General features: G+C 67.7%; 51 protein-coding genes, 4 tRNA genes and 1 pseudogene (1 of these 56 running past the window's edge). 30 read left to right on the forward strand and 26 right to left on the reverse strand.

Annotation, left to right across the window (positions count from 1 at the left end):
* From ACFWZ4_RS15905 to ACFWZ4_RS15915, 3 genes and pseudogenes are all read right to left on the reverse strand, one after another.
* Positions 1-166, reverse strand: a pseudogene (locus ACFWZ4_RS15905) (UDP-glucose 6-dehydrogenase); the annotation flags it as partial.
* Positions 167-285: 119 nt separating this feature from the next.
* The gene (locus tag ACFWZ4_RS15910; protein ID WP_439666301.1) at positions 286-1,044 is read right to left on the reverse strand and encodes an FKBP-type peptidyl-prolyl cis-trans isomerase N-terminal domain-containing protein; all 759 of its coding nucleotides are present in this window, start codon (positions 1,042-1,044) and stop codon (positions 286-288) included.
* 141 nt (positions 1,045-1,185) lie between these two features.
* A complete protein-coding gene (locus ACFWZ4_RS15915) occupies positions 1,186-2,940 on the reverse strand; it encodes a cation:proton antiporter (RefSeq protein ID WP_439705644.1) in 1,755 nt (584 codons plus the stop codon).
* Positions 2,941-3,089: 149 nt separating this feature from the next.
* Here ACFWZ4_RS15915 and ACFWZ4_RS15920 point away from each other — a divergent pair.
* The 3 genes from ACFWZ4_RS15920 to ACFWZ4_RS15930 all read left to right on the forward strand — a co-directional run bounded on the left by ACFWZ4_RS15920 (position 3,090) and on the right by ACFWZ4_RS15930 (position 3,365).
* Positions 3,090-3,165: transfer RNA gene (locus ACFWZ4_RS15920), tRNA-Ala, on the forward strand.
* A 9-nt stretch (positions 3,166-3,174) separates the two neighbouring features.
* Positions 3,175-3,250: transfer RNA gene (locus ACFWZ4_RS15925), tRNA-Glu, on the forward strand.
* 38 nt (positions 3,251-3,288) lie between these two features.
* Positions 3,289-3,365 (forward strand) — tRNA-Asp (locus tag ACFWZ4_RS15930).
* Between the two features lie 130 nt (positions 3,366-3,495).
* Here ACFWZ4_RS15930 and ACFWZ4_RS15935 read toward each other — a convergent pair.
* Positions 3,496-3,966 carry a DUF1249 domain-containing protein gene (locus tag ACFWZ4_RS15935; protein WP_439705645.1) on the reverse strand — a complete coding sequence of 157 codons (471 nt, stop codon included), beginning with the start codon at positions 3,964-3,966 and terminating at the stop codon, positions 3,496-3,498.
* A 16-nt stretch (positions 3,967-3,982) separates the two neighbouring features.
* Positions 3,983-4,798 (reverse strand): posphoenolpyruvate synthetase regulatory kinase/phosphorylase PpsR, encoded by an 816-nt coding sequence (gene ppsR, locus ACFWZ4_RS15940; RefSeq protein WP_231320348.1) that lies wholly within the window; start codon positions 4,796-4,798, stop codon positions 3,983-3,985.
* A 222-nt stretch (positions 4,799-5,020) separates the two neighbouring features.
* Between ppsR and ppsA the strand changes: the two genes are divergently transcribed.
* The 3 genes from ppsA to ACFWZ4_RS15955 all read left to right on the forward strand — a co-directional run bounded on the left by ppsA (position 5,021) and on the right by ACFWZ4_RS15955 (position 8,368).
* Positions 5,021-7,393, forward strand: a complete 2,373-nt coding sequence (ppsA, locus tag ACFWZ4_RS15945) for a phosphoenolpyruvate synthase (protein ID WP_439705646.1) — start codon at positions 5,021-5,023, stop codon at positions 7,391-7,393.
* A gap of 75 nt (positions 7,394-7,468) precedes the next feature.
* Positions 7,469-7,558 (forward strand) — tRNA-Ser (locus ACFWZ4_RS15950).
* Between the two features lie 105 nt (positions 7,559-7,663).
* Complete coding sequence (locus ACFWZ4_RS15955; protein ID WP_439705647.1) at positions 7,664-8,368, forward strand: PP2C family protein-serine/threonine phosphatase; 705 nt, start codon at positions 7,664-7,666, stop codon at positions 8,366-8,368.
* A gap of 177 nt (positions 8,369-8,545) precedes the next feature.
* On the opposite strand, the gene dnaQ is transcribed toward ACFWZ4_RS15955, so the two are convergent.
* Genes dnaQ through ACFWZ4_RS15970 form a run of 3 tightly spaced genes read right to left on the reverse strand, consistent with a single transcriptional unit; the run spans position 8,546 to position 10,418 of the window.
* Entirely contained in the window at positions 8,546-9,280 is a 735-nt protein-coding gene (gene dnaQ / locus ACFWZ4_RS15960) for a DNA polymerase III subunit epsilon (RefSeq protein ID WP_439705648.1), read from the reverse strand.
* Complete coding sequence (rnhA, locus tag ACFWZ4_RS15965) at positions 9,277-9,720, reverse strand: ribonuclease HI (protein ID WP_439705649.1); 444 nt, start codon at positions 9,718-9,720, stop codon at positions 9,277-9,279. The genes dnaQ and rnhA overlap by 4 nt, the downstream gene beginning before the upstream one ends.
* Positions 9,721-9,737: 17 nt before the next feature.
* Positions 9,738-10,418, reverse strand: coding sequence for a methyltransferase domain-containing protein (locus ACFWZ4_RS15970; RefSeq protein ID WP_439705650.1), 681 nt, complete (start codon positions 10,416-10,418; stop codon positions 9,738-9,740).
* A 205-nt stretch (positions 10,419-10,623) separates the two neighbouring features.
* On the opposite strand from ACFWZ4_RS15970, the gene gloB reads away from it, so the two are divergent.
* Complete coding sequence (gloB, locus tag ACFWZ4_RS15975) at positions 10,624-11,388, forward strand: hydroxyacylglutathione hydrolase (protein ID WP_439705651.1); 765 nt, start codon at positions 10,624-10,626, stop codon at positions 11,386-11,388.
* A complete protein-coding gene (locus tag ACFWZ4_RS15980) occupies positions 11,385-12,635 on the forward strand; it encodes a transglycosylase SLT domain-containing protein (protein WP_439705652.1) in 1,251 nt (416 codons plus the stop codon). Before gloB ends, ACFWZ4_RS15980 begins: the two co-directional genes overlap by 4 nt.
* A 15-nt stretch (positions 12,636-12,650) precedes the next feature.
* Here ACFWZ4_RS15980 and asnB read toward each other — a convergent pair whose 3' ends face one another.
* Complete coding sequence (gene asnB / locus ACFWZ4_RS15985; protein WP_439705653.1) at positions 12,651-14,591, reverse strand: asparagine synthase (glutamine-hydrolyzing); 1,941 nt, start codon at positions 14,589-14,591, stop codon at positions 12,651-12,653.
* Between the two features lie 170 nt (positions 14,592-14,761).
* Between asnB and ACFWZ4_RS15990 the strand changes: the two genes are divergently transcribed.
* Entirely contained in the window at positions 14,762-16,075 is a 1,314-nt protein-coding gene (locus ACFWZ4_RS15990; RefSeq protein ID WP_439705654.1) for an amidohydrolase family protein, read from the forward strand.
* Positions 16,076-16,148: 73 nt separating this feature from the next.
* On the opposite strand, the gene ACFWZ4_RS15995 is transcribed toward ACFWZ4_RS15990, so the two are convergent.
* The 3 genes from ACFWZ4_RS15995 to ACFWZ4_RS16005 all read right to left on the reverse strand — a co-directional run bounded on the left by ACFWZ4_RS15995 (position 16,149) and on the right by ACFWZ4_RS16005 (position 21,916).
* Positions 16,149-18,677 (reverse strand): TonB-dependent receptor, encoded by a 2,529-nt coding sequence (locus ACFWZ4_RS15995; RefSeq protein WP_439705655.1) that lies wholly within the window; start codon positions 18,675-18,677, stop codon positions 16,149-16,151.
* 32 nt (positions 18,678-18,709) lie between these two features.
* Positions 18,710-20,743 (reverse strand): tetratricopeptide repeat-containing sulfotransferase family protein, encoded by a 2,034-nt coding sequence (locus tag ACFWZ4_RS16000; protein ID WP_439705656.1) that lies wholly within the window; start codon positions 20,741-20,743, stop codon positions 18,710-18,712.
* 156 nt (positions 20,744-20,899) lie between these two features.
* On the reverse strand, positions 20,900-21,916 hold the full coding sequence (locus tag ACFWZ4_RS16005) for a methyltransferase (protein ID WP_439705657.1): 1,017 nt from the start codon (positions 21,914-21,916) through the stop codon (positions 20,900-20,902).
* Positions 21,917-22,250: 334 nt separating this feature from the next.
* Here ACFWZ4_RS16005 and msrB point away from each other — a divergent pair, with 334 nt between their 5' ends.
* The 5 genes from msrB to ACFWZ4_RS16030 all read left to right on the forward strand — a co-directional run bounded on the left by msrB (position 22,251) and on the right by ACFWZ4_RS16030 (position 26,006).
* Positions 22,251-22,712: a peptide-methionine (R)-S-oxide reductase MsrB gene (gene msrB / locus ACFWZ4_RS16010; RefSeq protein WP_439705658.1), complete on the forward strand. Its 462-nt coding sequence runs from the start codon at positions 22,251-22,253 to the stop codon at positions 22,710-22,712.
* On the forward strand, positions 22,709-23,218 hold the full coding sequence (gene msrA / locus ACFWZ4_RS16015; protein WP_439705659.1) for a peptide-methionine (S)-S-oxide reductase MsrA: 510 nt from the start codon (positions 22,709-22,711) through the stop codon (positions 23,216-23,218). The genes msrB and msrA overlap by 4 nt, the downstream gene beginning before the upstream one ends.
* Positions 23,219-23,568: 350 nt before the next feature.
* Positions 23,569-24,654, forward strand: coding sequence for a sugar-transfer associated ATP-grasp domain-containing protein (locus ACFWZ4_RS16020; protein ID WP_439705660.1), 1,086 nt, complete (start codon positions 23,569-23,571; stop codon positions 24,652-24,654).
* A 27-nt stretch (positions 24,655-24,681) separates the two neighbouring features.
* Positions 24,682-25,518 (forward strand): exodeoxyribonuclease III, encoded by an 837-nt coding sequence (locus ACFWZ4_RS16025; protein WP_439705661.1) that lies wholly within the window; start codon positions 24,682-24,684, stop codon positions 25,516-25,518.
* Between the two features lie 128 nt (positions 25,519-25,646).
* Positions 25,647-26,006, forward strand: coding sequence for a DUF1428 domain-containing protein (locus ACFWZ4_RS16030; RefSeq protein WP_439705662.1), 360 nt, complete (start codon positions 25,647-25,649; stop codon positions 26,004-26,006).
* 144 nt (positions 26,007-26,150) lie between these two features.
* On the opposite strand, the gene ACFWZ4_RS16035 is transcribed toward ACFWZ4_RS16030, so the two are convergent.
* Positions 26,151-27,704: a POT-type proton-dependent oligopeptide transporter gene (locus ACFWZ4_RS16035; RefSeq protein ID WP_439705663.1), complete on the reverse strand. Its 1,554-nt coding sequence runs from the start codon at positions 27,702-27,704 to the stop codon at positions 26,151-26,153.
* 129 nt (positions 27,705-27,833) lie between these two features.
* Entirely contained in the window at positions 27,834-28,457 is a 624-nt protein-coding gene (locus tag ACFWZ4_RS16040; protein ID WP_439705664.1) for a TMEM175 family protein, read from the reverse strand.
* 617 nt (positions 28,458-29,074) lie between these two features.
* Between ACFWZ4_RS16040 and ACFWZ4_RS16045 the strand changes: the two genes are divergently transcribed.
* From ACFWZ4_RS16045 to ACFWZ4_RS16055, 3 genes are read left to right on the forward strand one after another with little or no spacing between them, the layout of a single operon-like run.
* A complete protein-coding gene (locus tag ACFWZ4_RS16045) occupies positions 29,075-29,776 on the forward strand; it encodes a hypothetical protein (RefSeq protein ID WP_439705665.1) in 702 nt (233 codons plus the stop codon).
* Positions 29,773-30,222, forward strand: a complete 450-nt coding sequence (locus ACFWZ4_RS16050; protein WP_439705666.1) for a phage holin family protein — start codon at positions 29,773-29,775, stop codon at positions 30,220-30,222. Before ACFWZ4_RS16045 ends, ACFWZ4_RS16050 begins: the two co-directional genes overlap by 4 nt.
* On the forward strand, positions 30,219-30,938 hold the full coding sequence (locus ACFWZ4_RS16055; protein ID WP_439705667.1) for a DUF3618 domain-containing protein: 720 nt from the start codon (positions 30,219-30,221) through the stop codon (positions 30,936-30,938). The genes ACFWZ4_RS16050 and ACFWZ4_RS16055 overlap by 4 nt, the downstream gene beginning before the upstream one ends.
* A gap of 170 nt (positions 30,939-31,108) precedes the next feature.
* Here the strand turns inward: ACFWZ4_RS16055 and ACFWZ4_RS16060 are convergent, their stop codons facing one another.
* The gene (locus tag ACFWZ4_RS16060; RefSeq protein WP_439705668.1) at positions 31,109-32,272 is read right to left on the reverse strand and encodes a glycoside hydrolase family 18 protein; all 1,164 of its coding nucleotides are present in this window, start codon (positions 32,270-32,272) and stop codon (positions 31,109-31,111) included.
* A gap of 185 nt (positions 32,273-32,457) precedes the next feature.
* Between ACFWZ4_RS16060 and ACFWZ4_RS16065 the strand changes: the two genes are divergently transcribed.
* Positions 32,458-33,729 (forward strand): sensor histidine kinase, encoded by a 1,272-nt coding sequence (locus ACFWZ4_RS16065; protein ID WP_439705669.1) that lies wholly within the window; start codon positions 32,458-32,460, stop codon positions 33,727-33,729.
* On the opposite strand, the gene ACFWZ4_RS16070 is transcribed toward ACFWZ4_RS16065, so the two are convergent.
* The 4 genes from ACFWZ4_RS16070 to ACFWZ4_RS16085 all read right to left on the reverse strand — a co-directional run bounded on the left by ACFWZ4_RS16070 (position 33,707) and on the right by ACFWZ4_RS16085 (position 36,164).
* Entirely contained in the window at positions 33,707-34,171 is a 465-nt protein-coding gene (locus ACFWZ4_RS16070) for a YybH family protein (RefSeq protein WP_439705670.1), read from the reverse strand. The two genes, ACFWZ4_RS16065 and ACFWZ4_RS16070, sit on opposite strands and share 23 nt — an antisense overlap.
* Before the next feature lie 40 nt (positions 34,172-34,211).
* Positions 34,212-35,069: a hypothetical protein gene (locus ACFWZ4_RS16075; RefSeq protein WP_439705671.1), complete on the reverse strand. Its 858-nt coding sequence runs from the start codon at positions 35,067-35,069 to the stop codon at positions 34,212-34,214.
* A gap of 49 nt (positions 35,070-35,118) precedes the next feature.
* Positions 35,119-35,559 carry an SRPBCC family protein gene (locus tag ACFWZ4_RS16080; RefSeq protein ID WP_439705672.1) on the reverse strand — a complete coding sequence of 147 codons (441 nt, stop codon included), beginning with the start codon at positions 35,557-35,559 and terminating at the stop codon, positions 35,119-35,121.
* Between the two features lie 95 nt (positions 35,560-35,654).
* Positions 35,655-36,164, reverse strand: a complete 510-nt coding sequence (locus tag ACFWZ4_RS16085) for a DUF2938 domain-containing protein (RefSeq protein WP_439705673.1) — start codon at positions 36,162-36,164, stop codon at positions 35,655-35,657.
* A 95-nt stretch (positions 36,165-36,259) separates the two neighbouring features.
* On the opposite strand from ACFWZ4_RS16085, the gene ACFWZ4_RS16090 reads away from it, so the two are divergent.
* Together ACFWZ4_RS16090 and ACFWZ4_RS16095 are read left to right on the forward strand one after the other, a co-directional pair.
* A complete protein-coding gene (locus tag ACFWZ4_RS16090; protein ID WP_439705674.1) occupies positions 36,260-36,700 on the forward strand; it encodes a helix-turn-helix domain-containing protein in 441 nt (146 codons plus the stop codon).
* 111 nt (positions 36,701-36,811) lie between these two features.
* Entirely contained in the window at positions 36,812-37,366 is a 555-nt protein-coding gene (locus ACFWZ4_RS16095; protein WP_439705675.1) for a hypothetical protein, read from the forward strand.
* Between the two features lie 48 nt (positions 37,367-37,414).
* Here the strand turns inward: ACFWZ4_RS16095 and ACFWZ4_RS16100 are convergent, their stop codons facing one another.
* Positions 37,415-38,857: a phospholipase D-like domain-containing protein gene (locus tag ACFWZ4_RS16100; RefSeq protein WP_439705676.1), complete on the reverse strand. Its 1,443-nt coding sequence runs from the start codon at positions 38,855-38,857 to the stop codon at positions 37,415-37,417.
* 109 nt (positions 38,858-38,966) lie between these two features.
* Between ACFWZ4_RS16100 and ACFWZ4_RS16105 the strand changes: the two genes are divergently transcribed.
* On the forward strand, positions 38,967-39,431 hold the full coding sequence (locus ACFWZ4_RS16105; RefSeq protein WP_439705677.1) for an NUDIX hydrolase: 465 nt from the start codon (positions 38,967-38,969) through the stop codon (positions 39,429-39,431).
* 216 nt (positions 39,432-39,647) lie between these two features.
* Here the strand turns inward: ACFWZ4_RS16105 and ACFWZ4_RS16110 are convergent, their stop codons facing one another.
* Positions 39,648-40,094 (reverse strand): BON domain-containing protein, encoded by a 447-nt coding sequence (locus tag ACFWZ4_RS16110; RefSeq protein ID WP_439705678.1) that lies wholly within the window; start codon positions 40,092-40,094, stop codon positions 39,648-39,650.
* A gap of 103 nt (positions 40,095-40,197) precedes the next feature.
* The gene (locus ACFWZ4_RS16115; protein WP_439705679.1) at positions 40,198-40,623 is read right to left on the reverse strand and encodes a hypothetical protein; all 426 of its coding nucleotides are present in this window, start codon (positions 40,621-40,623) and stop codon (positions 40,198-40,200) included.
* A 397-nt stretch (positions 40,624-41,020) separates the two neighbouring features.
* On the opposite strand from ACFWZ4_RS16115, the gene ACFWZ4_RS16120 reads away from it, so the two are divergent.
* Positions 41,021-42,541: a serine hydrolase domain-containing protein gene (locus ACFWZ4_RS16120; RefSeq protein ID WP_439705680.1), complete on the forward strand. Its 1,521-nt coding sequence runs from the start codon at positions 41,021-41,023 to the stop codon at positions 42,539-42,541.
* An 86-nt stretch (positions 42,542-42,627) separates the two neighbouring features.
* On the opposite strand, the gene ACFWZ4_RS16125 is transcribed toward ACFWZ4_RS16120, so the two are convergent.
* Positions 42,628-43,125, reverse strand: coding sequence for a DOPA 4,5-dioxygenase family protein (locus ACFWZ4_RS16125; protein ID WP_439705681.1), 498 nt, complete (start codon positions 43,123-43,125; stop codon positions 42,628-42,630).
* A gap of 303 nt (positions 43,126-43,428) precedes the next feature.
* Between ACFWZ4_RS16125 and ACFWZ4_RS16130 the strand changes: the two genes are divergently transcribed.
* The 3 genes from ACFWZ4_RS16130 to ACFWZ4_RS16140 all read left to right on the forward strand — a co-directional run bounded on the left by ACFWZ4_RS16130 (position 43,429) and on the right by ACFWZ4_RS16140 (position 45,544).
* Positions 43,429-44,376 (forward strand): LysR family transcriptional regulator, encoded by a 948-nt coding sequence (locus ACFWZ4_RS16130; RefSeq protein WP_439705682.1) that lies wholly within the window; start codon positions 43,429-43,431, stop codon positions 44,374-44,376.
* A gap of 171 nt (positions 44,377-44,547) precedes the next feature.
* Complete coding sequence (locus ACFWZ4_RS16135) at positions 44,548-44,832, forward strand: hypothetical protein (protein ID WP_439705683.1); 285 nt, start codon at positions 44,548-44,550, stop codon at positions 44,830-44,832.
* Positions 44,833-45,064: 232 nt separating this feature from the next.
* A complete protein-coding gene (locus ACFWZ4_RS16140; protein WP_439705684.1) occupies positions 45,065-45,544 on the forward strand; it encodes a VOC family protein in 480 nt (159 codons plus the stop codon).
* A gap of 67 nt (positions 45,545-45,611) precedes the next feature.
* Here the strand turns inward: ACFWZ4_RS16140 and ACFWZ4_RS16145 are convergent, their stop codons facing one another.
* Both ACFWZ4_RS16145 and ACFWZ4_RS16150 read right to left on the reverse strand, forming a co-directional pair.
* The gene (locus tag ACFWZ4_RS16145) at positions 45,612-47,231 is read right to left on the reverse strand and encodes a tetratricopeptide repeat protein (protein ID WP_439705685.1); all 1,620 of its coding nucleotides are present in this window, start codon (positions 47,229-47,231) and stop codon (positions 45,612-45,614) included.
* A gap of 152 nt (positions 47,232-47,383) precedes the next feature.
* Positions 47,384-48,991 (reverse strand): tetratricopeptide repeat-containing sulfotransferase family protein, encoded by a 1,608-nt coding sequence (locus ACFWZ4_RS16150; RefSeq protein ID WP_439705686.1) that lies wholly within the window; start codon positions 48,989-48,991, stop codon positions 47,384-47,386.
* A gap of 404 nt (positions 48,992-49,395) precedes the next feature.
* Here ACFWZ4_RS16150 and ACFWZ4_RS16155 point away from each other — a divergent pair, with 404 nt between their 5' ends.
* Positions 49,396-49,605: a cold-shock protein gene (locus ACFWZ4_RS16155; protein ID WP_231320407.1), complete on the forward strand. Its 210-nt coding sequence runs from the start codon at positions 49,396-49,398 to the stop codon at positions 49,603-49,605.
* Positions 49,606-49,691: 86 nt separating this feature from the next.
* Here the strand turns inward: ACFWZ4_RS16155 and ACFWZ4_RS16160 are convergent, their stop codons facing one another.
* Entirely contained in the window at positions 49,692-49,835 is a 144-nt protein-coding gene (locus ACFWZ4_RS16160) for a hypothetical protein (RefSeq protein WP_439705687.1), read from the reverse strand.
* Between the two features lie 308 nt (positions 49,836-50,143).
* On the opposite strand from ACFWZ4_RS16160, the gene dbpA reads away from it, so the two are divergent.
* The 4 genes from dbpA to ACFWZ4_RS16180 form a co-directional block, all read left to right on the forward strand.
* Positions 50,144-51,523: an ATP-dependent RNA helicase DbpA gene (gene dbpA, locus ACFWZ4_RS16165; protein ID WP_439705688.1), complete on the forward strand. Its 1,380-nt coding sequence runs from the start codon at positions 50,144-50,146 to the stop codon at positions 51,521-51,523.
* A 163-nt stretch (positions 51,524-51,686) separates the two neighbouring features.
* Positions 51,687-52,544 carry a PA4780 family RIO1-like protein kinase gene (locus ACFWZ4_RS16170; RefSeq protein ID WP_439705689.1) on the forward strand — a complete coding sequence of 286 codons (858 nt, stop codon included), beginning with the start codon at positions 51,687-51,689 and terminating at the stop codon, positions 52,542-52,544.
* 127 nt (positions 52,545-52,671) lie between these two features.
* Positions 52,672-52,869 carry a hypothetical protein gene (locus tag ACFWZ4_RS16175; RefSeq protein ID WP_439705690.1) on the forward strand — a complete coding sequence of 66 codons (198 nt, stop codon included), beginning with the start codon at positions 52,672-52,674 and terminating at the stop codon, positions 52,867-52,869.
* Between the two features lie 227 nt (positions 52,870-53,096).
* Positions 53,097-54,377, forward strand: the 5' portion of a protein-coding gene (locus tag ACFWZ4_RS16180) for a hypothetical protein (RefSeq protein WP_439705691.1). It continues 492 nt past the right edge of the window; the window shows 1,281 of its 1,773 coding nt (coding positions 1-1,281); its start codon is at positions 53,097-53,099; its stop codon lies beyond the right edge, outside the window.

The raw sequence follows: 54,377 nt of genomic DNA on the forward strand, positions 1-54,377 counted from the left end.
TGACCATCGGCGCGAGGCCCGGCTCGTAGATCGGCACTTCGCCGCCCTTGAGCCGCGCGACCTTGGCCGCGTCCACGTCCACGCACAGGACGTGGTTGCCCATTTCCGCCAGGCAGGTCCCGGTGACAAGGCCGACGTAGCCCGTGCCGAACAGGGTGACATTCATCATCCGGGTGATCGCTCCAACAAAACGATCGCGGATTCTAACAGGCGCCACCCGTGACGACCGCAAAAAGAAAGGGCGCGGATCGCTCCGCGCCCTTCGATTTGCCGATGCCGGAGGGCTTATTTGCCCGCCGCGTCCTGGCCGCCGCCGGCCGGGGTCGGGCCAGTCTTCACCAGGGTCACGTCGAAGATGATCGTGGCGTTCGGCGGAAAGCCGTTCTGCGGCTGAGCGCCGTAGGCCAGGTTCGACGGGATGTAGAGCATGTAGTGCGCGCCGGTCTTCATCAGCTCCAGGCCTTCGCGGAAGCCCGGGATCACGCCCTGCAGCGGGATCGAAGCCGGCCCCTTCTCGTGATCGGCCGAGGCATCGAACTTCTCGCCGCTGACGAAGGTACCGACGTAGTTCACCTGCACGGTGTCGTTCGGACCCGGGCGGGCGCCGGTGCCTTCGCTGACGACCTTGTACTGCAGGCCCGAGGCGGTCGTCTTCACGCCCGGCTGGCTCTTGTTCTTGGCAAGGAAGGCTTCGCCCTTGGACTTGTTCTCCGAGGCGACCTTCTCGTACTGGGCCTTGGCCTTGGCCTGCAGCTTCGCGACGAAGGCGTCGCGCACGGTCTTGGCTTCGGCCTCGCTCATCGTCGGCTTCTGGCCCGACAGCGCCGACTGCACGGCGCGAGCGACCGTCGCCGGATCGACCTCCTCACGGACCAGCGGCGGCAACTGGCTGGCCAGGTCCCAACCGACGACATAGCTGGCCTTGGTCTTGTCGACCGTGCCAGCGGCGCCCGACTTGGCGGACTGGGCGTGGACCCCCGCGGTCATGCCCAGCGCAACGGCCAGGGTGGCCGCCGTCAGCGTGGGACGCAGAAAATGCTTCATCGAAGAAACTCCCTCGTGTATGGATTTGCCGGCAACGCGGCCGGGCCTCCCCGATGGAGGCAGGCGGAGCATTGTGAGGCGCGTCGAGCGGTCTTGGCAACGACACCGGCTGTCGACCGTCATGGTTTGGAAAGGTTCCCTTCAGTCGTCCGGCGACGGCCGGTCCAGCGTGTCGCGCAAGGCCGCCTGCAGTCTGGCGTGCATCTTCACCAGCGCACGCCACAGCACCGCCGACAGCAACACGCCCGCCACCAGCAGCAAAATTGCCACGCCGCGCGGTGGCAGGATCGCCGAGCCGAGCACGCTGACCAGCAATCCGAGTGCCAGCAGCGTGCCCAACGGAATCAGCCGTGCCAGCAGGCTGCGGATGGCGTGCGTGTAGCCGCCGGCAAATTGCTCGCGGATGCCCAGCTCCGCCAGCAGCATGCCCAGCGCCTCGGCCTTGCGGTAGATGGCGATCAGCATGGGCAACGACAGGAACAGCGCCGCGGCGAAGATCAGCGAATGCCGCGTCTCGCGCCCGGCGCCCAGCGTGGAGAACCACGCCCAGTTGTGCGCATTGACGTACGCACCAATGACGAACAGCGTGATCACGAGCACCACATTGACGCCGATGTGCCAGAGCAGCCGGCGCAGCATGGCGGCGATCATCGCGTTCTGCTCCACGGGCCGCAGGCTTCCCAGCCAGCCCGCATAGCTGGTCAGCAGCAGTCGCAGCGGGCCCGGCGTGACGCGCCGCATGCCATCGACGATGCCGTCGGCATGTCCGACCAGGTAGGGCGACGCGGCCATGCACACCACGGATACCGCGACAGCGGTCGGATAGACGAAATCGCTGACCACGCCAAGCGAGGCACCCAGCGTGGCGATCACGAACGAGAACTCGCCGATCTGCGCCATGCTAAGGCCCGTGCGGATGGAGGAACGCACCTCCTGCCCGACCGCGACCATTCCCATGCCGACCGTCAGCGTCTTGCCGACGATCACCACCACGGCGACGCCCAGGGCGGGCAGCGCGTACTGCCATAACAACACCGGATCGATCTTCAGGCCGATCGCCACGAAGAACAGCGCCGCGAACATGTCGCGCAGGGGCTCCACCAGCCGCATCACGCGATGCGCATTGCGCGCCTCGGCGATAACGGCGCCGGCGAGGAACGCGCCCAACGCCACGCTGAAGCCCAGCGATGCCGCGAACAGGCTCGCGCCGAAGCACACGCCCAACGCACACACCAGCAATGTTTCGTCGCGGCCGAAACCGGCTACGTAATCGATGAGCCGGGGCAACAGCAACAGGCCAAGGATCATGCCGGCCACCACGAACAGTCCCACCTGCCCCACGACCGTCAACGCGGTGCCCGCCTCCATGGCGCCGCCGATGGCCACTGCACTGAGCACCGTGAGGATCACGATCGCCAGCACGTCCTCGGCCACCAGGATGCCGACCACCCGTTGCGCGAATGGCAGGTGCCGCAGGCCACCTTCGGCCAGCGTGCGCGTGGCGACCATGGTCGAGGAAAGCGAGATCAGCGCGCCGAGGAACAGCGCATCCATCCGGTTCCACCCGAGCGCCTCGCCCAGGCCCGTGCCGATCCACAGCATCAGGCCCACCTCGATCACTGCGACCATCAGCACGCCCATGCCGACCTCGCGCAGCTTGCGCACGCTGAACTCCAGGCCCAGCGTGAACATCAGCAGCACGACACCAAGATTGGAAATGTCGTCGATGGCGCGCGGGTCGCCCACCAACACGCCCGGCGTGTGCGGGCCGATCAATATGCCGGCGAGGATGTAGCCGAGCAGCACGGGCTGGCGAAGGCGCTGGAAGAGCACCGTAGTGGCGCCCGCGACGATCATCACCATGGCGAGGTCGCGGATGAAACCGATCTCGTGCATGCGTGCTCCGGCGAGTGTGGCCGTCCAGCTTACGTCACAACGCGAGTGTGTCGATGCGGAACAAACACGCGTGACGACAAGCGCAAAATTCTCCAAAAAAAGCTTGACGGATTCGCGAACCCTGCCTATTCTTCCGGGCTTCCAGCGGCGGGGCCATAGCTCAGCTGGGAGAGCGCCTGCATGGCATGCAGGAGGTCGGCGGTTCGATCCCGCCTGGCTCCACCAACCTAATACGTCCCCATCGTCTAGAGGCCTAGGACATCACCCTTTCACGGTGGCGACCGGGGTTCGAATCCCCGTGGGGACGCCAAGGTTGGCCTCGCATTTTGTGAAGCTGGAAGACAACGCGGAGCGGTAGTTCAGTCGGTTAGAATGCTGGCCTGTCACGCCGGAGGTCGCGGGTTCGAGTCCCGTCCGCTCCGCCACTAATGAGAAACCCGCCTTGTGCGGGTTTTTTGTTGGGCATTTTTTGTGCGTTCGTCCCTGAGCGCTACAGCAAAAGCGGCCATCCATGCCGCACTCCTCGCAAGGGCTTCGCCCTTGAATGGACTCCGGTCAACCGTCCGTTTCGATTCGCTCGAGTGTCCCTGCCGAATGCCCCTGCTCGGCCAGGTACTCCAACCAGCGCGACAGAAACCCGTTCATGCGCAGCCGATGCTGCAGCACCGTGTGCGCTTCCGGGAACGGCCCCAGCACCTGCCACAGGTGGCGGCCTGGATGGCAATGCAACGCCTCGGCCACGTGCGCATCGGTGTACATCCGAAGCTGCGCCGACGGCGTCGGATGTCCCGTGTTCGCGTCGACGAATCCGTACGTCAGCTCCAGCTCCAGCGTGTAGGGATGCCGCTCCTGCACATGCATGTGCACGTCCAGGCCATCGTCCACGCTGGAACGATAGCGTCCCGGCGCAAGCGTCTGCGGCGCGAACAGGTGCGCCAGGCGGTGATAGTTCTCCGCATACAACCCCATCAGGAATTCGAAGCGTCCCGGGAGCAAGGCGGAGCGGTTGTCCAGTACGGCACTCATTGAGCCTGCATATACCTCAAAACATGGTTCGCTCGATACCGAAGCGCTCGAAGATCTTGCTGGCGATCTCTTCGATCGAGACGTGGGTGGTGTTGAGCGAGGATATCCCCGCCTGGCGCATGAGCCGGTCAGCCTGTTCCAGTTCCCAGCGACACTGCTGCACTGTGGCATAGCGACTGTCGGGCCGGCGTTGTTCACGGATCTGCGCCAGCCGCTGCGGGTCGATGGTGAGGCCGAACAGGCGATCCTTGTACGGCTTGAGCCGTTTGGGGAGTTCCAGCTTGTCCAGGTCGTCGTCGGTCAGGGGGTAGTTGGCGGCTTTGACGCCGTAATGCAAGGCCATGTAGAGGCAGGTGGGCGTCTTGCCCGATCGCGACACGCCGATGAGGATCAGGTCGGCCTGCTCGTAGTCCACGTCCACGCCATCGTCGTGCGCCAGCGCGTAGTTGGTGGCGTTGATGCGCGCCTCGTACTTGTCGAAGTCGACCAGGCCGTGCGAGCGGTTGACCATGCCCGAGCGCTTGGCGCCCAGTTCTTCCTCCAGCGGCCCGATGAACGGCGCGAACACGTCCAGCATCAGCGCACCGCTCGCTGCCACGACCTCGCACAGGCCCCGATCCGCCATCGTGTTGACGACAATCGGCCGCTCGCCGGTTTGCGCGTAACGGGTCTTGATGCGGAGCGCAGCGGCCTCGGCCTTATGCGCGTCGTCCACGAACGGCAGGCGATGCTTGTCGAACTGGATGCCCTCGAACTGCGCAAGGATGGAGTTGCCGATCGTCTCCGCCGTAATACCAGTGGAGTCGGAGATGAAGAAAACCGTACGTTGCATGCCTGTCTTCCATTTGTCCGCGGGGCCTGGTCCGGCACCTTAGCGCAAGCGCCAAAGCCTGTCCCTGCTTGACTCCGCGCTGACTGGTATGCAGTTGGCGCGGCATCGTGAACAAATGGTCTTCTTGTGCCGTGCACCATCGAAAGCGGACAATACCAGTCCTTTGCGGCCCGGTTTCGGCGCGGCGCAGCGTATTACCCAAGCTTTACTAAGGAGATTCCCTTGAACGACCTGGTGCTTTGGCTGGACAACCTGCGCATGACCGACCTGGGCAAGGTCGGCGGCAAGAATGCCTCGCTCGGCGAGATGATCGGCAACCTCGCCAAGCTCGGCGTCTCGGTGCCCGGCGGCTTCGCCACCACGGCCGACGCGTTCCAGCAGTACCTGGACAAGAGCGGCGTGGCCAAGCGCATCCGGGCGCGGCTGGATGGCCTGGACGTCGAAGACGTCGAGGCGCTGACCACCGCCGGCAAGGAGATCCGCAGCTGGGTCACCGAGACGCCGCTGCCGCAGGAACTGGACCAGGCGATCCGCGATGCCTACATCAAGCTGTGCAAGGACGCAGGCGCGGACAACATCGCCGTGGCCGTGCGCTCTTCGGCCACCGCCGAAGACCTGCCCGACGCATCCTTCGCCGGCCAGCAGGAAACCTTCTTGAACGTGGTCGGCATCGACGACGTGCTGCACAAGGTCAAGGAAGTCTTCGCCTCGCTCTACAACGACCGCGCGATCGCCTACCGCGTGCACCAGGGTTTCAAGCACGAGGACGTGTTCCTTTCCGCCGGCGTGCAGTTGATGGTGCGCTCGGACATCGGCGCCTCGGGCGTGCTGTTCACGCTGGATACCGAGTCGGGCTTCCGCGACGTGGTGTTCGTCACCGGCTCCTACGGCCTGGGCGAAATGGTCGTGCAGGGCGCGGTCAATCCGGATGAGTTCTACGTCTTCAAGCCCACGCTCAAGGCCGGCAAGCCCGCCCTGCTCCGCCGCAGTCTCGGTGCCAAGCAGCAGCGCATGGTCTATTCGGACAAGCCCGGTGAGCGCGTGCGCATCGAGGAAACGCCCGCCGCTCTGCGCAACAAGTTCTGCATCTCCGACGAGGACGTGCAGGAGCTGGCCAAGCAGGCCCTGGTGATCGAACAGCACTACGGCCGCCCGATGGACATCGAGTGGGCAAAGGATGGCAACACCGGCAAGCTCTACATCGTGCAGGCGCGCCCGGAGACGGTGAAGTCGCGCGCGCACGCCACGCAGCTGGAACGCTTCCAGCTCAACGAGAAGGGCAAGGTGCTGGCCGAGGGTCGCGCCATCGGCCAGAAGATAGGCTCGGGCAAGGCGCGCGTGGTCAAGTCGATCAGCCAGATGCACGAGTTCCAGAACGGCGACGTGCTGGTCGCCGACATGACCGACCCCGACTGGGAGCCGATCATGAAGCGCGCCGCCGCCATCGTGACCAATCGCGGCGGCCGCACCTGCCACGCCGCGATCATCGCGCGAGAGCTGGGCGTGCCGGCAGTGGTCGGTACCGGAAATGCGCTGCAGCTGATCCCCGATGGCGCGGAAGTCACCGTGTCCTGCGCCGAGGGCGACACCGGCATGATCTACGAAGGCAAGCTCGCCTTCGACCGCATCACCGCCGACCTCGGCGCCATGCCCGAGGCGCCGCTGAAGATCATGATGAACGTCGCCAACCCCGAGCGCGCGTTCGACTTCGGCATGCTGCCCAACGCCGGCATCGGCCTGGCGCGCCTGGAGATGATCATCGCCAGCCACATCGGCGTGCACCCGAAGGCATTGCTCGAATACAACCGCCAGGACGCCGAGACCAAGGCGAAGATCGACGAGCGCATGGCCGGCTATGCCGATCCGGTGAGCTTCTATGTCGACCGCCTGGCCGAAGGCATCGCCACGATCGCCGCCTCGGTGTACCCGAAGCCGGTGATCGTGCGCCTGTCCGATTTCAAATCCAACGAATACGCCGGCCTGATCGGCGGCTCGCGCTACGAGCCGCACGAGGAAAACCCGATGATCGGCTACCGCGGCGCCAGCCGCTACGTCGATGCGGGCTTCGCCGAATCCTTCGCGCTGGAATGCAAGGCGGTCAAGAAGGTCCGCGAGTCGATGGGCCTGTCCAACGTATGGGTGATGATCCCGTTCGTACGCACGTTGGGCGAAGGCCGCAAGGTGATCGAGGTGCTGGAGAAGAACGGCCTCAAGAAGGGCGAGGGCGACCTCAAGGTCATCATGATGTGCGAGGTGCCATCCAACGCCCTGCTCGCCGACGAGTTCCTGGATATCTTCGACGGCTTCTCGATCGGCTCCAACGACCTCACCCAGCTGACGCTCGGCCTGGACCGCGATTCGGGCATCGTCGCCAGCCTGTTCGACGAGCGCGACCCGGCGGTCAAGAAACTGCTCGCCATGGCGATCAAGACCGCCCGCGACAAGGGCAAGTACGTCGGCATCTGCGGCCAGGGCCCGAGCGACCACCCGGACCTGGCCGAATGGCTGATGGACCAGGGCATCGAATCGGTCTCGCTCAACCCCGACACCGTGGTCGATACCTGGCTGCGCCTGGCCAAGAAGAAAGCGGGCTGAGCCACGACCCGGTGCTTGTCACTGCCCGGGCTGCCGCGTACACTTCGCGGCTCGCGTCGACCCGCGGACCTTTTCGGAGAGGTGGCAGAGTGGTCGAATGTACCTGACTCGAAATCAGGCGTACGTGTAAGCGTACCGTGGGTTCGAATCCCACCCTCTCCGCCAGTAAAGACAAACGCCCCCTCGTGGGGCGTTTTGTTTTCCCGCCTTTTCTTTTGCGAAGCCCAACGCCATGGCATGCTGCGTGGCGCTCGCACCTTCAGGCACCCCATGATCGAGTTCGGACACGGTACCCACGTCGGCCTGCGCCGCGCGCGCAACGAGGACACCTATTACGCCGATCCGGCGCTGGGCCTGTTTCTCGTCGCCGATGGCATGGGCGGGCACCAGCATGGGGAGGTGGCCTCGGCGCTGGTACGCGATGCGATCGTCGAGCAGATCGCGCGAGGGCGCGGGTTGGTGGAGGCGGTGCGCAGCGCGGGCGAGCGGCTGTTCCGGCACTCCAGCGCCGCGGCGGACCGCTTGCCGATGGGCACCACGGTGGCTGCGCTGAAGCTGGCCGGCGACCGCTACGAGGTGGCCTGGGTAGGCGACAGCCGCATCTATCTTTGGCAGGGCGGCGCGCTGCGCCAGGTCAGCCACGACCATTCGCTGGTACAGGAACTGGTCGCCGCCGGCCAGCTCGACCCGGCGCTGGCCGATCGCCATCCGCAGCGCAACGTGCTGACCCAGGCGCTGGGCGTGACCTCGATCGAGCAGTTGCACATCGGCATGGCACGCGGGCGGGTCGAACCGGGCAGCCGTTTCGTGTTGTGCAGCGACGGCTTGACCGAGGGCCTGTCCGACGCCGCGATCGCGCGGATCGTCGGGCGTACGGACCTCGCCGCGCAGGAATGCGTCGATCACCTGCTGCTGGCCGCACTCGACGGCAGCGCGGACGACAACATCACGGTGATCCTGGCGCGCGTGAGTTAGCGCCCAACGATCCGTAAGTTGTGCATTCCACGCGCCCATGGGCGCGACCGCCATGCCGCATCGGAACCCTGCGGTCATGCCAAGGGTGTTCCTGCGAAAAAGGACCCCACCAGCGTCGCTCGTCGCTTCGTCAACCGTCCCCGCGAACCGGGGAGCCCGTTGCGAAGCCCGCTATGCCTAGGCTTCGGCCAACGCCGCTTCGGGCTGTTCCTGCCGACGCCAGACGCTACCGCCCTGGACGGCCTTGTCCAGCGCATCCAGTCGGCTTTCATGCGCAGCGATTTCATTGGCATCCGCCCGCAGCACGCGCGGGCGGCGCAGCAGCGTGACCGGGGCCAGCACGGCCGCGCCGGCTTCCTCGTGGGCGCCTTCGAAGGCCAGGTCCAACGCGACCTGGCCGGAGGTCATGTACAGATAGACGTCGGCCAGCAGTTGGGCGTCGATCAGGCCGCCGTGCAGGTCGCGCGCGGAGTTGTCCACGCCCAGACGCTTGCACAGGGCATCCAGGCTGTTGCGCTGGCCGGGGTAGCGCTCGCGCGCCATCGCCAGCGTGTCGATCACGCGGCAGCGGTCGGCGATGCGACCCATGTGCACGCCCACGCGCGCCAGCTCCGCGTCCAGGAACCCGACGTCGAAGCTCGCGTTGTGGATGATCAGCTCGGCATCGCCGATGAAAGCCAGGAAGTCCTCCACCACATCGGCAAAGAACGGCTTGTCGAGAAGGAATTCATCCTCGATGCCGGTGACCTGCCGCGCGCCCTCGTCGATTGCGCGCTCGGGGTTGAGATAGGTCTGCCAGTGCCGCCCGCTGGGACGTCGCTCGATGAGTTCCACGCAGGCGATTTCGATCAACCGGTGGCCCTGGCGGACTTCCAGACCCGTGGTCTCGGTGTCCAGAACGATCTGCCTCATGCCCTGCCCCTGTAACGCTCGGCCTGCTCGCGCGCGGCGGTATCGACGCGCTCGTTTTCCACGTGGCCCGTGTGGCCGCGCACCCACGCCCAGCGTACCTGATGTGGCGCCTTGGCCGCTGCCAACCGCTCCCACAGATCCTGGTTCTTGACCGGCTTCTTGTCGGACGTGCGCCAGCCGTTGGCGACCCACCTCGGCAACCACTGCTCAATGCCTTGCATGACATAGCGCGAGTCGGTGGTAAGCACGACCTTGCATGGGCGCGTCAGTGCCTCCAGCGCACCGATGGCGGCCATCAGTTCCATGCGGTTGTTGGTGGTGTCCGGCTCGCCGCCGGAGAACACGCGCTCGACGCCCTTGGCGCGCAGCAATGCAGCCCAGCCGCCGGGCCCGGGATTGCCCAGGCACGCGCCGTCGGTAAACGCTTCGACTTCGATCATCGTTCCTCGCGAAGAAATCAGGCGGCAGCGCTGCGGCGCGCGCCGGGCGCCAGGCCGGCGACCGGCGCCGCGGCGATCGCACGCGGACGCAGGCGGACTGGCGCGGCGGCCTGGCGGCGCTTGCGCGCGATCAGCAGGTAACCGCCGCCGAGCGGGCCGCCATGGTGCGGCACCGCGGCCGAGCTCGGCCACATGGGGCCGACCCGTTGCACGCGCTCGACATTGAGTTCGGCGCTCCGCAACCAATGGCCGATGCGCAGCGGGGATTCCAGGTTCACGCCGCGCCGGCCGCGCCACAGCAGCCAGGGCAACCAGCCGCTGGCCGGATGCATGCCGGTGAGCGCAAGCATCCCGCCGGGCATGAGGACGCGGGCGGACTCTCGCAGCAGGAATTGCGGATCGGGCGCCACTTCCAGCGCATGGCTCAGCAATGCCAGGCCGAAGGCGTCGTCCAGGAACGGCAGCGACTCATCCAGGCGCGTGTGCAGGTCGCCCGCGCCGTGGCTGCCATCCAGATGCAGGTGCACCCAGCGGTCGAGCATCGGCAACGCCGGGGGCACGGCCCGCGCGACAGCCGACACCTGCAACGCATACGCGCCGGCGCAGCGCTGCAACTCCGGGGCGAGCGCCTGCGCTTCTGCGGCGAGCAGGCCGCGCATCGGCTTGCTGGCGTAGATGTCTTGATCGCGCTCGGCCATGTCGCGCCCGTTTCGCCGCAAAAGTGAAGTGTAGCCGCTGGCGGTCGCAAGCGCGTCACAGGTCGCGGAACCGGCCGCCTGACTGAACACAAATCACACATTTAACGGCTCACTAACGAGCCACCCGGATACGGCACTTATAGTCGAACGGTTCGCGCAAGCCGGATGCCTGCGCCAGTCGATACGAAGACTGCGGAGACCGTTCTTGCACGTCGTACCGTTACCGGCGCTCGCCGACAATTACATCTGGCTGCTGCACGACGACGCCGGCCAGGCGATCGTGGTCGATCCCGGCGATGCCGCGCCCGTCGAGGCAGCCCTTGCCGGGCGAGCGCTGCAGTTGCGGGCGATCCTGCTGACCCATCACCACGGCGACCATGTCGCAGGCGCAAAGGCGTTGCGTGAGCGCCACGGCGCCACCGTCTACGCGCCGCGCGACGAGCGCATCGGCAGCGTCGACCAACGGGTGGGCGATGGCGATCTCGTCACCCTGGACCGGCCACAGGCGCGCTTCGAAGTGATCGAAGTTCCCGGCCACACCCGCAGCCATATCGCGTACGCAGGCGAAGGCCTGCTGTTCTGCGGCGACACCCTTTTCAGCCTCGGCTGCGGACGCCTGTTCGAAGGCACGCCGGCGCAGATGCTCGCCTCACTCGAACGATTGGCCGCACTGCCGGGGGACCTCGAGGTCTGCTGCGGGCACGAGTACACCCAGGCCAACGGCCGCTTCGCACGGGAAGTCGATCCGACCAATTCCTTGCTGGCGGCGCGCTGCGACCAGGTCGCCGAGGCACGCGCGTTGGGCCGCCCCACCCTTCCCGTGCCCTTGGCCAGCGAACTGGCCTGCAATCCCTTCCTGCGCATCGACAGCGAACCGCTGACCGAATGGGCAAGCCGGCAGCACGCCGCCGGCAGCCGGGTCGAACGCTTCGCCGCGCTGCGCGCCGCCAAGGATGTCTTCCAAGGATGAAACCCGTACTTCGCCCCTTGCCGCTCGTCGTGTCGCTGCTGCTCACCGCCTGCGCCATCGCGCCAGTTCCCCAGTCCACGACACCACGCGTGGAGGCGCCGCAGGCCCAGGTACCCGATGTGGCCGCCGCGCCGGCGACGCCCCAGGCGCCGGTGACCACCACCAACGTATGGGAGCGCCTGCGCGGCAGCTTCGCGATGACCGATTGCTCGGCCGATCCGGCGATCGACACCTGGGCCCGTCGCTACACGCGCTCGCCCAAGCGCTTCGAGGCACAGATGCAGCGCATCCTGCCGCGGCTGGTCTACGTCGAGGAAAGCGCCATGCGCCACGGCGTACCGGGCGAGTTCGCGCTGCTGCCGTGGGTGGAGAGTCACTTCAACCCGGTCGCGCCGAACCGGAACCGCCCCGCGGGCATGTGGCAGATCATGCCGGCCACGGCGCGCCACATGGGCCTGAGCGTCGGCTCCAGCTACGACGGCCGCCTCGATCTGACCGAGTCAACCGACAAGGTGATGGCGCTGCTGAGCCATTATCACGACTACTTCCAGGACTGGCGTCTGGCTGACTACGCCTACAACGCCGGTCGCTACGGCATCGACCGCCTGGTCAATCGCGAAGGCGCACCGCCGGCCGAGCCGGCGGTGCCCGCGTTGCCAGTACGCGCGGGCACCCGCGCGCACCTGGTCAAGCTGATGGCGATCGCCTGCGTCGTGCGCGAACCGGAGCGCTTCCACGTCACCCTGCCGACGCTGGACGAAGACGCGCAATTGGTTGCGCTCGAAGTGAACCGGCGGCTGCCCCTGAAAAGAGTGGCCCATCAGGCGGGCATGCCGCTGGAGGCCCTGAGCGTCATCAACGCCGGCTACCGCAACGGCATCATCGATACCCGCCACGGTGGCCGGGTGCTGCTACCGCGCCGGCACGCCGACCAGTTGCGCTCAGCGCTGCTGGCCCAGGCGGTCGCCGATCCGAACGAACGGGTCGCCAGCGTGAGCCCGGATCCCGTGCTGCCGGGCCTGGGCGACGACGATCCCCCGGCCACCCGCAAGGCCGAGCATATCCCGGGCTCGCCTGCCGCCGACGCCGCGGCCACGCCGGTCGTGCACGTGGTCCGCCGCGGCGACACGCTGTTCGACCTTGCTCGTCGCTACCACGTGCAGGTCGCGCAGTTGAAGCGCTGGAACCACCTGGGCGGAAGCGACATCCGCATCGGGCAGAAACTCACCGTCAGCGCGTCCGACTGACGGCGCCGGCCAGGACTATCGGCGCAGCGCGTCGCGGCTCTGCCGCCAGTAGTCCTGCCAAGCCTGGAACATCAACACGTTCCACAGGTGTGTGTGCCATTTGCGCTCGCCCCCACCAAAGCGTTGCCACACCTGACCGATCGCCGCCGCGTCGAACACCCCGTCGGCGGCCAAGCGCCCGGGAGACAGCAGGTCGCCCGCCCAAGGCTTCAGGTCGCCGCGCAGCCACTCCGTCACCGGCGCCCCGAAGCCGCGCTTGCCGCGATACACCATCGACGCGGGCAGGTAGCGCAGCAGCACCTTCTTGAGCAGGAACTTGCTCACGCCATCGCGCAACTTCATGTCCAGCGGCAGCGACCAGGCGAACTCCGCCACGCGCCAATCCAGCAGCGGCGCACGCGCCTCCAGGCTCACCGCCATGCTGGTGCGATCGACCTTGCACAGCAGATCGTCCGGCAGGTAGCTGACGAAGTCGGCCAGCATCATCGCGTCCGCCGGCGTGCCGGCGCCATCGAGCGGATCGGCCTGGTGATAGAACGAGTCGAGCGCCCGCGCACCCGGCACCACCGCGGCCGGATCGCGCCAGCGCGCCACGCGGTTGCGGTACACGTCACCGATACCACGGGCGCCCATCTCCGCCAGCAGCGCGGCCACGCCGCCGCTGCGCGAAGCTTCGCCTTGCCCGTGCGCGATGCGCGCCAGCGGACGGCGTAGCGCGGAAGGTATGCGCGAGAGCATCCCCCAGTTGCGCAAAGCACGCTGATAGCGGCTGTAGCCGAAGAACAGCTCGTCGCCGCCGTCACCCGACAGCGCCACAGTGACGCCGCCGCGCGCGAGCCTGGCGACCAGCGCGGTCGGCACCTGCGAGGCATCGGCGAACGGCTCGTCGAACATCGCCGGCAATTGCGGAACCACGCCCAGCGCGTCGGCGCCGCTGACGTAGAGCTCGGTGTGGTCGGTACGCAGGTGCTCGGCCACCTCGCGCGCCAGCGGCGCCTCGTCGTGGTGCGAGCCCTCGAAGCCGATGCTGAAGCTGTGCACCGGGCCAGTACTCTGCGCCTGCATCATCGCGGTGACGATCGAGGAATCGGTGCCGCCGGAAAGGAACACGCCTACCGGCACGTCCGCGACCATGCGAAGCCCGACCGCGTCGCGCAGCAGCGTGTCCAGCTGTTCCTCTGCCTCGGCGGCGCTGCCCACGAAAGGCGTCGCCAGCGCGGCGCGCATTTGCTCGCGGGCATCCCAGAACGGACGCTGCGCGACGGCCGGTTGGTGCGCGGCGGCGCCGGCGGCGACGGCTGCGGCGTCCAGGCGCAGCAGGCGGCCCGGCATCAGCTTGAACGCCCGCTCGTGGATGCAGTGCGGCGCGGGGATGTAGTCCAGCCGCAGCAGCAGCGTCAACGCGTCGCGGTCGACGCCATTGTCGAATTCCGGATGGCGCCAGAGCGACTTCAGCTCCGAGCCGAACACCAGCGTGTCGCCGGCCCAGCCGTAGTAAAGCGGCTTCTTTCCCACGCGGTCGCGCGCCAGCCACAGGCAGCGCTCGCTGCGGTCCCAAAGCGCCAGCGCGAACATGCCGTTGCAGCGGCGCAGGCTTTCCTCCACGCCCCAGGCGACGAACGCCGCAAGCAGCACCTCGGTGTCGGAGTGACCACGAAAGCTCGCCCCGCGGGACTCCAGTTCGCGGCGTAGCTCGCCGAAGTTGTAGATCTCGCCGTTGTAGGCCAGCACGTAGCGGCCATCGGCCGACGCCATCGGCTGGTGTCCCAGCGGCGACAGGTCGATGATGCTCAACCGCTGGTGGGCCAGCGCGATGCCGACCGGCGCGTCCACCCAGGTGCCGCTGTCGTCCGGCCCGCGGTGCTGCAATGCCCCGCCCATCGCCCCGGCCAGCGCCGCGAGTTCTTGTTCCTGCCGCGCCGGCGAAGGCAGCAGCAGGCCCGCCAATCCACACATGATTCCCGCTTCCCGACTGCAAACGGTTCTTATACCGCATCCATCCGCCAGCCCTGTAGCTGGCGATGCCCAACGTTCGAAAACCGGCGCGGGCAGTCCGAGTCTCCCTCGGAAAGCAGGCGGGTCGGTGATACAAAAGACGACCAGGCCCCACCGGAAGGAACACGCCCATGCCATTGCCGCGCCTTCATCGCGCCCTTGCCGCGCTGCTCGGCGGCCTGCTGCTCGCCGGCGCCGCGAGCGCCGCGACGCCCAAGCCCGCCGACCACCCCTGGCTGCTCAAGGCCGACCGCGTGTTCGATGCCCGCAGCGAGCAGGCGCACGCGGGCTGGGTGGTGCTGGTGCAAGGCGACAGGATCGCGGCAGTCGGCCCGGCCTCGCAGGTGCCGCTGCCGCCCGGCACGCAGACCATCGACCTGCCCGGCACCACCCTGCTGCCCGGCCTGATCGACGCGCACTCGCACATTTTCCTGCACCCGTACAACGAGACCCTGTGGAACGACCAGGTGCTCAAGGAAACCCTGTCCTACCGCACCATCGAAGCCGTGCAGCACGCGCACGACACGCTGATGGCCGGCTTCACCGCGCTCCGCGACCTGGGCACCGAGGGCGCCGGCTACGCGGACGTGGACGTCCAGCACGCCATCGACCAGGGCCTGATCCCCGGGCCGCATCTGTTCGTCGCCACGCGCGCCACCATCGCCAGCCACTGCTACGGTCCTGGCCCGTCGGGTTTCAGAAGCGACCTGGACCTGCCGCAGGGCGGCATCCCGGTCAGCGGCGTCCCGCAGATGATCGACGCGGTGCGCGACCAGGCCGGCCACGGCGCCGACTGGATCAAGATCTACGCCGACTACCACTGCGGCAAGAGCCACGGCTCGGTACCGACCTTCAGCGAACAGGAACTGAAGGCCGGCGTCGACACCGCCCACTCGCTCGGCCTGCCGGTCTCGGTGCACTCGACCACGCCCGAGGGCATGCGTCGTGCGGTGCTTGCCGGCGTCGATACCATCGAACACGGCTATGGCGGCACCCGCGAGGTGTTCGAGCTGATGAAGCAGCATGGCGTCGCCTACCTGCCCACGCTGGAAGCCGAGGCGGCCTACGCCCAGTACTTCCGCGGCTGGAAGCCCGGCCAGCCGCTAGACGCCGACATGCAGCAATCGGCCCGCGCCTTCAAGCTGGCCTTGGACGCCGGCGTCACCATCGGCAACGGCAGCGACGTGGGCGTATTCACCCACGGCGACAACTACAAGGAACTGGAATGGATGGTCCGCGACGGCATGCGCCCCGCCCAGGCCCTGCTCGCCGCCACCGCCGTGGACGCGAAGATCCTGCGCCAGCAGGACGAGTTCGGTCAGCTCAAGGCGGGCTTCCACGCCGACATCATCGCGGTGCGCGGTGACCCGACGGCGGACATCAGCGCCCTGGCGCATGTGCCGTTCGTGATGCAAGACGGGGTCCTCTACAAGCGACCGGACTGACGCTTCCGCGCGGTGCCACGAAAAAAGCCCCGGACATGCCGGGGCTTTTGGGCTTTTTCGCAACAGCGGACGGCTAGAACTCCTGGCTGAACCTCACGCCAATCGTCCTGGGCTGGTTGGTGACGGTGTACACCTGCCCGTTGGGGTATTGCGGCACCACGTCGTGGGCGGCGCAGGTCGCCTCCGCGCACTCGGCGTACTTGTAGATCTGCGCGCGCTTGTCGAACAGGTTGTTGACGTAGACGTCGAACGTCCAGCTGTCCTTGTGGAAACCGGCGGAGAGGTCGGCCGTGGTGTAGGCGGCGAGGTTGCCGAGCAGGCCGCCCTCGTACTGGCGCAGGTCCGCGCGGCGCTGGCCCACGTGCACGATGGCGGCCTGCAGGAAGGCTTCGTTCTCGCCCACGTCGAAGGTATAGCGGGCCTGCAGGTTGCCCTTGAATCGCGGCGTGACCGGCAGGCGCGAGCCTTCCGGAGCCTGCGGTCCATCCACCGCCTCGCCGGTGAGCGGGTTGATGGTGCCGGCGGGACAGTCGGTGATCGGATTGCCGGCCAGGTCGGTGAAGCCGCAGTAGTTCGCGGTGAGCTTGGCGTTGTAGAGCGCGAAGCCAGCGCTCAGCTCCAGGTTGTAGGTCGCCGCCCAGTTGAGCTCCGACTCCAGGCCGGTGATGCGCGCCTGGTTGGCGTTCTTGATCTCGGTGAGGCCGTTGGCGCCAAGGATGCTGAACTGGAAATCCTTCCAGTCCTGCCGGAACACCGAGCCGTTGAAGGACAGCCGGTTGTCGAACCAGGTGCTCTTCCAGCCGATCTCGTAGTTGGTGAGGTAGTCCGACATGTACGGCGGCAGCGTGCCGCGGCGGTTGATGCCGCCCGGACGGAAGCCCTCGGACTTGGTCACGTACACCATCTTGGTCGGCGTGATGTTCCAGGTCAGGTTGAACTTGAACAGCGAGCCGGTCTCCTTCACCCGCTTGTCGAAGTCCAGGCACGGCGCGCCATGGTAGGGCTCGGGCGAGATGCAACCGGCCTGGCCATAGCTCGATCCAGGGAAGAACCCCGAGCTGAAGCCGAAGTAGCCGCCCAGGCTGTTGTTGGTGCGGAAGTAGCGCCCGCCGACCGTGCCGGTGAGGGTGTCGGGGATGAAGTCGTAGGAGAGCTCGCCGAACACCGCCTCGTCCTGGTCGACGCGGGTCTGCTTGGTCAGCCACAGCGTGTCGGGCCAGCCGGGGGTGTCGAGCGCGTCGGACAGGTTGTCGATCTTGTACTGCTGCTGGATGTCGTGGTGCTGCTGTTCCCAGAACAGGCCGGCGACCAGGCGCAGCCGATCGTCTGAAGGCGAGGCGATGCGCAGCTCGTGGCTGTCCCGGTTGTAGCGATCGCGCGCGTTGATGTACTGCGACGGATTGATCAGCGCGCCGCTGTTGTCGTAGATGTAAGCGCCATAGCCGGCCAGCGTGTCGTACCAGAACGAGTAGTCGCTGTAGTCGCTTTCCTCCTCCTGGCTGCGCTTCAGGTACGCGTAGGAGTAGGTCAGGTCGAAGTTGCCGATCTTGCCCTGCACCGTGAGCGCGGCCTGCCACCAGCGGTCGTCCGTGCGCTCGGGATACCAGTGGCTGACCGCCAGGTCGCCGATCGCCGGGTCGTAGGCAAAGTTGCCGTGGGCGATGGTCTGCTGGCCCATGACGGTGGGACTGATCGACCAGTCATCGTCAAGGTCGACCTTGAGCGCCGCGCGGGCGCCGTTGGTCGTTGCATCGTTATAGGCATTTTCGGCGCCGTAGGTGCAGTCGAGCGTCGGCGAGGGCGTGCAGTCCTTCGCGTTGCTGACGCTGATGCCTGACACTGGATAGGTCCGCGTGCCCGTCCTGTTGTCGATGTAGCCGGCATCGTGCTCGTGCCAGCCGACCAGCCGGATGGCCGCGTTCTTCGCCAGCGGGATGTTGGCCATGCCTTCGCCGGTGTAACCGACGCCGCCGTTCTTTACCGTGCTCGTGCCCAGCGCGTAGCTGGCCGCGAAGCCACTGGGGTCGGGCTTGTTGGTGATGATGCGCAGGGCGCCCGCCTCGGCGCTGGCACCGTAGAGCGTGCCCTGTGGCCCGGCCAGCACCTCCACGCGCGCGATGTCGTACATGTGGATGTCGAGCGGGCCCTGGATGGTCGTGACCGGCTCCTCGTCCAGGTAGACGCCCACGCTGGGCAACGAACCGGAGTGGTTGCCGTCGCCGCCGCTCGCCACCCCTCGCATGTACACGTGCGCGAAGCCCGGCCCGAAGCTTTCGTACGAAACGCTGGGCAGGTATTTGACGTAGTCGTCGAAGTCGCGCACATGCAGTTGCTGCAGCTTTTCCTCGCCCAGCACCTGGATGCTGACGGGCACTTTCTGCAGGTCTTCGGTGCGCTTCTCGGCGGTGACGGTCACCTGCTTGAGCGTGGTGACCTTCCTGCTTTTCTGCGTGGCCGCGGGCGATGCCACGGGCTGAGCCGTGTCCTGGGCAAACGCCGGCACGGCGATGGCCAGGCAGATGGCCGCGGCCAGCGGCAGCCGTGCGGATGACGGGACGCCGGGCGATCTCCCCGGCTTCTTGCGGTTTGCTTGGCGGTACATCGACTCCCCTCCCTTGAAGATGACGATCAGGACTACAACGTGTTTTCCCCCTGCAAACCTCCAGGCACGGCCGGGTAGCTTTCGAGCACCGGCTCCAGCGCCCGCTCCAGCGGCCCCAGCCACCGTGCGTAATGGCGCCACTGGTCCATTCCCTCGCGATAGATGGGCCGGCGCACCTGTTCCGAGCTGGCCGTGCGGACGGGGCGCGCGTTCTCGAAGAAGCGCAGGCAGCTCTCCTCGAACGGCAGGCCGCAGTGCGCGAGCAGCCGGCGCACTTCCCCTTCGGTGTCCTCGACCATGCGCTCGTACACGACGCGGTGCACGCGCCCCGGCAGCACCGCATCGAAGTGCGCCATCAGCGCGACGTAGTCGCGGTAATACGCGCCCAGGTCCTCCAGGTCGTAGCTGAAACTCTGCCCCCGCGCGAAGTGCTGCTTGAACCCGGAAAAGCAGCAGGCGAGCGGATGCCGCCGCGCGTCGATGACGATGGCGTTGGGCAGGATCAGGTGGATCAGGCCAAGATGCATGAAGTTGTTCGGCATCTTGTCGATGAACAGCGGCGCGCCGGTCTTGCGGTGGATGCGCGTGCCGGCCAGGTAGCGTTCGCCCAGCCCGCGCAGGGCGTCGCCATCGAGCGTGGCCAACACGTCGTGGTACGGCATCGCACTCTCGGCGTCCGCCTGCTCCCGCAGCAGCCGCGTGAGCGAGGTGATCTCCGGCAGCTCCATCGTGCCTTCGACCTGGCTGTGGCTGGACAGGATCTGCTCGATCAGCGTGGAGCCCGAACGCGGCAGCCCGACGATGAAGATCGGATCGCGGGCCGGGCAACCGCCACCCCGGCGCGCCTCGAAGAAGCCGCGGGTGTAGCGCTCGCGGATGTGTGCGACGCGGGCGCTGGTGTCCTCGGCGCGATAGTGAAGTTGCGCGCGCCGGATCGCGTTGCCGCGGGCGTAGTGTTCGAACGAGGCCGGGTAGTCGGCCTCGTCCTCCAGCGCCTTGCCGAGCGCGAACTCCAGGTGCAGGCGGTCCTCTTCGGCAAGGTCGGCGCGCGCCAGCTGTGTGCGCATGGTCGCCACGTCGGCGGGCTCGAAGCGGAAGGTCTTGAGGTTGGCCAGGCTCCACCAGACTTCGCCGAAGGACGGTTCGATCGCCAGGCTTCGCCGGTAGGCGGCAATCGCCCGGTCAAGTTGTCCGTCGGTCTTGAGCGCGTGGCCGTAGCTCATCCATACCCTTGCCTGGTCGGGGTAACGCGCCAGCAGCTCGGCGTAGATCCCGATGGCCGGCGCGTAGTCGCCGACGCGGCACAGCACCACGGCCTTGAGGTTGCGGTAGCCGGGGTGATCCGGATCGGTGGCGAGCAGTTGCTCGATCTCCGCCAGCGCCCGTTCCGGTTGATTGCTGCGGTGGAGCACCAGTGCGTAATTGTGGCGCGCCGCGTCGAAGCCGGGCGCGAGCTCGAGGCAGCGCGAAAGCAGGTTCAGCGCGTCCTCGTTGCGCCCCAAGCGGGCGCCGACCTCCGCGAACATGCGGATCGCGGCGACGTCGGTCGGCGCGGCCTTCAGATGCGCCCGCAGCAAGACCTCGGCGTCCGGCAGCCGGTCCTCGGCCAGGGCTGCGGCGGCACCGAGCAGGCGCGGGTCACTGGTGGCATGGCGTACGTGCTGGGCATAGGCGGCGCCGGCCGCTTCGGTGTCGCCCACGGCCGCCAGGTGGTCGCCAAGCGCCCGCCAGGCCTGCGGCAGGTCGGGCTTGAGCGCGACCGCCCGCTGCAACGCGGCGATCGCCTCCTGTCCGCGACCGGCACGCCCCAGCCCCAGGCCCAGATCCAGGTGCACGATGGCCCAGTTCGGCTGGCCCTCGGCCAGCGGCGCGAGGATGGCGAGCGCGGCCGCCTCCTCACCCAATGCCCCGTGCGCGACCGCCAGCAACCGCAGCGCGCCGGGATGGCCGGGAACGGCCTTGAGGATTTCGCCCAACTGCTCCCTGGCCAGCGTGGCATCGTGCTCCAGCAGCCGCTGGGCGTGCGCCAGCGCCTGCTCCAGGGTGCCCGCGGCGGCTTCGGTCATGCAGCCGCGCCCCGGGGCGCGCTGACGGGGCGGGCTGCGGGCGAGGGCCGATACGCCGGCGGCAAGGTGCGGTACATGCGACAGCGCTCCACACGGGGTGTGCGCAGCCTACCGGCGAATCCGCGCGCCCGGTAGTGGATCGCCGCACAAGGCCGCTCACTTGATGCCGATCACCATCGAGTCGGGACCGACCAGGTGTTCCGTGCGGGTCTGGCGGAAGCCGGCATCGGCCATCCATCCCGCGCAGTCGGCCCCGGTGTAGTCGAACCCGCCAGGCGTCTCGATCAACATGTTGAGGCTCATCAGCAGGCCGAAGGCGTTTTCCTTGCGTTCGTCGTCGATGATCGACTCGTACACCACCAGCGCGCCACCCTCGGGCAGCGCGTCGCAGGCCTTGCCGATCAGCATGCGTTTGGTAGGCAGGTCCCAGTCGTGCAGGATGTGGCCCATCAGCACCACGTCGGCCTTGGGCAGCTCCTGTTCGAAGAAACTGCCCGCCGCGAAATCCACGCGGTCGTCCACGCCGACCGCACGCATGTAGTCCTCGAAGATCGGGCGCACCTGCGGCAGGTCGAAGCCGGTGCCGCGCAGGTGCGGGTTGGCGAGCGCGATCTGCGCGGCGAGGTCGCCCTGCGCGGTGCCGACGTCGACGAAGCTGCGGTAGTCCTTCCAGGGAAACTGACGGGCGATCGCCAGGTTGGCGCCGCGGCTGATGCCGGTCATCGCCGCCAGGAACTGTGCCAGCCGTGCCGGATCGGCGTGGAGCGTATCGAACAGGTTGTTGGGCCCGCCGTGCGCGACCTCGTTCTGCGGCAGGCCGGTGCGCAGCGCCAGGGTCAAACCGCGCCAGAACGGGTAGAGCCGCGCGTTGGCCATCTCCAGGATGCCGCCGACGTAGGACGGTTTGGCGCGGTCGAGAAACAGGTCGGTTTCAGCGGTATTGGCGTAAACGCCATCCGTACGCGCGAGGAAACCCAGCGCGACCAGCGCGTCGAAGAAGTCGCGGGCCGAGCGCGTGTGCAGGCCAAGGGCGTCGCGCAGCACCGGCAGCTCGGCCGGGCCACGGGCGAGGCGGGTGAACACGCCGAGCTCGATCGCGCTCAGCAGCGTCTTGGAGGCCCAGAAAGCCAGGCCGGTTTGCAGAATCGCATCGGGAGAAGGTTGCGCTTGCATGGGCTCGCTCCGTCCGTAACCGCGCTGGCGGTGGTGGGTGCGTCGGCCCGAGGGCATGCGTAACCGGAACCGGGGGGCCGGCGAAGCATCGTGTGTCCCCGGTCCGTACGCGGGTCGGGGCGGCACATCATGCCACCCGCTCCGTTGACTGGCCTTCACATGCGCCTCTGGCCGATCGCCCCATGGAGCGGCCGTGACCGGACAGAGCTTGGAACGCTTACGCGAGGCCTTATGTCGTTGTGACGCCCGGATCGTGGATTTCCGTCCGCGGTTCGGCACGGAGGCGCCCATCGCCAGCGAACCGGCGAAATACTGCACCTACAAGAGGTAGCCAATGCCGACCTACAGCAAGACGCCCGAGGCGCTCGCCCGCCTCACCCCCGAACAATTCCGCGTGACCCAGCAGAGTGGCACCGAGCGTCCGTTCGAGAACGCCTTCAACGATCACCACGAGCCGGGTTTGTACGTGGACGTGGTTTCCGGCGAGCCGCTGTTCACCTCGCTGGACAAGTTCGACGGCCATTGCGGCTGGCCCAGCTTCAGCCGGCCTGTCGAGCCCGCCCACGTCATCGAGAAGCGCGACGTGAGCCACGGCATGATCCGCACCGAGGTGCGCTCCAGCCACGGCGACAGCCACCTGGGCCACGTCTTCCCGGACGGCCCGCGCGAAACCGGGGGACTGCGCTATTGCATCAACTCGGCCTCGCTGCGCTTCATTCCGCTCGACGCGCTCGAAAGCGAGGGCTACGGCGAGTACCGCAAGCTGTTCGACACCACGAAGGAGGCCCACCGATGAACACCGAACGCGCCGTTCTCGCCGGCGGCTGCTTCTGGGGCATGCAGGAACTGCTACGCCAACAACCGGGCGTGATCTCCACCCGCGTGGGCTACGCCGGCGGCGACGTCGCCAATGCCACCTACCGCAACCACGGCAATCATGCCGAGGCGGTCGAGATCATCTTCGACCCGCAAAAAATCAGCTACCGCCGCCTGCTGGAGTTCTTCTTCCAGATCCACGATCCGAGCACGCCCAACCGCCAAGGCAACGACCGCGGCAGCAGCTATCGCTCGGCGATCTACTACACGACCGGGGAACAGAAACGGGTAGCCGAGGAGACCGTGGCCGACGTCGACGCCTCGGGCCTGTGGCCCGGCAAGGCGGTCACCGAGATCGAGCCTGCCGGCGACTTCTGGGAGGCCGAGCCGGAGCACCAGGACTACCTGCAGCATTACCCCACCGGCTACACCTGCCACTTCGTGCGGCCGGGATGGAAGCTGCCGCGGCGGGCCGAGGCCGGCTGACCGCACCTGGGGATGGCGGTCGCGCAGGCTCCGCGCGACCCGTCTTCCACCCCTGCACGAGCGCACCCGCGCGACCGCGACCGTCCAGCCGCGCTTTTTCACAACTCCTTGAGCTCGCGCCCGGTATGACGCGCAGGCCCTTCCCGCACGCAAGGGCAGCCAAGAACCCCGGAACGATCGGGTCCCGACAGACGATCGAGGAAGCTTCCACGCCCAGGACCGGTGCGTCACCAGCAAGCATCTGCCGCCTGCGCCCGCGCGCTCGGGCCACCTCCGGCCACGACCTTTTCCGACCCCGCTGCGGCCCTGCAGCGCCTTTCGTTGTTCCCCCGCAGAGGAATCGAACGTCGATGTCCCTGTCCGCCAAGTCACTGAAGAAGACCAGCCTGGCTGCCGCCAAGCGCCTCTACACCGGGCTGCAGCAGACGCAGCGCCAGGCGCACTACAACCAGCAGGCGCAGGCCGTGCTGCACGCGGTGGAAAGCCAGCGCGGACCGACCGATCGCGCCGCGGTCCGGCAGGCGGACGAGTACGCCCGCGAGGTGCTTGGCAGCGTTTGCTACGCGCCCTGGCTGCATGTCTACGCGGCAGTAAGCGGCGGCTTCCGGGAAGGCTGGATCCCCGACAACTACTACGGATTGGTGGTCGACCCGCACAAGAGCGGCGAGGTGGCCAAGGTCGCGCTGATCAAGTCCTTCACCAACCGCATCCTCAACACCGAGGCACTGCCGGACCTGGGGTACGTCATCGATGGGCTCTTCTACTCTCGCGACTACCGCCCCGTGTCCCAGCGCGAACTGGTCGACATCCTCTTCGCGCGCGAGGAGCGCGCCGTGTTCAAGGCCGACAACTCCTACCAGGGCCGCAGCGTGACCTTCATGACGCGCGGAGACTTTCCGACGGACGGCCGCCTGCCCTTGCCCGACGGCGTCTTCCAGGCGCCGATCCGCCAGCATGGCTTCTTCGCCGCACTGAGCCCGAGCGCCACCGCCACGCTGCGCATCACCACCGCTCGCGAGCTCGACGGCAGCATCGCGGTGAAAGCCGCCTACCTGCGCCTGGGCCGTGTCGATGACGACATCGTGCGCAGCCGCAGCCACGTGCGCGTGGCCGTCGATCCGTCCAACGGCGAGCTGGACGAAACCGCCTTCCTGCACGACTGGCGCACCATCGACGCGCATCCGGATACCGGCCTGGGCTTCGCCGGACGCGTCATCCCGCACTTCGCCGCGGCCACCCAGCTGTGCCGCTCGCTGCACCAGGGCTGCCCGCACATGCCGTGCCTGGGCTGGGACCTGTGCATCGATGAGGACGACCAGCCGCGGCTGATGGAATGGAACGCGCGCTACAACGACATCAAGTTCTCCGAGGCCACACGGGGCCCGTGCTTCCGCGGCCTGGGCTGGGAAAACCTCTGGCGGCAGGCGGCCGCCTGAGCGGCTCCGTCGCCGACCGGCAGGCGGATGCGCATCGTTTCGTGGAACGTCGAGAACCTGGCGCGCTGGCTGGAGGACGATGCCGCCGGCCTCCCCGCCCTGCATGCGCGGCTGGGTTCGCCCGACGTGCTGTGCCTGCAGGAGGTTCGCATCCGCCCGCAGGACCAGGCGCTTGTCGCGCGCATGCACTCCGCCCTGCCCGGCTTCAGCTGCCATGCCTCGCTCAACCATGATGCCCACAACGGCCGCTTTCGCGGCGGTCGCGCCTACGGCGTGTCGACCTGGCTGCGCGCCGACCTCGACGCCACGCCGCTGCGCTTCCCGTGGGACATCGAAGGTCGCGTGATCGTGTCCGGCCTGCCCTCGCTGGGCATCGCCGTTGCCAATGTCTACGCGGTCAACGGCACCGGCCGGCCGCATTGGGATGCCGAGCGCGGCGGTCCGCATGGGGACCGGCACCAGTTCAAGCAACGCTTCATCGAATCCCTCGGCGCGGAGGCGCGGACGTTGCAGGCCAGCGGCCTCGCCCTCGTGCTGATCGGCGACTGGAACGTCTCGCGCTCCCGCCAGGACACCACGCCGCGCCTGCGCACGGAAGAGCCGCATGCCACCGCGCGGCGCCGATTCAACGAAGAGTTCGTCGCAGGCCTGGGACTCACCGACGCCTTCCGTCACCTGCACCCGGACGCACGCGCGTACACCTGGTTCCATCCGCGCAGCCGCCATCGGCTGGACGCGGCACGGGTGGATTTCGCGCTGGTGGGCGAGGATCTGCTGCCGCGCCTTGCCGGGGCCGGCATCGAGGACGACCCTGCGATCCGCCCAGGCAGCGACCACGCGCCGCTATGGATCGAACTCTCGTAGGATCGGCACCAGTCCACCGCGCCCCCATCGGGGACGGTGGACCAAAAGCCCCGTACGTTCGCCGCCGTGTCGATTTTCCATTTCCTGGATCGTCGCCAACAGGCAACCCCGCCAAAGGAGCACATCCCATGTCCTACATCGACGGTTTCGTGATCGCCGTGCCCACGGCCAACCGGGAAAAGTTCATCGAGCACGCCAGCACGTTCGACGTCCTCTTCCAGGAATTCGGCGCCACGCGCGTGGTCGAGTGCTGGAGCGACGACGTCCCCGAAGGCAAGCTCACCGATTTCCGCCGCGCCGTGCAGGCCACGCCGGACGAAGCGGTGGTGTTCTCCTGGATCGAATGGCCCGACAAGGCCACGCGCGATGCCGGCATGGAAAAGATGATGAAGGACCCGCGCCTGAGCCCGGAGAAGACACCGATGCCGTTCGACGGCAAGCGGATGATCTTCGGCGGGTTCGCGCCGGTGGTGGAGGTGGGCCGGTAAATCAGGGCGCCCGCTCCGGACGCCCATTCCCCGCTTCGGCGCCATCCCCGCCGAGCGGGAGAAGGGGCCAGGGGCCGCCATGCCGATCCCTCCCCGTTTACAGAGCAGGCCCGCAGTGCGGATGGACGTGGCGCGCCCCGGCTGTCACCCCAGCCGGTAGTAATCCCGCTCCCGATACCGCCGCGCATACAGGCCAAACGCCAGCGCCGCCAGCAGCGCGAATGCGGCGAAGAAGAACATCTGGAACGCGATCGTGCCGAGCCCCGTGCGGGCGATCGAATCGGTCACCGCGTCGTTGCGCACTGCCGCGTTCGCCAGCAGCACCCACAGGTTGCCGATCGTGGTGGTGAGGTTCCAGAAACTCATCACCACCCCCTTCATCGACGCCGGCGCCTGGCTGTAGGCGAACTCCAGGCCGGTCGCCGACACCAGCACTTCGCCGAAAGTCAGCAAGGCGTACGGCAGCACCTGCCACACGATCGAGAGCGCGTCGCCGCCGTCGATGGCCAGCTGCAACGCACCCACGGCGATCCATGCCAGGCCACTGAAGGCGATGCCCGCGGTCATGCGGCGCAACGCCGTGGGCGCGTAGCCCAACCGCCGCAACAACGGGTAGAGCACCAGGTTGTTGAACGGAATCAGCAGCATGACCAGCAGCGGATTCAATGCCTGCATCTGCGCCGGGTGGAACCAGCCGGGCATGCTCATGTGCCCGCCCTGCACCACCCAGGTCGACGCCTTCTGGTCGAACAGCGAGAAGAACGGCGTGGTCAGCGCGAAGATCACCAGGACGCGCAACACGTTGCGCGCACCGTCCACCGCTGCGTCCGGATGCACGCCGCGGGCGCGGTCCATCTGCATCCAGGCGCCGCCGCCGATGCCGGCAATCACCGCCACCACGGACAGGCAGGCGGCGATCACGAAACCGAGGCTGGGGATCAACGCCGCCGATGCGAGGCCCACCACGATGCCGGCCACGGCCACCCACAGGCCCGGCCGCATTCGTCCCGGCCGGCGGCTGAGCAGCGCCGTGCGCACCACCCTCGAGAACGCGTCGCGGTCCGGGGGCGCCGGCGGCACCATCACGTACTGTCGCCGCCCCAACCAGAACACCACCGTGGCGACGAACATCAGCGCGCCCGGGATGCCGAACGCCACCGCCGCGCCGAACTGGCGCAGGAAGATCGGCATCAGCAGCGAGGCGAAGAACGAACCGAAGTTGATGATCCAGTAGAAGGCGTCGAACACCACCTTGGCCAGGTGCTTGTTGGACTGGTCGAACTGGTCGCCCACGAACGAAGCCACCAGCGGCTTGATGCCGCCGGCACCCAGCGCGATCAGCCCGAGCCCGAAGAAGAAGCCCAGGCGGTGGTCCTCGAACAGCGCCAGGCACGCGTGGCCTAGGCAATAGACCAGGCTCATCCACAACACCGTGTGGTACTTGCCGAAGAAGCGGTCCGCGATCCAGCCGCCCAGCAGCGGGAAGAAGTACACGCCGATGACGAAGCTGTGGAACACGTCCTTGGCTGCCAGCGTGCGCTCGGCCTCGGGCATGTAGGCCAGCAGGCTGCTGATCAGGAACGGCGTGAGGATGTTGCGCATCCCGTAGAACGAGAACCGCTCGCAGCCCTCGTTGCCGATGATGTAGCCGATCTGCCGCGGCAGGCGGCCGCCCTGGTCGTGGGTGGTGGTGCTCATCCGGACTCCCCCTGCATCGGGAGAACCAAAGCGCCTCCCCAGCGCCCGACTGTAGCAAGAAGCCCCGGTGACCCGGGCGCCGTTGTCGGGCCCCGCGCGGACTCCGCACAAGCGGGCGCGAGCCTTGCGCTACCCGTTCTGGTCGCTCCCGACGAGGCCCTCGATCCGCCGGTCGGGCACCAGCCACATCACGGCTACCGCCGCGTAGAGCGCCTGCGCAATCCAGGCCGCCCACACGGTGGACGCAATGCCCAGCGCGTACAGCACCGGGGAAAGCTTGCCCTTCCAGTCGCTGCCGATCGCCCGCATGAGCAGCGAGTCCTCGCCCTGCAGGCGCACGAGCATCCGCTGCAGCAGCCAGTACGCGACCGCCGCCATCAGCAGCACCACGCCGTAGGCGGCCGTGGGCGCGGCCGCAAAGTGGTTCTCGCCCATCCACGCGGTGGCGAAGGGGAACAACGACAGCCAGAACAGCAGGTGCAGGTTCGCCCAGAGCACGCCGCCGGAAACGCGCCGGCACACTGCGAGCATGTGGTGGTGGTTGTTCCAGTAGATGCCCACGTACACGAAGCTGAGCACGTAGCTGAGCAGCACCGGCAACAGCGGCGCCAGCGCGGCAGGCGAACTGCCGTGGGGCACCTTCAGTTCCAGCACCATGATCGTGATGATGATGGCGACTACGCCATCGCTGAAGGCCTCCAGCCGGCCCTTACCCATGCCGGGCCGGCGACCCTGGCGCTTGCTCGCATCCATCCGTTCCCCTCCGTAAGGCGGGACGACCGCAAGCGCGGCGCCCGGTGCGGGTGGACTCTATCAAGAGCCCGGCCGCCACAGCCCGGAAACGGACAGCGAACTCAACCTGCATCGGGCCCAATGGCAGCGCGGACCGGAATATCGCGCGGCAAAAACTCGCCGGAAAACGACGGCGGGACCCCGGCAACCCACGCACCGACGATTGCCCCCCCGTACCGATGCCGCTTCGAACGTGCCGCCCGTCGCCGCTGGCGCTTGCTTCAGTTCACCGCGAACCCGACGGGCCGGGCGTTCCCCGCGCCACGTCATCCGTTAGCACGACAGACGCCTGCCTGTCTGCCCCGCGCCTGCTTTCCTGCGGCGGGTGCTGCATCCGCCCGTGACGCAAGATGCAACCCATTTAGACGGGCCTGTCATCGCGCTTGTTCCATGCTGCGCTCCCGTCATGGCGCATGACGGAATAGACGGCCAAACCGCGGCGGCACCACGCCCCGCCATCGGCCTGGCGGCTGAGACCGCCACAGGCAACCCATGGACACCACCGACACCCGTGAATTGGGCAGGGACGCAAGGGGATTTGCGCGCGGGCGCCGCCGGTCCATACCGAGGAGTCGCAGATGAACACACCCCAGGACAGCAACTACCGCCCGTCCGCCGGCGGGAACGTTACCGACCCTGGCGTCGCCGAAGGCGCCGAAGACATGGCCGGGAAGGTGCGCGCCGAAGGCCAGGAGCAGGTTCAGCACTACCGCAATGTCGCGGCCGACAAGGTCGACACGCTCGCCGACAGCGTCAAGGCCGCCGCCGCAGAAATGCGCGACGACGACGTGGCACACCTGTCGCAACACGTCTCGGACATGGCCAGCGGCCTGGGCCGGATGGCCGACGGGCTGCGCGAGAAGAGCGCCGACGAGATCCTGCATGACGTCCGACGGATCGCGCGCGAGAACCCCACGCTGTTCGTCGCCGGCAGCATCGCGATCGGTTTCGGCCTGACCCGCTTCGCGCGCGCCTCGGCCGGCAGCAGCACGGATCGCGGGCGATCCTCGCGCCTGGGCACGAACGAACGCACGGGCCGTACCCGCTGGACCGATGCGGCCGTCACCGGGACCGCCGCCCACCCGGCGACCGGCAACGACACCATCGACACCACCGCGCCCGGCGGCCTGACCGGGTCCATTCCCGCGGCGCCCGCCCCCTCGGCTTCGACGGCCGATGCCATCTCGGCGCGCGCCGGCGCGGCTGTGAGCGACACGATGGACGACGGGCAAGACAGTCTGTCGTCCAACGACACCCTGCGCGGGAGGAACCAGCCATGAGCAAGTCTTTCGACCAACCCCAGTCCTTCGACACCCGGCCCGCGTTGCGCGCCGTTCCTTTGCGCGAGGAAGACGCCTCCATCGGCGGCCTGCTCAAGCAACTGGCGCGCGAAATCCCGATGCTGTTCACCAAGGAACTGGCGCTGGCCAAGGCCGAGATGCGCGAGAACCTGCGCGCGACCAAGGCGGGCGTGGCGGCGGTGGCTACCGGCGGCGCCGTGATGCTGGCGGGACTGATCATCCTGTTGATGGCCGGCGTGTACGGGCTGAGCACCGTGCTCGCACCATGGCTGTCCGCACTGATCGTCGGCGCGGCCGCCTTGATCGTCGGCTGGGTCATGATCAGCGCCGGCAAGAAGCAGTTCGAGCCCGGCTCGCTCAAGCCTGATCACACCATCCACTCGTTGCAGAAGGATGCCGATGCCATCCGCGGGAGGACGCCATGAGCACGGCCGAACGGATCGAAGCCGAATCGCACAAGGACCCGGCGCGCCTTGAGCAGGAGATCGACCAGCAGCGCGCGGACATCAACCACATCGTCGACGCGTTGGAGAACAAGCTTTCGCCGGGCCAGCTGTTCGACCGCATGGTGAACTTCGGCAAGGGCAACGGCCGCGAGTTCGCGCAGAACATCGGCAACGCGGTGAAGGCCAACCCGGTGCCGGCCCTGTTGACCTCCATCGGCCTGTTATGGCTCTACGCCAGCCGCGATGAGCCGGCGCCGGTGCGCAGCAGCTTCGCCGGCACCGGCACCGATGACGGCAGCGGCGTGATGGACCGGGCGCGTGAGGTGGGCAGCGAGGTGTCCGACACCGTCTCCAGCACCTGGAACCAGGCCAGGTCGCGCGTTGCCGAAACCACCTCGCGCATGGCCGACACGGCCCAGGGCGCGCGCGAGTCGCTGCTGCACCAGAAGGATCGGGCCGTGCAGGGCTACAACAACCTGCTGCGCGACAACCCGTTGGCGCTCGGCGCCATCGGCATCGCCGTCGGTGCCCTGCTCGGCGCTGCCCTGCCCACCACCGAACCCGAAAACCGGTTGATGGGCGAAGCCAGCGACGATCTTGCCGAGAAGGCGAAGGAAGCGGTCCGGACCGGCGCTGACAAGGCACGCGACGTCATGCACGACATGGGTGAGCCGCGGGACAACGTGCGTCATTGATTTGATGCGGGGCGGGGATCCGGAGTCGTCGACGCACCGGCTCCGCCCGACACCTCACCCACCTGTCGGCACCCACTGCCGGAAGGGAATCGTGGGCGGCTCAACGGAGGCGTTTCGACGTCGGCGCTCCGGAAGTGCATGGGAAGCCGCTGCGCCTTCGGCGCGTGCACTCAGCGCAAAGGTGGCCGGCCGGGCTCGTTACGCGCCGGCGCCTTCTCCCGGTTCGAAGGCGCATCCTGCAGCCCCCGCCAGATCGCACCGATCAGTTCGCCGTCGGGATCGTGCTCCTGCTCCCAATACATCAGGCCGCCAAGCCTGTGCGCTTTCACGTAGAGGGCCTTCGCCGAGATCGACTGCGCATCGTCGTAGGTAACGAAGGCATGCGTGCGCCGGTTCCACAACCAGGCAGCCCTGGCCTGCGGATCCCAGTAACGCGCGAAGCCGTTGCGGCCGATGTAGCTCTTCTTCAACTCCGGCCAGGGATGCTCGCCCTGGTAGTGGCCATAGGATCGGTAGAGGCCATCGTGGCCGGGCGCCACCTGAGCAAACTCGCGGCCGTAGAAGGCCACGCCCAGCAAGAGTTTCTCCGGCGGCGCACCGGCCGCCAGGAACTGGCGTACCGCGCCGTCGCCAGTGCGTGCATCGGCCGGCGCCAGGCGCGAGCGATAGAGTCCCGTGTGATGCCCGGTGGTGGGCGTCATGCGATTGACGAAGTCGTAGGTCATCAGGTTGAACCAGTCGACCAACGGGGCGACCGCCGCGATATCGACGCCATCGACGAACGGCCCATCCGCCACCGCAATGCTGAGCACGTAGTGCCGGCCCTTGCCCTGCCGGTCCAGCGCCTGGCGCAGCGCCTTCAGCAGCAAGGTGAAATGGGCCCGGTCGGTCGGGCTCCAAGCGATGCCCGATTCGCCATGCCCCGGATATTCCCAGTCCACGTCCAGCCCATCGGCGCCCAGCGCCGCGACGAGACTCGCCGCGCTCCGGGCGAAGACCCGCCGCCCTTGAGCCGTCGCGGCTGCCTCGGAGAAACCACCGGCGCCCCAGCCGCCCACCGCGATCGTCACCCTGAGCGACGGCTTCATGCGCTTGAGCGCCAGCAGCCGGCGCAGTCGCGCAGCCGCGCCGTCATCCAGCACCACCCGGCCCCGCTCGACATGGGCGAAGGCGAAGATCAGCGTATCGATGCGATCGACCGTGCGCGCCTGCGTGTCGTTCCAGTCGGTGGCATAGCCCACCACGCGATAACGAGCCGCTTGCGCCACGCCAGCGACCACGGCCAGCGCGCCGGCAAGCAGGATGAGGACAAGCCTCGGCGGGCGTAGCGGCATGGCGCGGATTCCTCTGCGGGAGGCCATCGAGCATGCCATGCCTGCGCAGCTCCCGCAGAGCTCCCGGGGGTGTCTGCTTGCCCCCTTGCAAGCGGGCGGGGCGCTGGTACCTTCAATGCGTTCCCCTCTTGGCGGCAGGCCGCGCGGCGGGGCAAAGGCCGCAACGCATACACCTGAGGTCGTCCATGAAGAATCCCGATGCCAGCCCGGTCCCGACGCGCGACGCACTACCGGAGCGGCATGCCACCTGGCGCGAGCTGGAAGCGGAGCGACGCCTGCAGGAGATCAGCTCGCGCCTGATTTCGCACGAGCACGAGGATTCGCTGTACGAAGAGATCTTGGATGCGGCCATGGTGATCATGGATTCGGACGCGGCCAGCGTGCAGCGACTGGAGAACAACGGTCGCCTGCGGCTGCTTGGCAGTCGCGGCTTCCATCCGGATTCGGCCGCTTACTGGGAGTGGGTGTCCGTCGACCACTCCAGTGCCTGCGGCATCGCCCTGCGTACCGGCGAGCGTGTCATCGCCGAAGATGTGGAGGCGCCCTCGCTCGCGGTCGGCGAGGGCGACCTGGACAGCTATCGGCGATCGGGCATTCGCGCCGCGCAGAGCACGCTGTTGCGCTCGCGCTCCGGGCAACCGCTCGGCATGATCTCCAGCCACTGGTACCGGCCGCACCGGCCTGGCGAGCGCGAACTGCGCATGCTCGACATCCTCGCCCGCCAGGCAGCCGACCTGATCGAACGCATGCAGTCGCGCGAAGCGCTGGAGCGCGAGAGCGCCGCCGCACGCGCGGCCGAGGCGCATGGTCGCCTGCTCGTGCACGAACTCAGCCACCGGGTGAAGAACACGCTGGCGACCGTGCAGTCCGTGGCCATCCAGACACTCAGGAACGCCGGTTCGCTCGAGGCCTTCGGCCAGGACTTCCTGGCCCGTCTCGCGGCCCTGGCGCAGACCCACGATCTGCTGATCCGCAACCAGTGGCAGGGGGCCGAGCTGCGCGAGATGCTCGATCAGGAACTCAAACCCTACGGCCGACCCGAGGGCCCGTGCCTGTTGTTGCAGGGCGAGTCGGTACGGCTGGATCCGAAGGTCGCGCTCGCGCTGGGCATGGCGCTGCACGAGCTGGCGACGAACGCGGCCAAGTACGGCGCCTTGTCCTGCCCGCAGGGCCAGCTCCAGGTGAACTGGCATCGCCACCCCGACGAGACGCTGCACATCAGCTGGACCGAGCGTGGCGGCCCATCGGTGCAACCGCCCACCCGCCGGGGCTTCGGCTCGCGCGTGATCGAACAGGGCCTTGCCTACGAGCTGCAGGCGGAGGTCCAGCTTGGCTTCCCGCCGTCGGGTGTGTCGTGCCTGTTCCGGATCCCGCTGACGGCACAGCCCGGCGGGATGGAAATCGCGCCGCTCCAGGACAACGCCTGCCGCGGCCTCAGCTGGAATGATCCAGGATGATCTTCCAGCCCTTTGCCGTCTTCTCCCACAACAGCGAATAGACGCCGTCGTCCTGGGCGGCTTCGCCGTGTTCGCTGCGATCCAGGTGGAAGCGTCCGGTGACCACCGCGTAACGCACCTCACCCTGCGCGCAAGGCAGCATCCGCACGTCCACGTCCGAGAACGTCAGCCGGCCCATCTGCGCGTCGTTCGCGTAATGCTTGCGGTAGCTGGCCAGGATCGCCTGGTAGCCCTTGCGCACGGAACTGCCTACGAAGGTGGTATCCGGCGCGTCCTTGTAGCCGTGCATGAAGGTTTCCACGTCGCCACGGTTCCACGCGGCCTGCTGGTCGGCCAGCACCTGGCGGATGGCGGCTGCATCGTCGGTCGCGGCCGTGGCGGGCAAGGCGGCGACCAGCATCAGCAGCGATCCGAACACGAACACCCAGCGTGACAGTTTCATCGCTTGACTCCTCGGTTGGGCCAACGGGGGCCGGTCGAGCTTAGCCGCTTCCCTGCCCCACGCACCGGAACACGGCCACCCGGTCCGCCGTCGTCGGCCCATCCGTGTGCAGCCACGCCTCGTCGCCGACGATGCGGGTGCAGGGGCCGAAGGTGCAGACCCGGATCGGCCGCCGCATCCCTTCGCGCCGCAGCGCATCCAGCACGTCGCGCAGCACCGTCCCAAGGAATGGGGTGTAGAGGAAGAACACGGTGCCGCGGGACAGGTCCGCATCGCGCGCATCCTGCACCAGGAACTCCACGCGCTCCAGCTTGAGTCGACGGGCCGCGCGCCGCGCGGCATCGGCATGGGATGGCTGCCACTCCACGCCGATGGCGCGCGCGCCGGTACAGAGCGAGGCCAGCATCGGCACGTGCCCGAGTCCGGAGCCGAGGTCGACCAGCACGTCGCGTGGACCCACGCCGCTGCGCACGAGCATGTCCAGCGCGTGGCGCGCCGGCGTCGGCTGGTAGAACACCATCTCCGGTTCCAGTGGGCGAGAGTCCGGACCCGGGTCCGCCAGTCGCAGCACGCCGGCGAGCAGTTCGTCGAGTGCGTCGTAGCCCTCGCCGTCGATAAGGCCCGCCTCCTGTTGCCAGCGCCGGAACACTGCCGGCCCGTGATTGGCCCGGACCGCCGCACGCAAGCGCCGGTGCAGCATGGCATCGGCAAGTTCCAGCCGCTGGCGCAGTGCCTGCGCGCGTGCAGCGGCACCAGCCTCGGCGTCATGCGCCAGGACGGGCCACACGCGGTCGATCCAGTCCAGCGCTTCGGCGCGCGCGTGCCAGCGCTCCGCGGCCTCGAGCGTCGCGTCGCGGGCCAGTTGATCGAGCCTGTCGAGAATGCGGTCGGCAGTCATCGGCCAAGCATGGCAGCGGACGCCGCGACGCGGGAGATGCGCGCGGCGCTCAGTCGGGGATCTCCGCCTCGACCAGCTTTGCCAGCAGCACCAGCGATTCCTGCCAGCCGAGGTAGCAGGCTTCGGTCGGGATCGCGTCGGGAATGCCTTCCTGTACCACCGTCAGCTCGGTGCCGCAGGAAACCCGGCCGAGCGAAACGGTGGTGACCATCTCGCCCGCAAGGTTCGGATCGTCGAAGCGGTCGGTGTAGCGCAGCCGCTCGCCCGGCTGCAGTTCGAGGTACGTGCCGCCGAACGTGTGGCTGCTGCCCGTCGAGAAGTTGGTGAACGACATGCGGTAGCTGCCGCCGACCCGGGCGTCCATGTGATGGACCTTGCCGGTGAAACCGTTGGGTGGCAGCCACTTGGCCATGGCGTCGGGATCGACGAACGCGCGGTAGAGGCGCTCGGGCGTGGTGCGAAGGACACGATGCAGCCGGACGGTACCCATGGTTGGCCTCCTGACATAAGGGCGTTCGCTACCACGACGCGCGCTGGCGCCCGGTTTCGACAGGCCGGCAGGTTACGGGCGGGCCCGCATCTGCGCTAGTTCGCCAGTCGGACCAGCAACGCCCATCCCTCGCCCGCCAGGTACAGGCCCAGGCCGAACACCAAATGGGTGACCAGGCTGCGCCGTCGCGCCGCGCCGGGGCGCGGCGTCCGCGAAGCGGCCAGGCCTGCCCCTAGCGCCGGCTGCAGCACCAGGAAGGGCGCGGCCACGCTGGCCAGTCCCACCGCCAGCGCGGGACCGGGCGACGGTGCGTGTGCCCACTCGATGCCGGCGGCGCCGAGCAGCGTCGCGGCGATACCGACGCCGATCGCGTAGTGCGCTGTCCAGCCGATCGCGCCTTCCCCAGCCACCCGCGGCGCGTCCTTGATCGCATCATGGCGCAGGCACCCATGTACCAGATGACCGAGCCAGCGCCCGACCATCGCATAGTCGAGCACCGGCACGCCGAAGACATGCTTTTGGCACAGCCACCAGGCATCCATGACGAGCGTGCCGCCGATACCGACCACGGCGGCGTGGAAAAGAAAGTGCGCAAGCTCAGCCATGGACGTGCTCCCGTGGTTGCTGTTCTGCAGTCATCGGCTTGCCTGCCGATCGCGATTGGGAGAGCCTACGAACTCAAGTCCACTTGAGGTCAAGCATGAAATTGCTCGATATCGCCAAAGTGGCCAGCCGCTCCGGCCTGCCGCCTTCCACGCTGCGCTTCTACGAGCAAAAGGGATTGATCGCCTCGGTGGGCCGGCATGGCCTGCGGCGCCTGTTCGGGCCCGAGGTGCTGGAGCGCCTGGCGCTGATCACGCTGGGACGCATCGCCGGTTTCGCGCTGGACGACCTGGCGGCGCTGTTCAAGGCCGGCGACAAGCCGCGCATCGACCGCCGCCAGCTGGCGGCCAGGGCCGACGAGCTGGACCGGACCATCCGCCAACTGGCCGCGGTGCGCGACGGCCTGCGCCACGCGGCCAGCTGTCCTGCCCCAAGCCATCTGGAATGCCCGAAGTTCCAGCGCCTGATGCGGGCTGCGACCGCCAGCCAGGCACGCCCCGCCGGCAAGCGGCCGCCACGTCGCAGCGCGCCGGCATGAAGACGGCGGGCCAGCATTGCTGACGCGCGCTTGATCGGCCGGTAACACGCCCGGGCACAGGATGCCGCCGGGAAATCCGGGCTGGCCTCGCTGTCCTGCGGGAGGCCTCTCATGCCTGCCTCGATCGCTCCCCTCGTCCTCGCCACCGCGCTGCTCGCCATGCCCGTGGCGCATGCCGACAATCCCAAGCAGCCATCCGACGCCCAGCTCATCGCCAGCGCCATGCGTGCGGCGCCGGCCGGCGTGGGTCGCCATGCCACCATCATGACCATGCAGTCGGACGGCACCATGCGCACGCTGCGCCAGGGCAACAACGGCTTCACCTGCATCCCCGACGCCCCCGCCACGCCGGGTCCGGATCCGATGTGCGCGGACAAGGCCGCGATGGGCTGGGTGCACGCCTGGCTGACACACGCCACGCCGCCGGCCGGCAAGGTCGGGCTGATGTACATGCTCGAAGGCGGCACCGACGCCAGCAACACCGATCCCTACGCGAGCAAGCCGCAAGGCAATCACTGGGTCAAGACCGGACCGCACGTGATGGTGGTCGGCGCCGATGCGGCGTTCTACGACCAGTACCCGAAGGCGGCCGATCCGGTCACGGATGCGCCGTACGTGATGTGGGCGGACACGCCCTACCGGCACCTGATGGCGCCGATCCGCTGAGGTGCGTCGATCTCGCAAGGTGGGCTTGAGCCCACCCCGCGGGCGCGGTTACAGCTGGGAAGCAAATTCGGCCCAGAACCGGTCGGTGACCTGCTGCGTCCACGGCCGTGCACGCAGCCGCGCCATCGTGACCGGCTGCGACGCGGCCAGGTCCCGGTCGAACACATCGGTCATGCGACCCGCGAAGGGGCCGTCGTAGATCGCGATATTGGCCTCGTCGTTGAGGTGCAACGAACGACTGTCGAAATTGGCCGAGCCGGCAAGCGTCAGGTAGCCATCGACCACCATCAGCTTGCTGTGGAACAGCGACGGCGTGTAGCGGGCGATCTGGGCACCCGCGTCGAGGAATGGGGCCCAGTAGGTGCGCGAGGCGTCGCCGACCATGTGGCCATCGACGTGGTCGCCCTCGACGATGATGCGCACGCGCACGCCGCGCGCCAGCGCGTCCATCAGGGCCTGTCGCACCGGCTCGTCCGGCACGAAGTAGGACGCTTCCAGGTCGATCGACCGCCGCGCGCCGGCGATGGCCAGCAGGAACATGCGCTGGGAGTTGTACTCGCCCACGCGGTCGGTGCTGGCGATCACCTGCACGGGCAACCGGCCCGCCGCCGAAGAGGTCGCCACGTCAGCCGGCGGCAGCGGTTGGCCACCGGTGGCCAGCCAGTGTTCCTCGAATACGCCGCGCATCTGCGTCACCGCGGGGCCCCGCATGCGGAACATCATGTCGCGCTTCTGCTTGCCGTTGCTGGCGTTGCCCAGCCATGCATCGTCGATGCCCATGCCGCCGGTCCAGGCCACGCGATCGTCCACCACCATCAGCTTGCGGTGGGTGCGTTTATTGAGACTTGCCAACTGGTCCAGCCGCACCGGCCGGTAGAAATGGAAATCCACGCCCGCCGCGCGCAGCCGCTCGGCGTCGGCCACGTTGCCGCGCGAGCCCATCCAGTCGACCACCACGCGCACCTTCACGCCGGCGCGCGCGCGTTCGGACAGCGCTGCGACGAAGACATCGGCGATATGCCCGCGCCGCAGGATGTAGCTCTCCAGTTCGATGCTTTTCCGCGCCGAGCGGATGTCGGCAAGCATGGCCGGAAAGTAGGCATCGCCGTTCTGCAGGTCGACCACGGCGTCGCCCTGGGTGACCGGACTGCCGAGCAGGGCTTCGGCCTGCTGCCGGAACGCCGGACTGTCGACCGGCGCCACGTTGGCCGGCGCCCGCGACAGCCCCGGGCCCGCAGGCAAGACATTCGCCGCGGTCAGTCCCGCCAGGCCGACCGAGAACACACCGGCGAGCACGAGGCCAACCGTGCGCCAGGTCCTGCGCAAACCCGCGCCGACCCGCCGCACTCCCCACCGGCCGGGCGGGTTGCCGGTCGGATCGAGTACGCCGGGATGGCCGAAGCCATGGCACGTGCGCGACTTGCGCACGTCGGAGGGTGCACCCACGGTGGACCGGCTTGCGGCTTCCGGCGTGCGAAGGAATGGCTGCATGGGCTCTATCTGGTCAAACTGTTATCAAATCATGGGGTTGCGCTACTGAACCCCAAGCAAGCACGACGATGGCATCGCTCGCCCCGTGCCGCCCTGTCGGAGACAAGACATGCATGGCATACCCACGCGCTCCTCGCTCGTCTCGGTGATTCCCGTCCGCGGCCAGGGCAAGGATGCCCGCACGCTGCTCCTGCACCGCGCCAACGCCCACCTCCATGGCCTGTGGACCTACGCCGCCGGGCACCTTGAGCCGGGCGAGACGGCCTGGCAGGCGGCCATGCGCGAACTGGCCGAAGAGACGGGCCTGCGACCGACGGCGCTTTATTCGGCCGACCAATGCGAGACCTACTACGACGTGCGCGAGGAATGCATCGCGGTGGTGCCGGCTTTCGTCGCCTTCGTCGCGTCCACTGCCGAGGTGCACCTTGACGCCGAACACGACGATCACGCCTGGCTGTCCTTCCCTGACGCCATCGCGCGCCTGCCGTTCGGTGGCCAGCGCACGCTCTACGCGCACGTGCAGCGCGAGTTCCTCCTGCGGCCGCCGGCGCCGGCGCTGCGAATGCCGATCTAGGTTCCGGCGGGGTCAGATTCCCTGAGGTCGCGATCGAGATCGGAGGCACGTTTCGATGGTGCCGCCCAAAAAAAGCGGGCTGCAGTCCGGGGCGCTTTTCTTTTGCAGCGCGTACTGAGGCGATGCCCTGTCCGGTCGCAAGAAAGACGTCGTCTACAAGCCGGCTGCGCACGGACAACGCCGTTGCGCTCGCGAGCGCCCCAGTCCTCCCTGATGTCAGTGCCGGCTCTCGCTTGCCGGCGGCAGCTGCGCCGCATCCAGCCGGTTGTCCACGCGCGCCACGCCCAGCATGTCCGACACTGCCGCGACCAGCTCGTCCACTTCCGCGAGCCGGGCCGAGCCGCTCAATGTCACCAGGCCGTCCTCCACGTGGACCTCGACCTTGCCCGGCTGCGCCACAAGGTGGCCGAGCCTCGAGCGGATGCGGTCGTGCAATTGCCGGTCGTCCGAGGGCGCGTGCCCGTGCAGATGGGCCGATGCGCCGTGCAGGCGGTCGGCCGCGTGCCGGGCCGTGTCCTGGGCGAAATCCTGGATGTCCTGTCCCGCCGCGAGCACCTTGTCCCGCGCCATGGCTCGCCGGCGGCGCCCGGCCACCGGGTCGAGCAGATACATCGCCGCCGCGCCCGCCGCAAACGCGGCAGCAAGCTTCGCTAACTGTCCCACGGTCGCCTCCCGTCATTGCCGATCCGAGGCGACCGATGCTGCGCGATGTCGCGGCAACGGCGCGCGAAAGTGCCGTTGCCGCAGCGGGTGCGCGTGCCGATATTCAGGCCCCGGCGCCCGCACCCGCCGGTTTGTCCACGCCGAAAGGCCCGCGCATGAGCAGTGCGCCATAGACCACCGCCATCACCGCGAACAGGACGGCCAGGAAACCCATCACGGGCGATGCGACGCCGGCCATGACCGGATGGCCAAGGCTGCACGCGCTGACCAGATAGAGCATGAGATTGGCCAGCACCGTCGGGCGCCCATAGATGCCGCCGACGATCATCCGGCGCTGGTTCCAGTTGAGCGAGGCCAGCGCCAGCCATCCGGCCGAAATCAGCTGACCGAGCACCGTGGCGTTGGCGGGCATCCCCGGCATCAGCCGCGGCAACAGCTCGTCGGACCCGAACAGCAGGGCCAGCCCGCCGATGCCGAGGACGGCGGCATTGAACGTGGTGATGAGAGATGAGATGCGGGTAGCGTTCATTCCGTGACTCCACTTCGCCGGATGGGTGGTTTGCCGCTGCCCGAAACCGCGGCCCAGGCTGGCCCTGGCTCGCCCCGGCGCAGCGCAAAAGGAAGGTTGGCATAGATTCGCGCGCGTGCCAGCAACCGGTCCAGCAGGTACACCCTGCCGGCCCGATAGCGCGGCGGGCATGACGGTACTCGCATCGAGCGGCCAGTTTGAAGAGGTCTCACACCCCCCCGGATCGACCGCGGCGCGGCCGCCTTCCGGAAGGCCCGCCAAGCCATGTGTCCCGCGGGGAGCTGAGCCCCGCGAGGACGGTTCGCGCAAAGCCGGCGCGGCGTGCATGCCTTCAGACGCAACCGGGCCGGCGCCGCCCGTATCTCTGCCAGGCACCAGTTGCCAGCGGAACATGCTCATGAAACTGTTTGGCCCCCTCCTCGTGGCCATCGCCGTGGCACTCGCCCAGCCAGCGCACGCCGACGATCCCCGCGCCGACTTCGGCCCGCTCGCGAAGCTCGTGGCGAAAACCAACGCGGCGATCGGCCACCCGACCGGCATGGCGATCGCGGTCGTGCACGACGGCAAGATCGTCTACCAGGATTACTTCGGGCTGGCCGACATCGCTCGCCGTACGCCAGTCACCGCGCGCACCGACTTCTATATCGCCTCGGCCACCAAGCCATTCACTGCATTGGAGGTGTTGGTAAAGGTGCAGCAGGGACAGGCGGACCTGGCGATGCCGATGCAGGCGATGTTCCCCGGCCTGCATTTCGCGGGCATCGACGCGGGCGCCGTCACCCTGCGCGACCTGCTCGTCCACACGTCCGGCATCGACAACGAGCCGCTGGTCTGGGCCACGGCGTTCAGCGGATTGCATGATCCGGACACGCTGCGCGCGCTGGTGGCGCGCTCAGGCACCAACGCCGAGGCCGCGCACGGCACGTTCGAGTACACGAACGTGGGCTACAACATCGCCAGTGTGTGGCTGGATGCGCGGTTCAAACGCCCTTGGCAGGCACAGTTGCAGCACGATGTCTTCGAGCCGCTGGGCATGCGCCAGACCTCCGCCTACATAAGCCAGGCCCGGGCGCGGGGTTGGCCGATGGCCCTGCCCTATTCGCTGGCCTCCGGCGACCCGCAGGCGCCGCTGTACCTCACCAAGTCCGACGACACCATGCAGGCTGCCGGCGGCATGGTGTCCACCGCGCCGGACCTGGCGCGGTTTCTGATCGCGCAACTGGAACCGCCCGTTGGGAACCATCCCTTGCTGGCCCGCGCCATCGGGCGATCGCACGCGACCCAGGTAAACCTGAAAGCCCGGTACCTCGACTTCGTGCGCACCGGCTACACGTCGGGCTGGTACACGGGCGATTACAAAGGCCACCGCATGCTTCATCACTTCGGCGGCTTCGCCGGTTTCCACGCGCACCTGTCGCTCATGCCGGACGAGAACGCGGGCCTGGTGGTCCTGTGCAACGAAGACATGCTCTGTCCGCGCATGACCAACCTGGTCGCCGATTACGTGTATGGCGCGCTGCTCGGTCAGACCGGCAACGAAGCGGCGGTGGCAAAGCGCTTCGCCGCGTTACCGGCTCAAGCCACCGAGTTGCGCCGGCAAGTGCGCAGGCAGCGTGCCGCGATCCGCGCCCGTCCCTGGCGCCTCACGCTGCCACGCGAGGCTTACGCCGGGACCTACGCGAACCCCCTGCTCGGCGCGATGCGGATCGACGTCGACCGCCACGGCGACATGGCCATCCATTGGGGCCGCCTGCACGCCATCGCCACCGGTTATCCCAGCGACAACCAGGTCCGCGTGGAACTGGTGCCCAACAGCGGCAACGTGCTGGCCTTCCAGCTGGACCACGGCAAGGTGGTCGCGGTCCGGCTCGAGGACATGGTTTTCGCGAGAGCGGCCGACACCGCGGATCGACGCTGATCAGCGGGCTTTGCGACCCATCGCATGGCGCCGCCGCGTCCGCTTCTGGCGACGCCGCGGTGAGGGAGCAAGCACCGGCTGCTGGTCTAGAAGTCCGACAAACCGAAACGTGCAACGCCCTTGTTGCGTCCAGGCGGATCGAGCGTATCCAGGTCCAGCGCCAACGGCGTGCCGATCCATTCGGCCAGTCGCGTGTGATCGGCGATGTCGTCGTCGGTCAGCGGGTGGATCAACGCGGTGAGCCCGGATGCCCGGATGATCTCGCGCACCACCGCCAGCCCATCGGCGGTGAAATGGATCTCGAACTGCGGCAAGGGATGCGGTCCGGCCTTGCCGTCCCTCAGGCTGCCTACGAAGCGCAACGGCGCAAGTTCGCCGGCGGCCATGCGCTCGCTGAGCACGCAACGCATGGTCTCGGCGAGCGGCCGGCTGGCCGCTTCGTAATAGATGTGCGCGTGGTACGGCGCATGCGCTTCGCTCATGGTGTCCGTCGGCCCGGAAGAATCCACCGACACGATGGGATGCATCCGCAATGCGTCGATCGGTGTCTCCCTTATATCCGCATCGCCATTGCGCCATCTCATGCCATGGCGCCGGCGGGCCGGCCGGGCGGCAGGATCGGCTGGCGGGCGTCACGCCCTGACCGGTCGCGCGGTTCTGCCGGCCTCGCTGGCATCCGGTCGCTTTCTGCGGGGCGATCCTTGCCGCCACCGGGTTTTTCGCCGCGCGCGGGACGCGCGATCCAATCGATGCTGGGTATGTCCAGATGAAGGCTCGGCATGGCGACGCTGCTCGCTGAGGAAAGGGTGCGAGGCATGTTGAGGCCACACCAGGGCGTGATAAACGTGCCAGACTTTGCTTCATAACCAACCCCATGGTTTTGAATCATGAACAAGCTCGCTGGCATGGAAATGTTCGTGCGCGTGGTGGACTGCGGCAGCTTCGCGGCTGCCGCCGAAGCGAGCGGCGTGTCCGCGACCATGGTCGCCAAGCACGTCGCGGCGATCGAACAACGGCTGGGCGCCCGCCTGCTCCACCGCACCACGCGCAAACAGCAGCTTTCCGATGTGGGGCGGCTTTACTACGAGCGGTGCAAGCAGGCCCTTGCCGAGGTGGCACTCGCCGACGCGAGCGCGCTGGAACTGCAGGCCGCACCGAGGGGACGGTTGCGGCTGGTGGCGCCGGTCGGCTTCGGCAGTTACATGGTGACCGCGCTGGCCGAGTACATGGCGTGCCATCACGAGGTCAGCGTCGAACTCACGCTGGACAACCGTTCGCCGAACCTTGCCGATGGCGGCTTCGAACTCGGCATCCTGGTAGGCGACGTCACCGAACCGGGCGTGGTCGCGCGGCCGCTGCGCCACTACCGGCGCATCCTGGCCGCCTCGCCCGGGTACCTGGCCCGCCACGGTCATCCCGCGCGACCGGACGACCTGGCCCATCACGAGTGCCTGGGCATGTCGTACTGGCGGCGATCCGACGTGTGGCGACTGGTCGGGCCGGATGGCACCACGTCTGCCGTCACCGTGGGGGGACGCTTCACCGCCAACCAGGGCAACGCGCTTCGCATTGCAGCGCTCAGCGGCATCGGCATCGCGCTGCAGCCCGAGCCGCTGCTGTCCGACGACCTCGCCGCGGGCCGCCTGCTGCGCGTCCTGCCCGACTGGTCGCTCACGCCCTCGCCGATGCATCTGATCTACGCGCAGGACCGCCATCCCACGGCCAAGCTGCGCAGCGCGATCGACTTCCTGCTCGCGCGCTACGGGCAAGATCCTGCGACCCGATCGCAGGGCACCATCGTCCAGCCCGCGTCGAACGCAAGAACCACACGCTGACTCTCGTCGCGAAAAGCCGATTGCCTGAACTGGTTGCAACAGGCGTCTTAACCGGCGCTGTCGTTTGGCGTGGGTTAGCCATAATCAGCCGCTCCGGAACGGCGTTTTGACGACTGCTGGACCGGCTCGCAGGACTAATGACCCACTGTCTGAAAGCTCACGGGACACACCATGCTGGATAGCGCGGAACAACTCGGCCAGGCCCTGGGCGATTGGTCGGGTCACCCCAACAAGGCATACGTCGGGAAGATCGATCGGGTGCAGGCATCCTCCACGCAAGCGTGGACGCCCGAGTACTACATCGACCACTACCTGCAATCGCACAACCGGCCGGTCACCCATTGGAATCGGGACGTCGTGTCCGCGGCCCTTGGCAAGTTCAAGGGACGGGCGCCGTTCAAGCGATGGGAGCTGGACGAGTTTCTCGATGGCACCTGGCGCTTCGCGCCGGATTGAACCTGCGGCCCGCGAACACGACACGGTGCGGCGTCACGTCCCTGCGCCGCGCTCCGTGTCTCGCGCCCCTCGCTGCTGCCAGTCGAACTTCCCCTATCCAACGGCGGCAGGCCCAGCGCCTGGTCGCCTGTCGACGGCGGCAGGACGTTTCCTGGACGCGCGTGTCGATCTGGAGCCCCTTCGACCGTCGACAGATTGAGGCGGCCTCCCCGCCCGAACCTGGAGAAGGGAAATGACCAGCAAGAACACCATCTGCCTCTGGTACGACGGCACCGCCCTGGACGCCGCGAAGTTCTACGCCCAGACCTTCCCCGACAGCTCGGTGGGGCTCGTCCACCGCGCGCCCGGCGACTACCCCTCCGGCAAGCAGGGCGACGTGCTGACGGTGGAGTTCACGGTCATGGGCATCCCCTGCCTGGGCTTGAACGGAGGACCGGCGTTCCCCCAGACCGAGGCCTTCTCGTTCCAGGTCGCGACGGACGACCAGGCCGAGACCGATCGCCTGTGGAACGCGATCATCGACAACGGCGGCAGCCCGAGCGCCTGCGGATGGTGCAGGGACAGGTGGGGGTTGTCCTGGCAGATCACCCCGCGAGTCCTGACAGCCGCGGTCACCGATGCGGATCCCGCCGTGGCCAAGCGCGCATTCGACGCCATGATGACGATGACGAAGATCGACATCTCCGCGATCGAGGCAGCCCGACGAGGATGAGGGTGCAACCGGCGGCACGCGCCGCCGGGTCGGGATGCTGCCCGACCGGAATGGGCCGAATCCGGATTCAGCGGATTCCATTCCCGGCCCGTGCCAACGCTTCGCACATGTGCCTCAGCGATGCCTGCTGTTCCGGCCGATCGCCGAAGCGGTCGGCGAACGAACGCACGGTGTCGGCCAGGCCCGGCCTCGGCTGCTCGGCCTGGACATACGCGCGCAGCCGCCATCCTTCCGGGTCGTCGGGCTGCTGCCGGATCATCTGGTCGGCCGCCGCCCAGGCCTTGTCCCACTGCCGATGGTTGGCATACAGCGTGCCCAGCTCGTCCCAGGACCAGGTGTCGGTGTAGTCCAGCCGTACGGCCTGTTCCAGCTCGGTCATGGCCAGGGCGTCTTCCTCGAGCTGGATGTCCGCATAGCCCAGCCCGCGATATACCGAGGCGCGCCCGGGCAACGCCGGGGCGATGGCCATGATTTCCGCGCGCGCCCAACTTGGATAGCCGAGCGTCACCAGGTGGAACGCGCGGCTGAGGCGGTCATCGGGCCGGGACGCCAGGCGGATGGCCTCGGAGTAGTACACCGCGGCGAGCCCGTGTTGTCCCGCCATCTCCGCGCTGTCGCCCGCCGAGGAAAGCATTCCGAAGCTCGGCAGATCGTTCACCGCATCCATCACCATCGCCAGCTGGCGGGGCGTGGTGCAGTTGCAGCTGGAAAAATCGAAGGTGTCCAGGTGGATGTCGGCGGCGGTCAGGTAGAGCAGCGGATTCTGCCTCGCATGCGCAAGCACCTCTCCCGCGAGCGCATGCAGTTCGCTCGGCGATCCGCCCCACTTGGGCTCGGCCACGATGGCCGCCGCACCATAGACAAGATAGTCGGCAGGCGCCGCGTGCACACCGGCGGCGCGGGCTTCCAGTGCGTAGCGGTGTCCGAGCGCCAATCGCCCGATGTCCATCATCGCGGCGTAGGCAGGGCTCAGGCGTGGTTCGAGCTGCACGGCGCGGCGCAGGTCCGTATCGGCCTCGTCGACGAGCCGGTCCATGGCACGGATGTTTTCGACAGGCGTGTCGCGGATGTAATCGCCACCGCGCGCCTTTTGGGCCATCGCGGCGTAAGCCATGCCGCTCGCTGCAAGTGCGAACGCGCTGTCAGGCAAGGCGCGTTTCCAGGCATCGAGCGTGGGACGGATGTCGAACGAGCCGTTGTCGAACGCGTGCAGATAAATCCGGTCGAGCGCTCCCTGCGCTTGAGGATCGCCAAGCTGTGCCTGCAGCGCCACGCCCAGCCGCCGGTCCAGTTCGGCGGCCTTGCCCTGCTCGATCAGCTCCCGCATCCGCGTGAACGTAAGCGTTGGAAGACTCCGATAACGGCAGTAAGCCTCCACCGCCTCGGGCCTCCAGTGGCTGCGCGGCGGATCCGGATAGGCCAGGCAGCGCTGCAACGGATCGGTCAGCTTTTCGGCCTCGCGTGCCTTCGCCAGGAAGCGGTCTACCTCAACCGGGGAAAACGGCTCGAACCGCAGCGGACGGCCCGTCGACGCGGCCGAAGCGGGACCCGATGGAAGCGCAGTCACCGAAGCCTGCGCGGTTGCGGGAGCGTCATGCGCGCTGAGCCACCAGAGCGAAACCCAGTCCACGGCAGCCAGCAACAGCACCACCGCGACGGTGAAGACCGTCCGTTTTCTGCGCGACATGGATCACCCCGCCCCTGTTTTCCCGACCACCGTATACCGTTCCCGCGCCCGGCTGTTCCGCGCGACGCGAACCGCAACCCGAACCGCGACAGTGGCCGGCTTCGCGGAATCGCGTTTGCCGAAGCGAGCGATTAACGCCCTGGACGCCTGCCTCAGTCGCCCTGCGTCGATAGCCCCGCCGCGCGAAGCCGCGCACGCAGGGGATCGAGCTTGCTGCCGTAGCGCGCACTGCGCGCGGTATCCCGCTGCAACGGCTGGCGAACCTGCGCGGCGCTGATCGTCAGTACCGTGCGCGAGGTCCGGTGGAAATCCAGGCAGGCCGCATCGAACGACAGACCGCAGAAGTCCAGCAAGCGGCGGATCTGCGCTTCCGGATCGGCCTGCAGCGCTTCGTACTCGTGGTCGAAATACTGCCGGGAGTAGCGCTGCCGCCAAAGGCTGCTCAGGCGCGCGTAACCGGCGAAGTAGTCGACGATCTCATCCAGGTCATAACTGTAGTTGACCGTACGGTTGCCGAAGAGCTGGCGATAGCAGGCGAAACTGGTTTCCAGCAGGTCGCGGCGGGAATTGACCACGCGGGCGCCGGGGAGCATCGCCAGTGCCGCACCCACGAAGGCCCAGTTGCTTGGATTCTTGTCGGTGAAGCGAACGCTCGACCGGCGCCAGCGTTGCGTACGCGCCAGGTAGTCCTCGCCCAGGCGCCGCCAGTCCGCTGCCGTAGCCGAGGGGACCCACGCGGGAAACGGCTGTCCGCGCCGCCTCGATTCCTCTTCGAGGATCTGCGGAAGCACCTCGATCTCATCGGCGCCCTCGACCTGCGGATGCGAGGCCAGGATCTGTTCGGTCAGCGTGGAACCGGATCGCGGCAGGCACACCACGAAAATCACTTCCTTGCCGAGCGACGGGTCTTGGGCCTCGGGCATCGGCTGGGCGAAGGCGCGCGCGATGGACTCCACGCGATCGCGTTCCTCATTGCGATTCCAGTGAACGTAGCGCCGCTTCAGGGCATTGGCGTCGCGCAGGACGTCGAAAGCCCTTTCGTAGTCCGCCTGGTCTTCCATCGCCTTGGCGAGCGTGAAACCGAGCAGGATGCGCGCATCATCCGACAGATCCGGCTGGCTGAGCAGACGCTGCAGCGTCGCGGCATCCTCCTGGCCGAACGGCTCGATCTTCAGGTTGGCCAGCGCGAACCACGCCTCCGCGCAATCGGGCTGCTGTCGCAGGGTCTGGCGATGGATCGCCACGGCGCCGGAGGGGTCGCCGAGGCTGGACATCACCGCCGCCAGGGCATTGCGCGCCTTCGCGTATCCCGGGTCCACCGCCACGGCCTGACCGAATGCTTCGCGCGCGCGTTCCATGTGGGAGGCGAACTGCAGCGCCTTGCCGAAGTTGTACCAGGTCGAGGCGGAGCCTGGGGCGAGTTCGCAGGCACGTTGCAGATGGCCAAGGCCAGCATCGATTTCGCCGATTTCGAACAGCGCGCTGCCGAGATTCATGCAAAGCGTCGAATCGTCCGGTTTGGCTGCCAGCGCGCGCTGCAGATAATCGATGGCATCGCGATGGTGGTCGCCGATGAGCGCGGCAATACCCATCAGCCGGAGCGCTTCAACGCAGTCCGGTTCCGCCGCCAGCACCTTGGCCAGCAACTGTTGTGCGAGGCCGACCTGACTGCGGCTCAAAGCCTTGGTGGCCTCCAGCAGCCATTGGGCTACCGCTGGCGGCAGGCTGGACGCGTGCGTGGAGGTCGAGTTTGCTGTCATGTCCAACGAATCCTTGTCAGCCGGCTCCGAAGGAGGTCTCCACGCCTGCAGCGGTCGAGCCCGCCATGCGTGACGCATCGACAATCGACGATCGCCTGGCGCCTCCCTTCACCGGCCAGCATGATATCCGCGTTAAGTCGTGCCAGAGCACGTCGTGCTTCCCCCGACTGGCGGGGTGCACGGGCGATGATCGTCCGCTGGCTGTTGAACCTGTGTTCACAAAAACATTTGCTTCGGAACGCAACAGACACTACTGTGCCCGGGCTGGGTTTCAAGGGTCACGCGAACTGTGGCCCGATGCTGTAGAGAGCAGTTCCACTACACCGTTGCACCCGTTTCCTCCTTGTAACCAGCTACCCCGCCGCACTTTGCGGCTATTCCATCCGTTCCAAGGAGATACAACGATGTCGCAGACCGAAACCGGTACCGTCAAGTGGTTCAACGATGCCAAGGGCTTTGGCTTCATCAGCCGCGCCAGCGGCGATGACGTGTTCGTGCACTTCCGCTCGATCACGTCCTCGGGCTTCAAGAGCCTGCAGGAAGGCCAGAAGGTGTCCTTCGTCGTGACCCAGGGCCCGAAGGGCCTGCAGGCCGACCAGGTGCAGCCGCTCTAAGGTTTTCACCCCGTTCCAGGAAAAGCCCGGCCTCGCGCCGGGCTTTTTTTTTGCGTCTCTGCGGGGGCGCTTTCAGGCCGCCCCGCTCACTTGGGGGAACCGTTGTCCGACCGGTCGTCCGGCTTGTCGCCCTCGCGTACGGGACGCTTCTTCGACTGCTTGGCGTCCTGCTGCTTCTTCTTGGCGAGTTCGCGCTGACGCTTTTCGAATGCATAGTTGATCTTGGCCAATCGGGGAGTCCTCTGGGTGCTGGGATGGAAATGACCGCCACCGTCGCAACGCGTGTGTCGCGGGAGATGTGCGCCGAGCGCTGGGCTGACGCGGAACGGTCGTTTTGCGGATAAGTGGGTGGCGCTTCGGCCAACATTCCACAGCCACGAGGCGGAAGGGAACGCGGCGGATGGGCCGCCGGGCGGCCAGGACGAACGCACACGGGTGCAGATGGCGAACAGCCATCCTACACCCTCACGCCTGCCGCGATGTCCGGGGCGGCCCGGCCCCGTCCCGTCCGCATCGCCAATTGATGCGATCATGGCGAATGACCGACTTCACCACGCTCCCCCTCAAGCCCGCCCTGCTCGCCAGCCTGGAAACGCATGGCTACGCCGCGATGACCCCGGTGCAGGCGCAGAGCCTTCCGCCGATCCTCGCCGGACGCGACGTGATCGCCCAGGCGCGCACCGGCAGCGGCAAGACCGCCGCGTTCGGCTTGGGCCTGCTGCAGGCGCTGGACGTGGACACCATCCGGCTGCAGGCGCTGGTGTTGTGCCCGACCCGCGAACTTGCCGACCAGGTAAGCAAGGCGATCCGCCGGCTCGCCGCCAGCCTGCCCAACGTCAAACTGCTGACCCTTTGCGGCGGCATGCCGCTCGGGCCCCAGCTGGCCTCGCTCACCCACGATCCGCACATCGTGGTGGGCACGCCCGGCCGCGTGCAGGAACACCTCAAGCGCGGCAGCCTGCACGGTGGCGGCATCAGGATGCTTGTGCTGGACGAGGGTGACCGCATGCTCGACATGGGCTTCGGGGAAGCCATCGACGACATCGTCGGCCGCATCGCCAAGCACCATCAGACCCTGCTGTTCTCAGCCACGTACCCGGAAGCGATCCGCGCCGCCAGCCGGCGGCTGCAGAAGGAGCCGGTGGAAGTCACCGTGGAGACGCCGATCGAGGCCACCCCGGCCATCGAACAGCAGTTCGTCGAAGTCGATCCCGCGCAGAAACCCGACGCGCTGGCCCAACTGCTCAGCCGCGACCGCGACCAGCACGCGCTGGTGTTTTGCAACATGCGCCGCGACGTGGACACCGTGGCGCAGGAGCTGGACCGCCGCGGTTTCTCCGCGCTCGCCCTGCATGGCGACATGGAGCAGCGCGACCGCGACGAAGTGCTCGTGCGCTTCGCCAACCGCAGTTGCAGCGTGCTGGTCGCCACCGACGTCGCGGCGCGCGGCCTGGACATTGCCGCGCTGCCGCTGGTGGTCAGTTACGACATCGCGCACGACCCGGACACGCATACCCACCGCATCGGGCGCACCGGCCGCGCCGGCCAGTCCGGCGTGGCGATCACCCTGTGCACGCCGCGCGAGCGGCCCAAGGCCCAGAACATCGAACAGGCACTGGGCGAGCCCCTGCCCTGGCGAGCGCTCAAGGTGGCCCCGCCACGCGGCAAGACCTTGCATCTTGCGCCGATGAAGACCCTGGTCATCGATGCCGGTCGCCAGGACAAGCTGCGTCCCGGCGACATCCTCGGCGCGCTCACCGGCGACGCCGGCCTCAAGGCCGACGACATCGGCAAGATCGACGTCTTTGCCACCCGCGCGTACGTCGCCATCTCCCGGGCGCTGGCCAACAAGGCGCTCGAGCGCCTGCGCGCCGGCAAGATCAAGGGGCGCAACTTCCGCGTGCGCCCGCTGGGGTGAGAAACGTGGCAACGCCTACGCACGGCGCGCCCGGCTCGCGGGCCTCCCGCGGTCGCGGGCCCTGCCTGGCGGTGACCGTTCACGGCCGTGCGCGGCGACGCAGCTCGCGGTCATACCCGACCATTCATAATGGACAGTTCCAAGTGACCGCCCGCCCCTACGCATGAAAACTCCCACCGGCCTGCAGGAGCTGATCGACGACGGCGTCATCGACGAGGTCCTGCGCCCGCTCAAGAGCGGCAAGGAAGCCTCCGTCTATGTCGTGCGCTCGGGCGACCAGGTGCGTTGCGCCAAGGTCTACAAGGACATGGCCCAGCGCAGCTTCCAGCAGCGCGTGCAATACCAGGAAGGCCGCAAGGTGCGCGGCAGCCGGCAGGCGCGCGCGATCGGCAAGGCCAGCAAGTTCGGCCGCAAGGAAGCCGAAGCCGCCTGGAAGAACGCGGAAGTGGACGCGCTCTATATGCTGGCCGACGCCGGCGTGCGCGTGCCGCAACCCTACGGCTACTTCAACGGCGTGCTGGTGATGGAACTGGTCACCGACGCCGACGGCCAGTCGGCCCCGCGACTGGGCGAGGTCGAGCTCTCCGCCGAAACCGCCCGCGACTACCACCGCATCCTGATCCGCCAGGTCGTGCGCATGCTCTGCGTCGGCCTTATCCATGGCGATCTCTCGCCGTACAACGTGCTGGTGGCGCCCGACGGCCCGGTCATCATCGACCTGCCCCAGGTGGTCAGCGCATCCGGCAACAACGCCGCGCGCACGATGCTGCGGCGGGACGTCAGCAACCTCACCATCAACCTTTCGCGCTCCGCGCCGGAACTGCTCGACACGTACTACGCCGAGGAAATGTGGGCGCTGTTCGAACAGGGTGAACTGCAGCCGGACAGCGAGTTGACCGGCCGCTTCGCGTTCGACGAAAGCGCGGTCGACGTGGACAGCGTGATGCAGTCCATCATCGACGCCCGCCAGGAAGCACTCATCCGCCAGCAAGGTCGGGAAGCGGCGATGGCCGAAGAGTGATTCGGCTTGCAGCAGGCATCGCGAACGTCGCTTGACCGGCTCCTCACCGCAACGTAAGGCCCGTTAGGGGATGGTGGCTCAGCACGGTGAGCAGCCGTGCCGTCCCATGTATTCCCGGAGATCGAAAATGCCCAATAGCAATGACAACCGTGGCGGCTCGCACGAGCAGCACGTCAAGGCAGGCGAACAGAGCCACAAGAACGACGACCGGTCGAAGTCAGCCAGCAGCTCATCCGGCAACCGCGGCAGCAGCCAGAGCGGCAGCCAGGGCGGCAGCCACGAGCAGCACATGAAAGCGGGCGAGCAGAGCCACAAGAACAGCTGATCCCACCACAACCATGACGCAGGGAGGGGCGCTACGGCGCCCCTCAGCGTGACTGCGTTAGTCAACGGAGCATCGCCGCATCGGGCTGCCCACGTCGGGCAGAGGATTGATCGACGTCAACACCCGCACCCGGGGGGCGCGTAGAAGTCGTGCCCCGTCCCGAAAGGGCGTCCTCACCTCTGGAGGTGAAGACCATGCGCGCCGTCGTGCCCCCCGCATTCCACAGGTTGGCTCTCATACTCGCCCTGCCCTGGGCGCTGGTCAGCCATGCGCAGTCGCCCGCCCCGACACAGGTAGTCACGCCGGACCCCCGGGTGCCACCCGCCGCAGGTACGCCCTGCGTTGTGCACCTGCTGGACAACCAGCTCTTCCCGGACGAGAACGGCACCGTCGGGAAGCAATTCCCGTACATGCCGCCGCCGACCTGCCCGCCACCATGGGCAAAAGTGGTGTTGAAGGTGGACCTCACCAGCTTCCGTCACACGGTCGTGGACAACATCGGCATCTCGCTTGCCGGCATCCAACTGTTCCATCAGGCCGCGCCCCGCTACGACGCTCCTGCCCGCTGGCACGTCGAGCGCGACCTGACCGACTACAGCGCCTGGCTCGCTGTCCCGCACACAGGCTCCTACTGGATCAACGAGGGCGAGGATGTCTTCGACCCGAGCGGCGAAGGCCCCGTATTCAGCGGCGACGTCCGCCTTCTTTTCTATCCGCCGACGGCGAGGACGCCCGCGCCGGAGGTCCCCGATGCGGTCGTTCATCTGAACGGCGGCACGCCAGTGATGTTGCCGCACAACATCGTGCGCGCCTACGTCGACGTGGATAACGCACAGACCGGGTGGTACTTCTGCCTGCCTGGCCAGGAACAGGAGAGGCATCCCGCGCTGTTCGACTATTTCGCCCCCGGCAATTCGCTCAAGGATTCCATCTTCCCGCATGAGACCTGGTGCGGCGGCGGCAGCTTCCGCGAAATCCCCGTAGCGGTGGATGGCACGCCCGCCGGCATTGCGCCGGTGTTCCCGCAATTGGCGGCCGACCCCAACATCAATTACCTGCACAATCCGCTGAACCAGCCGACGCCAACGCTGCAGATGATGGGTAGCGTGCCCTACCGGGTCGACCTCACGCCTTTCGCCGGACAGCTCAGTGCCGCCGGGCGCCACCTGGTTTCCACTTCCGGTGCCTTGCTGCTGTACCTGGACCCTGACCGCACGCTGGTTACGGGTGGCGTCACGATGAACACGCTGGCCGGCTCCCAGGCCGCGCCGACCTACACGAGCACGCTCACCGATGTGGGCGAAGGTGTGCAGGGAACGATCAGGACGCGCCAGTCACGGCAGTTCGAGATCCGCGGATTCGTCAATACGTCCAAGGGACGCGTCGATTCCTCGGTCCGACAGTCGAGCGCATTCGACAACACCCAGGACTTCGATATCCGCGGACCTCACCGGCCCTTCCCCGGCGAGACGGTGAACAAGCTCTACGAGCAGGTCGTTACGCTCGAC

It is taken from the genome of Frateuria sp. GZRe12 (assembly GCF_051900535.1).
In the GTDB taxonomy this organism is placed as follows: Bacteria; Pseudomonadota; Gammaproteobacteria; order Xanthomonadales; family Rhodanobacteraceae; genus Frateuria_A.

What these genes read in the sequence shown, in the direction of transcription:
- ACFWZ4_RS15910 (WP_439666301.1), bottom strand. Translation starts at nt 1,044, where the DNA reads ATGAAGCATTTTCTGCGTCCCACGCTGACGGCGGCCACCCTGGCCGTT.
- ACFWZ4_RS15915 (WP_439705644.1), bottom strand. Translation starts at nt 2,940, where the DNA reads ATGCACGAGATCGGTTTCATCCGCGACCTCGCCATGGTGATGATCGTC.
- ACFWZ4_RS15935 (WP_439705645.1), bottom strand. Translation starts at nt 3,966, where the DNA reads ATGAGTGCCGTACTGGACAACCGCTCCGCCTTGCTCCCGGGACGCTTC.
- ppsR (WP_231320348.1), bottom strand. Translation starts at nt 4,798, where the DNA reads ATGCAACGTACGGTTTTCTTCATCTCCGACTCCACTGGTATTACGGCG.
- ACFWZ4_RS15955 (WP_439705647.1), top strand. Translation starts at nt 7,664, where the DNA reads ATGATCGAGTTCGGACACGGTACCCACGTCGGCCTGCGCCGCGCGCGC.
- dnaQ (WP_439705648.1), bottom strand. Translation starts at nt 9,280, where the DNA reads ATGAGGCAGATCGTTCTGGACACCGAGACCACGGGTCTGGAAGTCCGC.
- rnhA (WP_439705649.1), bottom strand. Translation starts at nt 9,720, where the DNA reads ATGATCGAAGTCGAAGCGTTTACCGACGGCGCGTGCCTGGGCAATCCC.
- ACFWZ4_RS15970 (WP_439705650.1), bottom strand. Translation starts at nt 10,418, where the DNA reads ATGGCCGAGCGCGATCAAGACATCTACGCCAGCAAGCCGATGCGCGGC.
- ACFWZ4_RS15980 (WP_439705652.1), top strand. Translation starts at nt 11,385, where the DNA reads ATGAAACCCGTACTTCGCCCCTTGCCGCTCGTCGTGTCGCTGCTGCTC.
- asnB (WP_439705653.1), bottom strand. Translation starts at nt 14,591, where the DNA reads ATGTGTGGATTGGCGGGCCTGCTGCTGCCTTCGCCGGCGCGGCAGGAA.
- ACFWZ4_RS15990 (WP_439705654.1), top strand. Translation starts at nt 14,762, where the DNA reads ATGCCATTGCCGCGCCTTCATCGCGCCCTTGCCGCGCTGCTCGGCGGC.
- ACFWZ4_RS15995 (WP_439705655.1), bottom strand. Translation starts at nt 18,677, where the DNA reads ATGTACCGCCAAGCAAACCGCAAGAAGCCGGGGAGATCGCCCGGCGTC.
- ACFWZ4_RS16000 (WP_439705656.1), bottom strand. Translation starts at nt 20,743, where the DNA reads ATGACCGAAGCCGCCGCGGGCACCCTGGAGCAGGCGCTGGCGCACGCC.
- ACFWZ4_RS16005 (WP_439705657.1), bottom strand. Translation starts at nt 21,916, where the DNA reads ATGCAAGCGCAACCTTCTCCCGATGCGATTCTGCAAACCGGCCTGGCT.
- msrB (WP_439705658.1), top strand. Translation starts at nt 22,251, where the DNA reads ATGCCGACCTACAGCAAGACGCCCGAGGCGCTCGCCCGCCTCACCCCC.
- msrA (WP_439705659.1), top strand. Translation starts at nt 22,709, where the DNA reads ATGAACACCGAACGCGCCGTTCTCGCCGGCGGCTGCTTCTGGGGCATG.
- ACFWZ4_RS16020 (WP_439705660.1), top strand. Translation starts at nt 23,569, where the DNA reads ATGTCCCTGTCCGCCAAGTCACTGAAGAAGACCAGCCTGGCTGCCGCC.
- ACFWZ4_RS16025 (WP_439705661.1), top strand. Translation starts at nt 24,682, where the DNA reads ATGCGCATCGTTTCGTGGAACGTCGAGAACCTGGCGCGCTGGCTGGAG.
- ACFWZ4_RS16030 (WP_439705662.1), top strand. Translation starts at nt 25,647, where the DNA reads ATGTCCTACATCGACGGTTTCGTGATCGCCGTGCCCACGGCCAACCGG.
- ACFWZ4_RS16035 (WP_439705663.1), bottom strand. Translation starts at nt 27,704, where the DNA reads ATGAGCACCACCACCCACGACCAGGGCGGCCGCCTGCCGCGGCAGATC.
- ACFWZ4_RS16040 (WP_439705664.1), bottom strand. Translation starts at nt 28,457, where the DNA reads ATGGATGCGAGCAAGCGCCAGGGTCGCCGGCCCGGCATGGGTAAGGGC.
- ACFWZ4_RS16045 (WP_439705665.1), top strand. Translation starts at nt 29,075, where the DNA reads ATGAACACACCCCAGGACAGCAACTACCGCCCGTCCGCCGGCGGGAAC.
- ACFWZ4_RS16050 (WP_439705666.1), top strand. Translation starts at nt 29,773, where the DNA reads ATGAGCAAGTCTTTCGACCAACCCCAGTCCTTCGACACCCGGCCCGCG.
- ACFWZ4_RS16055 (WP_439705667.1), top strand. Translation starts at nt 30,219, where the DNA reads ATGAGCACGGCCGAACGGATCGAAGCCGAATCGCACAAGGACCCGGCG.
- ACFWZ4_RS16060 (WP_439705668.1), bottom strand. Translation starts at nt 32,272, where the DNA reads ATGCCGCTACGCCCGCCGAGGCTTGTCCTCATCCTGCTTGCCGGCGCG.
- ACFWZ4_RS16065 (WP_439705669.1), top strand. Translation starts at nt 32,458, where the DNA reads ATGAAGAATCCCGATGCCAGCCCGGTCCCGACGCGCGACGCACTACCG.
- ACFWZ4_RS16070 (WP_439705670.1), bottom strand. Translation starts at nt 34,171, where the DNA reads ATGAAACTGTCACGCTGGGTGTTCGTGTTCGGATCGCTGCTGATGCTG.
- ACFWZ4_RS16075 (WP_439705671.1), bottom strand. Translation starts at nt 35,069, where the DNA reads ATGACTGCCGACCGCATTCTCGACAGGCTCGATCAACTGGCCCGCGAC.
- ACFWZ4_RS16080 (WP_439705672.1), bottom strand. Translation starts at nt 35,559, where the DNA reads ATGGGTACCGTCCGGCTGCATCGTGTCCTTCGCACCACGCCCGAGCGC.
- ACFWZ4_RS16085 (WP_439705673.1), bottom strand. Translation starts at nt 36,164, where the DNA reads ATGGCTGAGCTTGCGCACTTTCTTTTCCACGCCGCCGTGGTCGGTATC.
- ACFWZ4_RS16090 (WP_439705674.1), top strand. Translation starts at nt 36,260, where the DNA reads ATGAAATTGCTCGATATCGCCAAAGTGGCCAGCCGCTCCGGCCTGCCG.
- ACFWZ4_RS16095 (WP_439705675.1), top strand. Translation starts at nt 36,812, where the DNA reads ATGCCTGCCTCGATCGCTCCCCTCGTCCTCGCCACCGCGCTGCTCGCC.
- ACFWZ4_RS16100 (WP_439705676.1), bottom strand. Translation starts at nt 38,857, where the DNA reads ATGCAGCCATTCCTTCGCACGCCGGAAGCCGCAAGCCGGTCCACCGTG.
- ACFWZ4_RS16105 (WP_439705677.1), top strand. Translation starts at nt 38,967, where the DNA reads ATGCATGGCATACCCACGCGCTCCTCGCTCGTCTCGGTGATTCCCGTC.
- ACFWZ4_RS16115 (WP_439705679.1), bottom strand. Translation starts at nt 40,623, where the DNA reads ATGAACGCTACCCGCATCTCATCTCTCATCACCACGTTCAATGCCGCC.
- ACFWZ4_RS16120 (WP_439705680.1), top strand. Translation starts at nt 41,021, where the DNA reads ATGAAACTGTTTGGCCCCCTCCTCGTGGCCATCGCCGTGGCACTCGCC.
- ACFWZ4_RS16125 (WP_439705681.1), bottom strand. Translation starts at nt 43,125, where the DNA reads ATGAGATGGCGCAATGGCGATGCGGATATAAGGGAGACACCGATCGAC.
- ACFWZ4_RS16130 (WP_439705682.1), top strand. Translation starts at nt 43,429, where the DNA reads ATGAACAAGCTCGCTGGCATGGAAATGTTCGTGCGCGTGGTGGACTGC.
- ACFWZ4_RS16135 (WP_439705683.1), top strand. Translation starts at nt 44,548, where the DNA reads ATGCTGGATAGCGCGGAACAACTCGGCCAGGCCCTGGGCGATTGGTCG.
- ACFWZ4_RS16140 (WP_439705684.1), top strand. Translation starts at nt 45,065, where the DNA reads ATGACCAGCAAGAACACCATCTGCCTCTGGTACGACGGCACCGCCCTG.
- ACFWZ4_RS16145 (WP_439705685.1), bottom strand. Translation starts at nt 47,231, where the DNA reads ATGTCGCGCAGAAAACGGACGGTCTTCACCGTCGCGGTGGTGCTGTTG.
- ACFWZ4_RS16150 (WP_439705686.1), bottom strand. Translation starts at nt 48,991, where the DNA reads ATGACAGCAAACTCGACCTCCACGCACGCGTCCAGCCTGCCGCCAGCG.
- ACFWZ4_RS16155 (WP_231320407.1), top strand. Translation starts at nt 49,396, where the DNA reads ATGTCGCAGACCGAAACCGGTACCGTCAAGTGGTTCAACGATGCCAAG.
- dbpA (WP_439705688.1), top strand. Translation starts at nt 50,144, where the DNA reads ATGACCGACTTCACCACGCTCCCCCTCAAGCCCGCCCTGCTCGCCAGC.
- ACFWZ4_RS16170 (WP_439705689.1), top strand. Translation starts at nt 51,687, where the DNA reads ATGAAAACTCCCACCGGCCTGCAGGAGCTGATCGACGACGGCGTCATC.
- ACFWZ4_RS16175 (WP_439705690.1), top strand. Translation starts at nt 52,672, where the DNA reads ATGCCCAATAGCAATGACAACCGTGGCGGCTCGCACGAGCAGCACGTC.